We start from the raw sequence: 53,867 nt of genomic DNA, 5'->3' as shown, positions 1-53,867 counted from the left end.
ACATGAATGACAAAACGTACCCAGAAAGATTTCATCTGGGTACGTTTTGTCTACAGTCTGAGACTGCCGGAATGGCAGTCTCTTTGTTCAGTCAGGCTTGCTTTTTCCGGTCGTTTCTCAGACCGATGAGCACACCGACAACAGCTATCAGCAGCAATACAGACCAGAAGGTCACTTTCCAGACTGTTGAGTGCGGGAAGTGAGGATCGATGATCTGCAATTCCTGGTGACCGAGCGTCAGGATGAGGAGTTTGACTCCAACCCAGCCTACAATTGCAAAAGCCGCTCCCTCAAGTGCCGGATAGCGGTCCAGCAGGCGGACAAACCACGTCGCGGCAAACCGCATGATGATCAGGCCGATCAGGCCGCCAAAGAACATGACTGCGAACTGGCCGCCATTGATTCCGCCGATGTCGAAGTCACCAAGCTCAGGCAGCGTAATGGCGATGGCTACGGCAGCGAGCATCGAGTCGATGGCAAATGCAATGTCTGCCAGCTCTACTTTCAGTACGGTCATCCAGAAACCGGACTGTTTTTTCGGCTCTTTCAGTTCATCGTCCTCTTCACCATGCTTTTTCCTCATGTCATACAGATTCTTGCCCGAGATAAAGAGAAGGTATGCAGCACCGAGCGCCTGGATCTGCCAAACATCAACGAGGATGGTGATCATGAAGAGCGCAGCAAAGCGGAAGACAAAAGCTCCAAGAAGCCCATAGAAAAGTGCTTTCTTCCGTTGTTTAAGCGGCAGGTGTTTGACCATGACCGCCATGACGACCGCGTTGTCGGCAGCCAGCAGGCCTTCAAGTACGACGAGGACGACGAGCACCCAAGCGTATTCAAGTAAAATAGCTTCCAAATTAAGTTACCTCCCTTTTTATGGAAAACAAAAAAGACCTTTACCCCCAAAAAGGGCAAAGGTCTTGCTAAGCCCAAATCCAGTTATTACCGGATCCGAGCTATCATAACCGATGGCAGTGCCATGTAATGACGATTATGAAATAGGTTTCCCTATAGCTACTCCCCTTTGACACTAAGTCAAAGATCATTCAGTTTTCCTATGGATGATTGTATCATATCGCTCGCCCGGATGTCTCCGATTTTCTCATCTTTCTCGTCTCCCGATCAAAAAGGCTGTATACAATCGGAACGATATAAAGGGTGAGAGCCGTGGAAGTGATCAGCCCTCCGATCACCGCAACGCCCATCGGCTGATTGATCTCGGTCCCTTCCCCGATGCCCAGCGCAAGCGGCACAAGACCCAATATAGTCGTAAGAGCCGTCATAAGAATGGGCCTTACGCGGTCTCTGACAGATACGATGATGGCCTCATGGGACGGCATGCCTTCCGCTTTCCTCTGGTTGATGTAATCAACGAGCACAATCCCATTGTTCACGACAATCCCTACAAGGATCAGAATTCCGATAACCGAAGAAACGCTGATCGGCATGTTTGCCAGGAACAGTCCGAACGACACTCCGATGATCATGAGCGGCACGGTGAACATAATGACAAGCGGGTACTTGAACGATTCAAATTGCGCGGCCATGACAATGTAAACCAGGATTACCGCGAGAATGACGGCCATGAGCATGTCGTCAATCGCATCTTCGAACAGTTCGCGGTCTCCGCTGTAGGAGATTTCGGTTTCCTCAGGCAGGTCCGCATTTTCCAATGTGTCTTCAACATCCGAAGTCACTTCACCGAGTGTTTGGGAAGATGCATAGTGGACGGTGAAGCGCACCGCATTTGCCTGGTCAACCCGCCGGATCGCAGCCGGGCCTTCTGCAATCTCAATATCCGCAAGGTCCTCAAGCGTGACAAATGCGCCGGACGGAGCACGGAGCTTCAGCTGACCCAGTGCATCCACACTGTCGAGTTTCCCGCCTGTCCTGATCTGAACGGCATGTACCTCTCCTTCCTCACCGACGATCTGTGTCGCCGTAACGCCACGGGTCATGTCATTCACAGTGGAGGCGATCTGGGCCGGGGCAAGGCCGTTCGCAGATGCCGCCTCACGGTCGACCCCGATCAGAATCTCTTCCACACCTTCGGTCAGGTCATTGGTAACGTCCGTCACACCTTCGATCTCCGAGAGGCGGTCCACTGCCAGTGCCGCGGCTGACTCAAGGCGGGATTTATCCGTGTCCGTCATCGTGAAGGTCAGGGTGTTCGGTGAGGATCCGGCAGCCGTCTGAAGGTTGAAGGTGATCTCCGTGTCTTCATCTCCGAACTCCTGGATATCCGGCTGTATGTCATCGACAAACTCGAATACCGAACGGCTGCGGTCTTCCAAAGGCTTCAGTTTAACGTAAAGTTCCCCTTTGTCCGCCTCACCAGTCCCTTGAGCGAGTCCCTGCTGGGTCCCGCCGGTGAGACTGACGTAGACTTCCACATCCTCTTCCTGCTTCAGGCGTTCCTCAATCTTCCGGATCACTTCTCCGGTTGCTTCTGCGGACGCCCCATCCGGCAGATTCACTGCTATACTCACGAATCCTTCGTCAGTCGCCGGCAGAAATTCGGTCCCTACCTTGTACAGCCCCAGAGCACTGACCGCCAAGAGAACCGTCGTCAGCAAGAGAACTGTTTTCCGGTGCCGCAGTGACCAGATCACCGAGCGCTCAAAATTCCTATAGGATTTCGAACGTCTGCGCCTCGTCTCCAGATCCCGTATTGGCTTTTTCAGCATGCGGGAAGCCATCATCGGAATGACGGTCAGCGCAACAAACAGCGATGCAACGAGGCTAAATGAGATCGTCATTGCAAATTCTGTAAAGATCCGGCCGATCAGACCGGAGATGAAAATGACTGGCAGGAAAACAGCGATTGTCGTAAGTGTAGATGCTGTGATGGCCCCGCCCACTTCTTTTGTGCCGTCGAGCGCTGCCTGTCCACGTTTTTTGCCCATCGCCAGATGCCGCTCGATGTTCTCGATCACAACGATCGAGTTATCCACAAGCATCCCGATCCCGAGCGCCAAAGCACCGAGCGTCAGGATATTTAGTGCAAAATCCGAAAAATACATCAACACAAACGTAACAATGACGGAATATGGAATGGCCACGCCAATGATAATCGGGCTCCGCACCGTTTTCAGAAACAGGAACAGGACAAGCATGGCGAAAATCCCGCCGAGAATCAGGGATTGCCCGATATTGCCTATGGCCAGCTGGATATAATCCCCCTGGTCAAAGAGAATATCCGCGGTGACTCCTTCGAATTCCGGCTGTCCGAGGAGATGGTCCAGGGACTCTTTGAAGGAAGTGGATACATCAGCGGTATTTGCACCGGATTCCTGAAGGACCGACATGATGACAGACGGCTCATCATTGGTTCTCGTCTCCATTCCGCCGTCATCGGCGGACAGGCTGACTTCGCCGATATCGGAAATCTTGACCTCCTTGCCGTCCATCGGATTGACCGTCAGGACGAGGTCTCCGATTTCCCCGGCAGAGGTAAGCGTACTGATGATGCGAGTCGTCAACCGTTTGCCGTCATCCGTCTCCACCGCCTCACCGGGCATGGAAACATTGTTGGCCCGGATGGCCTGTACGACATCCTGCTGGGCAAGTCCGTGTTCTTCCAAATTCACTGGATCCAAGTCAATCTGAACGTCCTCGACGAGCGAAGAAGAGACAGTGACACTGGCAACCCCTTCCGTCCTTCTCAGTTCCGTCTCAAGCCTTTCCGCGATCTCCCGGATATCTCCAGATTCATCCCCCGAGCGAAGCGACATCTGAATCACAGGGAACTGTGACGGATCAAACTTCATGAACTGCGGTTTTCCCGAATCATCCGGAACAGGGGTCTGGTCGATCCGCTGCAAAACATCCATCTGGACATCATCGATCTCTGTTGACCAGTCAAACTGGAGGAAGATGAGGTTCGCACCTTCCTGTGACGTAGACTGGATCGACTTCAGCCCCGGCAGCGTGGACAGGCTGTTTTCGAGCGGTCTGGTGACCTTCTCGCTCACTTCTTCCGGGCCCGCTCCCGGGTAGCTCGTCACGACAACTGCAACGGGCGGATTCAGCTCGGGTATGAGCGTCAGCGGAATCTTTACAAACGAAACAATTCCCAAAATGAGCACGAGGAACATCGTCACGATTGTAAAGACCGGGCGCCTGATCGAAAAACCGCTAATCTTCATCCTTTTTTCCCCTTTTCAAAAAGCTATGTCCATCATACCGGAACAGGGTGCTTGCCTCAATGTTCGGCAATACCGTCCTGTGCTCAAACATCCAAAACAGACGGCAGCTGCACCGGCCCCTTTTCGGGGATGCCGGTCAGCTGCCGTCCAAATGGGCTCCAGAATGGTCAGAGCAGGCTGTATAGTCTGATATCCGGATGTTTATCCTGGAACCAGCGCAGGGCGAAATCATTTTCGAATAGGAAAACAAGGTTGCCATAGCGGTCCTTGACCAGCATGGCGCGGGGCCCTGTCATGGATTCTTTCACATCTCCCTCGTTTTCGATCCAGCGGGCGACCTTCTGGCCGATGTGCTGCATGATCACTTCGGAATTGTATTCATTCTTCATGCGGTGTTCGAACACTTCGAACTGAAGCTGCCCCACCGCTCCGAGGATGACTTCCTCGGTATGGAGCGTCTTGTAATACTGGATGGCGCCTTCCTGGACCAGCTGAAGGATCCCTTTATGGAAGTGCTTAGACTTCATGACGTTCTTCGGGGACACCTTGACGAACAGTTCTGGGGTGAACTGCGGGAGCGGTTCGAAAGCGAAGTTTCCTTTTCCGCCCGTGATCGTGTCGCCGATCTGATAGTTACCGGTGTCATAGAGGCCGATGATGTCGCCCGCTACCGCCATATTGACCGTCTCCCGGTCATCCGCCAGAAACTGCGTAGACTGGCTGACCTTGAAAGTCTTCGGTATTCTCGGGACAGTCACCTGCATTCCCCGGTCGAACTCCCCGGAAACGATCCGGACAAATGCGATCCGGTCGCGGTGCGCCGGGTTCATGTTTGCCTGGATCTTGAAGATAAAGCCGGTGAACTCATCATCATATGGGCTGACACTGCCGCCGTCAGCCATATTCCGCGGCTGCGGTGACGGAGCGAACTGAAGGTAGGTCTCCAGGAATGTCTGCACGCCGAAGTTCGTCAGCGCAGAACCGAAGAATACTGGAGTCAGCTCGCCTCGCAGCACGCGCTCTTCGTCAAAGTCGTTTCCTGCCTCGTCCAGGAGCATGACATCTTCAAGCGCTTGTTGGAAATAAGAAGAATCTTGCATCGGATGGCTCGTTGAGAGGTCGCCGTCTTCCCCGACTTCGAGGAACCTTCCTGCCCCTTCTGTCCTCGCCAGTTCCACACGGCGATTGTGCCTGTCATAGATGCCCATGAATTCCTTGCCCATGCCGATCGGCCAGTTCATTGCATAAGACTCGATGCCAAGCACTTCTTCAAGCTCTTCCATGAGTTCGAGCGGTTCCCTGCCTTGTCGGTCGAGCTTATTGATGAAGGTGAAGATCGGAATTCCCCGCATCCGGCAAACTTTGAACAGTTTGATGGTCTGCGGCTCGATGCCCTTTGCCGAATCAATCATCATGACTGCCGAGTCGACAGCCATGAGTGTCCGGTAGGTATCTTCACTGAAGTCTTCGTGGCCCGGCGTATCGAGAATATTGACCCGCTTACCGTCGAAATCAAACTGGAGTACCGAAGAAGTGACGGAAATGCCCCGCTGCTTTTCGATTTCCATCCAGTCAGATGTAGCGAACTTGCCGGACTTCTTGCCTTTCACGGTACCTGCGTCCCGTATTGCGCCACCGAAGTACAGCAGTTTCTCGGTCATCGTCGTCTTCCCGGCATCCGGGTGGGAGATGATCGCAAATGTCCTGCGTGAAGCAATCTCTTGTTTTAATTGGTCTTCCATTTTCATTTCTCCTCATCTGTTTCAGCTTTTCCCATCATAGGGACCGGAAAAGCGAATTTCAAGCGATATTTACGGAAAAGGCCGGAAAGGTGCACCTTTCCGGCCGGATCATCAAGGACAATCAACTGCTTTCCGTGTCAGTCCCGGGCGCCTGCCTTGCGCCCGAATTTCTTCTCCGCTTCATCCAGTGCGATTTGTGCATCGCTGTGCGGGTATTTGGTATTTCCGATAATCTGGAAATCTTCATGTCCCTTGCCTGCGAAAAGGATGATGTCCCCTTCATCCGCAACCTCCACCGCGTGCCGGACTGCCTGCTCCCGGTCACCGATGCAGGCATAGTTTTCATGTGTCATGCCTGCCGCCAGCTCTGATGTGATGGACTCATAATCTTCATGACGCGGATCATCAGTCGTAAGAATGACGTAGTCCGCAACGGATGCCTTTTCCGCCATGATCGGCCGCTTTGAGCGGTCCCGATTACCGCCGGTGCCAACAAGGAAAATGAGTTTGTTCTTCTTATATGGAAGGACCGAAGCGATCGCTTTCTCGATGGCATCGGGTGTATGCGCATAGTCGATATAAATGGTGAGCGGCAGATCGGTCTCCACCCGTTCCATGCGTCCCTTTACCGCCGGCAATCCGCCGATGCCGGCAATGATCTCATCGAGTCCCAGACCGTATGCATACAGGGCGGCAATGGAGGCCAGCGCATTGTAGACATTAAACCCGCCGATCAGGTTCATTGCAACGTGCCGCTCCCCTTCCGGCGTATCCATCAGAAAGACGGTACGTCCGGCCTCCAGCCGGATATCGCGCGCCCGGAACATCGCCTCCGAGTCCACAGCATACGTAAGCACAGGATGCGGTGTCATCTGCCGGTACCGTTCGGACCAGGGATCGTCCGTATTCAGGACAGCGAACTTCGGTTTTGATGTATCCTGGCCGAGCTGCGCGAACAACAGCCCTTTTGCGTATCCGTAATGTTCCATCGTCCTGTGGTAGTCCAGATGGTCGTGGGTCAGATTGGTGAAAACGGCGATATCGAATTCCGTACCGGACAGTCGTCCCTCGACAAGACCGTGGGAGGAGACTTCCATCGTCATCGCCTCGCAGCCTTCCGCCGATGCCTGCCGGATCATGCGCTGCGTTGTGAGGGCATCGGTCGTCGTATTGGCCGACTCGTAGAGCACACCGTTCAGGTTAAAACCGATGGTGCCTGAAGAAGCTGACTTCCGGCCGCTGTTTCGGAGAATGCCGTCTATGATATTGGCGACGCTGGTTTTGCCGTTCGTGCCGGTGACGCCGATCATGCGGACAGACTTGGATGGATGTCCGAAAAAGGCCGAGGCAAGCAGCCCTTCCGCCCTTGCCGTGTCATCGGTGATGACCACGGCCGCCTTGTCGGGATCGGCCTCGATCGGCTCTTCTGAGATGATGAGCCTTGCACCGGCAGCCAGAGCCTGGGGCACATAGTCATGGCCGTCCACAGTGTATCCATCGATGCAGATAAAAGCGCCGCCCGGCTGGACTGCCCTGGAGTCGGTTGTAATGTCTGTGATTTCGGCGGGAAGTGTGCCGATCACTGTCTTGAACGGCAGATGCGCAAGCAGTTCTGTTGTTTCCATATTGTTTCCTCCTCAATCTTCCGCGAGCGGCGAAAGAATGTAAGCCCTCAGCAGGCGGGCCGCCGCCTCAAGAGAGTCCGTATGCGTCCTTTCAAGTGCATGGGATGATTCAATTCCCGGGCCGAAAAGCGCATGCCGGACATCAAATCCCGCACGTATTGCCGCAGAGGCATCAGAGCCATAATAAGGATAGATATCGAGCTTGTGCGGAATGCCTTCGTCTTTGCAGAGACCGGCCAGATGCCGGGTAAGGCCGTAGTGATACGGTCCGCTTGAATCTTTCACGCAAATGGAGACGGTGTACTCGTCGGAAGACTGCCCGTCACCGATTGCGCCCATGTCGAATGCGATATACTCAGCGGTTCCCTCGGGCACCGAGGCATTGCCGCCAAACCCGATCTCCTCATTGTTGGAGATATAAAGATGCAGGGTATGCGGCAGCTTCACGTTGCTTTCCTTCAGCCTGGCCGCCAATTCGAGAAGGAGAGCGGTGCTCGCCTTGTCGTCGAGGTGACGGGATTTCACGTATCCGCCGCTCCGCTCAAAACGAGGGTCGAAGGAGACAAAGTCCCCCACTTCGATTCCGAGCGCACGGGTCTCCGGAGCACTGCCGGTCCGCTCATCCAGCCGAACCTCGATGTTGTCGCTGCTCCGCTCTGCTTTTCCGGAATCCCGGTAAACATGGACGGTCGTCTGATGCATCAGGATCGTTCCGCGGACTTTCTTGCCGTCCGCCGTATGGACGGTACAATATTCACCTTCCGCAGCATTCCAGTTGAATCCGCCGATCTTATCGAGTTTAAGCCTGCCGGAAGGTTTCACTTCCTTGACGATTGCGCCCAGTGTATCGACATGTGCAGTGATCAGCCGGCTTTTGCTGTCATCTTCACCACGGAATGTGGCGATAACAGCCCCCTTGTTGGTACGGGTCATTTCCGCCCCGCTTTCGGCCAGGTAGGCTTCTGCCAGCTTTATGGCATCCCTCGTATAGCCGGATGGGCTCGGTGTGTTAACGAGTTCTTCAAGTATTGTCAGTGAGTGTTCAAGCTCAAACGGTATGTTCATGTTTATATGATCCCCCCGCTGAAAAAGTCCAGCTTTCATTATACGCCTACAAAAGTTGTCCGTCACGATTCGCCGGCATCATTTCAGAAATCGTTTGATCAGTTTTAGCCGGTTGCCATACGGCGGGAAGGCAATTCTCACCGGAAAGGCCGTTCCCCGTTTCAGAATGCCTTTTTCATGAGTGAACGCATCGAACCCGTATTTGCCGTGATAGCTGCCGATACCCGAAGGGCCCGCACCGCCGAATGGCAATGCCGTATTGCCGACATGGGACAAGGCGTCATTGATGCATCCGCCGCCGAATGGCAACTCAGACAGAAAGTAATCCATCGCATCCCGGTTTTCTGAAAACAGATAAGCGGCAAGCGGCTTGGGACGCTCGCGTATCGACCGGATCACCGCGGCCAAACTGAAGTAGCCATAGACCGGAAGTATCGGGCCGAAGATCTCTTCTTCCATCACCCGGTTTCCTGCTGGCGGACTGTCAACCACTGTCGGTTGGATATAAAGTGTATCACGGTTCATTTGTCCCCCGGTTACGACCCGGCCGCGTTCCTCATCGATCATCTCCCTGAGTCTGTCAAACTGACGCTCATCTACAATCCTTGCATAATCAGGAGATTGCGCCGGATCAACCCCATAGAAGCCTCTGATTGCCTCTTTCAATTCTTCAAGGAACTCGTCTTTCACAGATTGATGGACGAGACAATAGTCCGGGGCGACACAGGTTTGTCCTGCATTTGTGAATTTCGCCCAGGCAATACGTTCCGCTGCTGTCCGCAGATCTGCCGTCTGATCGACGATGGCGGGACTTTTGCCGCCCAGCTCAAGGACAACAGGTACAAGCCGCTCGGCAGCAGCCTTCATGACGATCGAACCGACCTTGGCGCTGCCTGTAAAGAACATAAAGTCAAACGGAGCGTGAATCAGAGCGGAAGTCTCTTCCTTGCCCCCTTCCACGACTGCCACATATTCAGGAGGAAATGTCTCTGCAATCATGTCTCGGATGACGGCAGACACGTTCGGTGTCGTCTCGGAAGGCTTCAGGACAGCGGTATTGCCGCCTGCAATCGCTGCAGCAAGCGGTTCGATGACGAGCTGGAACGGATAGTTGAACGGACCGATGATCAGCACCGTCCCCCATGGCTCCCGGATGACGAAGCTTTTTCCCGGCTGGAAATGCATCGGCGTCTTTTTCGGTTCCGGCTTCATCCAATCTCCGATGCTGGAAGCCATTTCCCGGATACTGGATAAAACAAAGCCGATCTCTGTCATGTAAGATTCGAATTCGCTTTTGCCAAGATCGTACGCCAGAGCATCCGAAATGTCTTTTTCCCGATTTTGGATTGCACTGTGCAGATCCATCAGCCGGTCTTTTCTGAACCGGGCCGTCTTCGTCGTGCCTGTCCAGTAAAAATTCCTCTGACGGGCAACGATGCCGCCAGCCTGCGCCTCCGTATATGCCATGTTCAACCACTCCTTTCATTCTTTCTACATCTTATCTCCGGCAGGCATGGATATCAAAACATTAACCGGGTCATCCTAATCCCCTTCGGATGACCGGACCTGCTGTATTGTAAATTTTTTATCGAAGCTCATAAACAGCCGGCGTCTCGGGCAACCTTTGGATACGGGCAGGAAAATGCTTGCCGGCCCGCCATGCATCCCGGCCTCCAGGCGGCGAATATCGCACCTTTCAGTTTCATAAGCTCCTCTTTTCCGGCTAGATAGAAAAATAGGTCTTCCGGCTTGTTTTGTTCCTCACTCTGTTTCGGATTCCGATCATGCGGGGTATAGAAGATCAAACAACGAAAAGATCAAGGAGGAAATGACATGATGAAACAAGAACAATGGTGGGATCATATGTTTACGGGAAATCTTGAGATGGGACTTAACCGCGAGCGGCTTACAGAGCTGGAAGAGGAAAACTTCCTTTATTTCTCGGAAGCGGAAGAAACCGTCCCGCAGGAGCAATAACTTAGTGACAATGCGATATTTGCCGTCAGCCGGTAATGATGCAGTGCATACATAAGGACCGTCCAGCGTGCCGACTAGTCACGGGGACGGTCCTTATCCATTTGTGAATACCAGCGCCCGGTGAAGTCTGAAAAGTTTTACTTTAATGATGCCGTTGACTTTCCCTTTCCTGCCTTGTATTATTGTAAATGTGCTTGAGAGAACAACAAGCAAACATCCCAGAAATGATTCCGTAGCTCAGCTGGGAGAGCGCTACCTTGACAGGGTAGAGGTCGCTGGTTCGAGCCCAGTCGGAATCATCACAAAAAAAGTCCGATTCCCCCAGGGAACTGGACTTTTTTTATTGTCTGTTTGATCTTCTCCAGACGTTCCCCTTGATGTGCAATACACAATTTCAGTTATGCCCTCTCAAGTATTTCTCATAGGCGATCGCTTCTTCTTCCATTGCAGCTGATAATACCTTATACATCGCAGACAGATAAAGGGCGGCAGCCTCTGCATCCCCTGATTGCGCTTTTTCAATTCCGACCGGTATCTCCTCGAGAAGCAGCCCAACTTTCCTGCGTATCCTTTCCCGGCTATTCCCCAAATAGGTGACAGCCTCCGGGTTTCCTATTTCCACGCTCCATATCTCCTTACACTTTTATACTGTCGAACTTATTAGACACGAAAACCAAATTCCCTTCAAGAGAGATCATATCAGGCTACGCTTTTCTTTAAGCCCCCAGCCGGTGACTCCTTCTTGCTAAAGATGGCTAATCTGCAGAATTTCCGTATAATAGTCATAGATTGATACCACCAAAAATACAGACCAGTGAGGGACCCACGATGAATGATCAACTGACACGGGAAGAAATGCAGCAAATCATCGACCAGCTCAGAGGACAAGTAGCGGAACTGGAGAATCTGATCAGCCAGATGATGGTTCCGATCATCCCTTCCATCCTGCCGAATACGATCCTGGTCCCATTTTCCGGAGAACTGACCCCTGAATTTTCACAGGATGTCGTCTCAAAAGTGCTGAACCACGTCGCCACGTCCGGCACGCAAATCGCGATTCTCGACTTTACCGCTCTTTCCATCGAAAGCCAGAACAGCCTTTCTGTTTTCGGAAGATCGATCGAAGAACTTTCGGCTTCACTAAGCCTGATGGGTATAGAAGTGATCACTGTCGGATTCACTCCACATTTCGCACGCGAAGTGGCACTGTCGGGACTGCCATTCGTAAATAAGCTGAAATCATTTTCGACCTTCCGCTCCGCGCTTCAGCATCTGATGAAAGAACGAGGCATGGAACTGACCGGTGCCAACTGAAGAATATTAAAAGAACCCCTGCAGATTTTTCTGCAGGGGTTCTGCTGTCATGATGTGGCGGAAACAGGTTCCTTTCCGTCTTTGTTCCTCGTCATGTACTGGATGGCCAGCATGACAACAAACAGGATAAATCCGAATACATCGGTCATGCCCTCAGGTATGATCAGCAGGGCACCGGCAGCAAGCGTGATGATCCGCTCGATCCAGTTCAGCTTCTTATACCAGTAGCCGACAAGGCCAGCACTGAGTGCATACATCCCTGTCAATGCCGTAAGCGTGACCCAGGCGATTTCAAGCACCGAAGCATCAACCATGAGCATCGCCGGGTTGTAGACGAACATATACGGGATGATGAACGCCGCAATCGCCAGCTTGGATGCATTGATCCCGGTTCGGATCGGGTCTCCGCCCGATATGCCGGATGCCGCGAAGGCTGCCAGGGCAACAGGCGGAGTGATGTCCGCAATGATGCCGAAGTAGAATACGAACAGGTGCGCGGACAATGCTACGACGACAGGAACCGCGGCTCCTGTCGGCTCATCGATCATCAGCAGGGCGATGACCGCAGGTGCCGCGATGGTCGAGGTGATGACATAGTTTGCGGTGGTCGGTGATCCCATGCCCAGAACGATGGCCGCAAGCATTGTGAAGAAGAGCGTAAGGAACAGATGGCCGCCCGATGCGGAGATCAGGCCGTTTGCCAGGCTCAGCCCGAGCCCGGTCTTGACGACGACACCGACAATGATTCCCGCGCAGGCCGTGGCGGCAGCGACCGCGAGTGCGGAACGCGCACCGTCCACAAGTGCCAAAATGATGTCCTTGAAGTTGAGCCGTGTCTCTTTATCAAACGCGCTGACGACCAGCGTGAGAACGATTCCCCAGAGCGCTGCCTGCATCGTCGGAATTCCGATCAGCAGGAAGACGATAATTCCGAGAATAGGAAGAAGCAGATAGATTTTTTTAAAGACTTCTTTACGGTTTGGCATCTGGTCATCCGATAGACCTTCAAGCCCAAGGCGTTTGGCCTCAAAGTGGGTCATGATCCAGATCCCCGCAAAATATAGCACGGCGGGGATCGCTGCAGCCTTGGCAATTTCCCAATAAGTGATCCCGCCGATGAATTCGACCATCAGGAATGCTGCCGCACCCATGATCGGAGGCATCAGCTGACCGCCCGTCGAAGCTGCCGCCTCGACACCGCCTGCGAACTCCTTGCGGTAGCCCAGTTTCTTCATCATCGGAATGGTGTAGGAACCGGAGGTGACGACGTTTGCGACAGAGCTCCCGGAAATGGTCCCCTGCAGGGCACTTGAGAATACGGCGACCTTTGCGGGCCCACCCGTCAGCTTCCCGGCAATCGCCACGGCGAGGTCATTAAAGTACTGGCCGACTCCCGTTTTGACAAGAAAAGCTCCGAACAGGAGGAAGACGAAGATGAATGTGGCCGAGACACCGATCGGCGTACCGAGCACTCCGTCTGTTGTATAGAACATCAGCTGGGACAGTGCAGTCAGGTCTTGCCCGCGGTGAGCAAGGAAGCCTGGCCAATAGGGCCCCGTGAATGCATAGATCAGGAATGCCGAAGCGATGATCGTGATCGGCAGGCCGACCGCACGGCGCGCAGCCTCGAGCGTCAGCAGGACGGCAATGATGGCGACGGCCATATCAAGATCGGTCATTCTGCCGATCCGGAGGACAAGATCCTTGTACATCAGGGGCCAATACAGCCCCACGCCAATTGAAAGCAGGGCAAGGATAATATCATAAAAAGGCACTTTGTCTTTCCTGACCATCTTCCGCCGGAACGGGAACAGCAGGAAAATCAGCGACAGCGCGAATCCAAGGTGGACAGAGCGCTGGATATAGGCCGTGTATTGTCCGAATATGGCTGTGTACAGCTGGAACAGCGAGAATGCCAACAGCCCGATGAACACGATTTTCTTCATGATGCCCTTTACATCACGTGTGTTTGATTCGGGATCATATTTCTTCAGCAGTTCAAGCTGCTCTTCTTCTGATAACTGGTCATGAAGATTATCCTTCTTGATTTGATTATCCGCCATTCATTTTCACTCCCCTCATCAATTCCAATAGCGACAGTTTTCTTAACTCGAAACGGTAGGAAGATCCCCGTTCAAGAAGTTTCTTCAGGTTATAGTCGCGGCCGTCATACCGGAATTCCAGATCCGTATCGATATCAGCCACAAAGAGGACAAACGAGTCGATCACACGGTTTTCGTATTCAAGTGTGTAACGGCCGTCCTCAGCGGTGAAGGTCTCCCCTTCCTCCCCGTGGCCGGGCAAGCCGATCGCCAAATCTTCGTACTCCATCTGCACAAGTCGGATCCGGCGGTCTCCGGTGACTTCGTAAGTTTCAATCACGTCAGACAGATGGATCGAATGGGTATACCGGATCACGAACCGATCATCTTCCGTCTGCCGTATGTAGTGGATGGCCGGATTTTCTGATCGGGTTTCTGTGAACACGAAGGCATCCGATAACGGAACAGTCATAATTCCGGCAATAGCTGCAATGAGTACGGCAGCGATGACTACTTTCCGCATCACGCCCCCCTTCCTGCCGGCCACAGGCAAATAGAACAAAGTGAAGCGATGAAGCACGGCTTCATCGCTTCACTGCATGTTGACGGCGAAATCAGTTGCCGTTCACTTCATCAAAGTATTTTTGTGCACCAGGGTGTACAGGAATACCGATGCCTTCAAGGCCCTTTTCGGCTTTAATCAGCTGGCCTTTTGCATGAGTGATCTTGTCTGTGTTTTCATAGATGGCTTTTGTGATGTCATAGACGACATCTTCAGGAATATCGTTCTGGATGACGAGCATCGCACCTACGGATACAGTCGGAATATCTTCCGTAAGGCCGTAAGTTCCGGATGGGATCGTCTCTTTCGCATAGTACGGATACTTCTCGATCAGCTCATCCGCCTTTGCATCTTCAACAGGCACAATGTAGACTTGCGTCGTTGCGTTAAGGCCCTCGACCGCGCCCGTAGGTGTGCCCGAAGTGATGAATGCCGCATCGATCTGGCCGGACTGGAGACTTTCTGTTGATTCGCCGAAGTCCAGGTTCTGCGCATCGATGTCGTCCATTGTAAGGCCGTGGATTTCAAGCAGCTGCTCCGCGTTCGCATACGTACCGGAACCCGGTGCGCCAACGGAGATCTTCTTGCCTTTCAGATCATCATAAGACTTGATCCCCGACTTCTCTGTTGTGACAAGCTGGACTGTCTCCGGATAAAGGGCACCAAGCGCCGAGACGTTATCGATCGCCTGACCGTCGAACATCAGCTCGCCTTTGTTCGCGTAATAAGCGATATCAGTCTGGACGAAGGCAATTTCAGCCGTGTCATCCGCAAGCGCAGTCATATTGGCAGCGGATGCCTGCGAGCTTTCGGCTGTTGTTTTGATACCGGTCTCTTCTGAAATGAATTCTGCAAACGATCCGCCAAGCGGGTAGTATGTCCCTTGTGTTCCGCCGGTCAGGATACTGAGGAATTTGACATCGCTTGATCCTTCATCTCCTCCGCCATCACTGCTGTCGCTGTCAGCATTTTCGCCGCCCCCACAAGCCGCCAGCATGAATAGCGAGATGATTCCGATGAAAGCCAAGAATCGGAATTTCTTTTTCATGGTTAGTCCTCCCCTTCTCTATTTAGTTAATCGTGCTAGTTTTCATTCTACTGAGACTATTTTCGCATGTCAACGCTTTCTTGGAAACGTTCTCAGCTTACTTCGCCCCGTCAATATCGCTTTCCGGCGCTGTCTGTTCCGGCGGCAGTTCCTTGAATGTTTCCCCTTTCTCCTCGAGATCCCGCGTGCGATGCGCAATCCGGGACGAAGCGCAGGCTGCCACGCTCGCGACGAGATCGTCCAGGAACGTATGGACACCGATCCCTTTTTTCGTATCCAGGTGGTTGATGACACCAATTTTGTTTTTGTCCAGATGGCCGAATGTCGTCACCGCGATGCTGCCGTACGTATAGACCGCACCAAGTGCGATCGTCTCATCCACTCCGAAAAGACCTTCATCCGAATCGACGATCGACTGGAGGGGCTCGGACAACTGTTTTTTCTCCGCCAGTACATCAAGCTCGATGCCGACCAGAAGCGCATGCTGAACTTCCCGCTTCTCTAGGACGCTTTCGACAGACTCGATGCAGTGGGCAAGCTTCAGGCCCTCGTTGTATGGCGCCTGCATCTCATAGACGATTTTTGCAATGGCCTCGATGCTGACCCCGCGGCGTGTGAGGGCATCTTTCGCAGCTTTTGTAACGGTAGCGGACGGGACTTTCCTGTTGTGGTCAAACATGTCAATTTCCCCTTTCTTTGTTGGACGCATGCACACATTATACCTGCAATATTCAGTATGCTACAATTTTATCTAAACGTTCCATGAGGAGGGCATAGCTTGAAAAAAGGACGCATCAACGAACTGACATTAGTAAGCGAAGCGCTCGGCGAAGAGATGGAGGTGCTTGTCTATCTTCCCGAGAACTACTCGGATCTTTACAAACACTCGGTGCTGATCGCATCGGACGGGAAAGACTATTTCCAATACGGCCGGATGACTAGGCTTCTTGAAAAGCTTTACGAAGAGGATGCGATCGAGAGGCTGATCGTCGTCGGCGTTCCCTATAAGAGCGTCAGCGAGCGGAGAAGGATGTATCATCCGGACGGCGACAGGAACAGCGACTACATCCGGTTTATCGCCCATGAACTCGTGCCGTTCATTGACGCCGAGTTCCCGACCTACCAGATGGGTGCAGGGCGGGGTCTGATCGGCGATTCTCTCGCGGCCACCGTTTCACTGATGACAGCCTGCAAGTACCCGAACAGCTTCGGAAAGGTCGTCTGCCACTCTCCATACGTGGATGAGCAGGTCATGGCGGCTGTCGAAAATGTATCAGACCCCGCAACCTTCGACATCTATCAGGTCATTGGTACCGGCGAGACGGAAGTTCCCACAACAACCGGTGAGATTGATGATTTCCTGAATCCTAACCGCAAATTAAGGAACTTAATCGAGAAAAAAGGGTTTTCGTCATTCTATGAAGAATTTGATGGCAAGCACACCTGGAAGTTCTGGCAGCGCGATCTTGAACGCGCCATCCGGTTTGCTTTCGGAAAGTGAAGATTAACCAATCGGCGAACTTTCTGATATCCTTAAGGGAGAACATATAAAGGAGGTCTTCGCATGAAATACGGAATCGTTGCATTCCCTTCGAAAGAATTGCAGGACAGAGCCAACACATATCGCAAGCGCTATGATGCACACTACGCCCTGATCCCGCCCCATATGACAGTCCTGGGACCTTTCACGCTTGAAGGGAAAGAGATGAAGGAGGCGGCCGCCGAATTGCTGGAGGTCGCAGCCAAACAAAAACCATTCGAGCTGAAAGTGATGAGAGCCAGCACGTTCGCTCCGATTACGAATGCAATCTATCTCAAGATCGAGCCGAATGATGAAATTCTCGGACTCCGCGAGGCCCTCAGTCTTGATTTCATCAAGAACATTGAAGACCATCAGTACGTGCCCCACATCACAATTGCCCAGAAAATGTCCGACGGCGAGCACGACGACATTATCGGGCAGGTCAAGATGGATAACTTCGAGCATACGGAAACGATCGACCGGGTCCATCTCCTCTATCAGCTCGAGGACGGTCCATGGACTGTGTATGAAACCTTTACACTGTCGGGAGATGAGTGATCGATGGTCAGCCTGAAGCTCGCTTCGACTGAAACGGAACGTGAGGATGCTTTCACCGTCCGCAAAGCGGTCTTTGTTGAGGAGCAGGGCGTGCCGATCCATATCGAGCTTGATGACTTGGATCAGGAAGCTGTTCACTTTATCGCCTACGACGGAGAGCAGCCGATAGCCGCCGGTAGGATCCGGGACATCGGCGACGGTGTCGGCAAAGTCGAGCGGGTCTGCGTCCTCCCCGAATATCGCGGCCGGCGTCTCGGCCAGCAGATGATGGTCATGCTGGAGGAGCATGCACGTAAAGTCGGCCTCAGCAAAATCCGGCTCAACGCACAAAACCATGCCGTCCCGTTCTATGAGAAAATCGGCTACTCCGTGACTTCTCCGGAATTTATGGACGCCGGCATCCCTCACCGCGTGATGGAAAAACCGATTTAAAAAGAAAGATCCGCGCAGACGTTTTCGTCTGACGCGGATTTTTTCATTTTCGGCTCAGCCGTTTTTATCGATCATCCGTTGGATATCCCCGACGTTCAGGGAATTGCCATTTTTCAGGATGGATTCTGCAATCTGATCTTCAAGTTGCTTCGATACGTCTTTTTTCGCGAGCTTTCCAACTTTCCGGATGATCTTTCTGACTTGTCGCTCATCCTGGAAATTGGCATGCTGGATGGCATTTGCCAGTGCAAATAATTCATCCATCGAGACGCCGGTCTTGTTCTCGATTTTCTTGAAAAGCGACTCGTTCATCCCGTCTCCTCCTTAGCAGTTATAGCTCTTGCCGACGATAATCAGCAGGATGAACAGGATGACGATCAGCACGAACATCGAACCGCCATTGGACTTACCGCCGTAGCCACCGCCACCGTAACCGCAGCCCCAGCCACCGCCGAAGCCGCCGCCGCCGTAATTGTTGTAACCGAACATTGCACTCCCCCCTTTCCTGTTCCTTGTAAGGTATGGCGGTGGTGGGGTGTGTGAAAGGGCGATTGCCCGGTCATCCATTTATACCGAAAATGCCCCGCTGCCTTTGTCGGCAGCAGGGTTTGGGTTATGGCCGTCCTTTGGAACGGAACAAAAGTGAAGCGATAAAGCCGAACAGGATGGCGGCACTGATGCCCGAGCTCGTCACTTCGAACATACCGGTGATGACACCGACAATACCATGCTTTTCTGCTTCCTGGAGCGCGCCGTGCGTCAGCGAGTTTCCGAAAGAAGTGATTGGAATGGTCGCACCGGCTCCCGCGAAATCAATGAGAGGCTCATAAAGCCCGAATCCGTCGAGGACTGCGCCAGAGACAACAAGCAGGCAAAGCGTATGGCCGGGGGACAGCTTGGCAACATCAAACAGCAGCTGCCCGATGACACAGATGAGTCCGCCGACGACAAATGCAATCAAAAAAGAAGCCGTCATCCGTTCTCCCCCTCTCCCATCACCAGCTCGACAGCATGACAGGTGCAAGGGATGCTTTCCCCCTGCTGGAAGGAAAGCGGGGACAGAAGAGCACCCGTCGCCATCAGCAGCGCGCGCTTATATTCCCCGTCCATTATCCGGTTGTACACATCTGAAAAATAGATCGCAGCGGAACAACCCGCTCCGCTTGCACCGGAGAAGAAAGCAGGATCCCCTCCGTAGTACTCTTTTCCGGCATCCCTCCAGCGTTCACCTTCCACTGTATATCCCGCTTCTGTTGCCATTTTCCTGAAAAGCTCGGTACCGATGGCCCCAAGGTCGCCGGTGATGATGACATCATAATCCTCAGGCTCCCTGCCGGCCGCTTCCAGATGTCTCCTGAATGTGTCGAACGCGGCAGGAGCCATGGCCGCACCCATATTCAGCGGGTCGGTCAGGCCATAGTCGACGACCCGTCCGACAGTGGCCTGAACGATCGACGGATAGCCAGGCTCGTGAGGGGTGATGGCTGCGATTCCTGCAGCTGTCACCGTCCACTGGGCGTTCTGAGGCTTCTGGAAACCGTACTCGACCGGATACCTGAACTGACGCTCAATCGCACTGTGATGGCTTGCCGCTCCCGCCAGCACGAGTGAAGCAGCTCCCGCTTCCGTGAGCAGAGCAGCATAGGAAAGAGCTGATGTTGAGGTAGCACATGCCGAAAACAGCCCCACATAGGGCAGGCCTGTCGAGGCGGCCGCGAAATTGGAAGGAGTCATCTCATTTACCAGATCCCCGCACACCAGATAATCTGCATCACTGATCGTCTTCCCTGCTTTGTTCAGTGCAAGGTCGCATACATCTTCGATAAGCTGCCGGTGTGCCTGCTCATTGGTTTTCTGGCCGCACAGGTCTGAGTCATACAGGCGATCGAACTGATGACTGAACGGGCTTTTCTTCTTTTCAGTTGGACCTGCTGCCACTGCAGCCGCACGGATGGTCGGTCTGCTTCCAAAATGGATAACACCTCTCGCTACCATCCGACCACCCCGAACTTCACCAGAATCGTCTTGATCAGAGCCACGACAAATGCGGAAAAGACACCGAACACGATGACCGAACCGGCCAGCTTGAACATGTTACCGCCGACTCCCAGTACGTACCCCTCCGTGCGGTGTTCGATTGCTGCCGAAATCATGGCATTCCCGAATCCGGTCACCGGCACGGCGGAACCCGCGCCGCCGAACTGGGCGATCCGCTTATATTTTCCGAATCCAGTCAGCAGCATGGCGATGAAAATCATCGTGGCCACCGTAGGATTGCCTGCGGTGCGTTCCGTGAAGTCAAAGAAATACATATAGAAATACATGATTGCCTGTCCGATGACACAGATGAATCCGCCTGTAACGAATGCCTTCAGCAGATTCAGGCCAAGCGGCGCCTTAGGCGTGATCTGCTGCTCCAGCTGTGAATATGCCTGTCGGTCCATCAGGTTTCTTCCTTCGAGAGAGATTTAATCGTTTCCACTTTTTTATGCAACTTGTCTTCCTCCTCGAGCTCGTCCAGCTTATCTGTTTCCCAAAAAATCTTCAGATCAGCCGACAAGGTGACAGTCTCTTCCGGGAACGCCTTTTCCATTTCTTTGGTGAGCTCTTCTTCAATCTTGGTCTTGGAAAACCGGCTAAGCGGTTTAACCTGTATGCCGACCAAAAGATCTTCCTCCACGAAAACGGCGACGGCTGAGACGATCCTGCCGTCCTCTTCTTTGAGCACTTCCTCCACCTTTTGATTTTCTTCGGGTTCTCCGCCCGAAACGCGGATCTCTCCGGCACCGGCACCGCAGCCCGCAAGCAGCAGGCTGGCCCCAGCTATTGCAATCATCCGCTTCAAGGCGCCACCTCCCATTTTCCATTCAGTATGTCCGCCACTGCTAATGCCTATGCAATCTGTGCGTTCGCCCGGTCGTCAGTCTGGGTGGCGCATATGGTAGACAGAGACCAACAGGGAGGAGGTGTTCAGAAATGAGCTGTTGCGGAAAGAAAGATTTTGATTCCTCTTCCTTCGATCATTGCCTCTGCGACGTGGTTAAAGCCGTGAAGCACATCCAGGACGCCGGTACGGATGATATGTGCGACGACTGCCCGACCAGCTGTTTCACTAAGCCGCTCGGTGGTCTCGGCAGCCCGACTGCTTTCAATACCCGGGTCATCAATCTGCTGACAAAGACCGGAGATGCATTCAAGGTCCACAAGCCAATGTGTGACAAGGATGCTCCTTCATCGTACCCACCATCTTTCACATGCTTCCGGATTGAGAAGATCATCGGAGACTGCTGCGTGATGCTTCGCGCGGTCTTTAAAGACGGCTATACCTGGAAAGCGACTGATCTTTGCGTCACTGTCGATATCCGCTGCTTCTGCGGAATCATCTGCGTCGCCGATGTCTTCGTTGACTTGTGCCCGTACGACTGACCGCCCGCCGCATGGAGTGTCCCGCCGTCCGGAATTGTCCGGACGGTTTTTTATTTGCCTTTAGATGTGAAGTCTAAAAAAAGCTGGCGGATGTCGATCCGTCAGCTTTCAGGGTGTTCTATTATTTAGGATCCATACGGAAACGGCTTGCCTTTCCACCAGATGGCCTCCAACTCGTCGACGGAGAGTTCCCGCTGCTGTTCATCCTCAATCTGTTCCTTTATGAAGAGTCTGCCGTCTTCAAGCTGCTCGATCTCGCCGATCACCTCGCTGCCGTCCTTGAGCCTGAACTGAATGGGACGGTAAACTTCACGCTGGAAGGGCCGCGACAAAAATCGAAGCTGTGTGAGCAGCCTGGCCGTCTCTTCGGGACGTTTAGGAAGTTCATAGACCGATGTGCTCTCTTCTTCCCCGTCAACCTCAACCTCTGCCTCAGCCACTGCCTCCCGGCTGTAGACCGGTTCTGAAACAAAATAAGCAGGCGGCGCATCAACGAAAAGCAATGGTCCTCCGTCTCGCTCTGCCATGGGCTCACATCCTTTTTCCCCATCGTATGCCCAGTGGCGCACAATGGTCACAGTTGTGAAAGGAAGACCGTTGCAAGCCCCAGATAAATCAGGATACTGATGATATCGTTCAGCGTCGTAATAAACGGACCCGATGCGACGGCAGGATCAATTTTCAGCCTGTGCATCAATAAAGGGATAAACGAACCGGCAAGCGTCGCCACAAAAATCGAACCGACAATCGCCACCCCGACCAGGAGCCCGAGAACAAGTTCGTGCTTCCAGAAATAAATAAGACCCACGACGAAGATGCCACAGACCGTTCCGGTGATCAGACCGGTCCCGGCTTCCCGCATCAGCAATTTCATTTTGCTTTCTTCCTCGATATCGCCGGTCGCAATCCCCCTTACGGCTACAGCCAGGGCCTGTGTCCCGCTGTTTCCGGCCATTCCCGCAATAAGCGGGATAAAGACCGCAAGCAGCGCGACCTGGTCGAGGGTCTGTTCAAACCGGCCCATCAGATTCGCTGTCACCATTCCGAGAAAAGTCAGCAAAATCAGCCAGGGCAAGCGTTTTTTGGCCGCCGTAATCGGATTCCTGTCAAGAGTATCCATATCCGAGACACCCGCGAGTTTGGAGTAGTCATCTGAGGCCTCTTCCTCAAGAACATCCATGATATCATCGACCGTGATGATTCCGAGAAGATGCTGCTGGAAATCCACTACCGGCATCGCCAGAAAATCATAATCCTTCATCGTCCGTGCGACTTCCTCCTGGTCGTCGCTGACCGAAACGCTGACGACGCGTTCGTTCATAATATCCGATATAATCGCATTTTCATCCGCAATGATCATATCCCGCAGTGAAACGACTCCCGCCAGGCGGTTTTCATCATCCGTTACAAAAATATAATAGATCGTCTCCGCATCAGGTGCCGCATTCCGGAGAATGGTCATTGCAGATCGCACCGTCGAATTTTCAGGAATCGTGACGTATTCCGTCGTCATGATTGCGCCGGCCGTGTACTCTTCATAGTGCAATAGATCCTTGATCTCGCCTGCATCCTCGTCGTCCATGAGGGTCAGGTACGTCAGGACCTTCGACTTATCGAGTTCATTAAGCACGTCTACCGCATTGTCCGCATACATGCCTGCGAACATGTCTGCGGCGTATCGGGTGTCCATTTCACTCAGGTATTCATCAAACTCGTCATCCGCAATCTCGGATACTTCGAAAATCTCCGCCAGTTCTTTCGGTGACAGAAATTCATACATTTTCCGGCGAAGCTCGGGCCCGGCTTTTTCATAGTATTTCGCCTGGTCGTACGGGTGGCCTGCGAGAAATTCTTTCCTGAATGCCTCGGGGTCCCCTTCCTCCAATAAACGGGTGACCAGATTTCCATCAATATAGGTCTCTTCTTGCTCATTCAGTGCTTCCGGCATGCCGGGCCCTCCTTTCGATCAATCCATCCGCAAATCTCCCGTGACTGTGTTGGAGAACGGCCGTCCGGGGTAGACTCAAGTTAAGGATAATGATTTTGAGTGCGGAATGGGGTGTCTTCTTGGTTAAGTTGGATATTTTCGGCGACCTTCACGGCTGTTATGATGAATTTCTGGAACTGTTCGGAAAACTGGGCTACCGCATCGAAAGCGGGCGTTGTGTCCATCCGGAAGGCCGGCTTCCCGCCTTTGTCGGCGACGCGACGGACCGTGGACCGAAATCAGTCGAAATGCTGAAATTCCTTTTTGGGCTGCAGGATGCCGGACAGCTAATTTATTCCCCGGGAAATCATTGCAACAAACTCTATCGTTACATGCTCGGCAACAATGTCCAAGAAAAGCACGGGCTTGAGACGACTGTAGCGGAGCTTGGCGCCCTCTCAGGCAAGGAGCGGGAGCATATCCGCAAGCGCTATATCCGCTTTTACGAATCGCTCCCGCTCTATCAGATGCTGGATGATGGAAAACTGATCATCGCCCATGCAGGAATCCGCGAGGACCTGATCGGCAGGAAAGATGGCAGCCGCCTCCGCACATTTGTCCTTTACGGAGATATTACCGGCGAAACCCTGCCGGACGGCCGCCCTGTGAGGCGGGATTGGGCAAAGCAATACAAGGGGAAGCCCTTCATTGTGTACGGTCACACGCCCGTCGCCGAATGCCGGTTCGTCAACAACACTGTCAATATCGACACGGGGTGTGTGTTTGGCGGAAAACTGAGCGCACTCCGCTATCCCGAAAAAACGGTCGTGAGCGTACCGTCCCGGCAGCCGTTCCAGCCGGAGAAGTTCAGTGAATTCAGCTGACTTTCCATTCTATCTGCGGAATCCGCCAGCTGCCCTCATATCTTCAGGTACCGGGCTGGTCACCTCAATAGCCACACCGCTGAGAGGATGACTGAATGAAAGCCCTGCACAATGAAGCGCCTGGCGGCTGATCCGCTCTGCGCAGCCGCCGTACAGGGTATCACCTTCAAGCGGATGACCGATGTGGGCCAGGTGAACACGGATCTGATGGGTCCTTCCCGTATGTAGGATTACCGAAAGCCTGGAAATCTCTTTCCCGGGAATCCCGTCTGTTTCCAGCACACTGACTTCCGTGAGGGCCCGCTGGCCGTCAGGGCGCACCGTCCGCTCAATGATGCTGCCTTCCTTCCGTCCGATCGGCTTATCGATGAAAAAATGCTGTTCGCTGAAACTGCCGCGCACAATCGCTTCATACCGTTTGCATACACCGCCAGCCTTCATCTTCTCCGACATCAGATGATGGATGTGGCGGTTTTTTGCGATGCAGACAATTCCGGACGTTTCACGGTCAAGCCGTGTGACAATATGTACGGTCGCCGGCGTCCCTTCCGCCCGGAACTTTCCCGCGACAAGGTTGGCCAGCGTGCCTGACGGCGCATCCCTGGAAGGGATGGTCGCCTGTCCGGCCGGTTTGTCCAGAATGAGCAGCGCATCGTCCTCAAAGAGAATAGTAAGCTCTCCTTCTTCCGGGAATAAGCCTTCCGCAGGTTTTTCCGGGGGGAAAATGACCATCACCCTGTCTCCGGTCCGGACTACATGCCGGACCGTCTTTTCCTCGCCGTTCACAAGGATTTCACCGCCCTTGTATTTGACGGCAGTAAGGGTCCTGCGGGAAATGCCGCAGTCCGCCAGAAAGTCCCGTAATCCGACACCATCCGTCTCCACCGTAAACGAAAGCCGGAATCGATTATCAGTGGACATCGCTGTCGATGAAGGAGTCATGGACCCGCTTCCAGAACGGGAACGGGCGGAATCGCGCGAAGCGCACCCGTTCGTCCGCAACCCGGTAACTGATCGTCTTGACATCCTTGTGGAGTAGATGAAGATGGTCGACTGTCACCATAAAGTCGGGTCCCTTTACCGGTTTCAACACACAAGTGTGGTGAGCCGGCAGGACTAGTGGCGAGCCGACTGTCCGGAACACCCGGTTGTTGATCGATGCCATTTCCGTGAGCTGCATCGCAGGCAGCGCAGGATGTATGATCGCCCCGCCCAGCGATTTGTTGTACGCTGTGCTTCCGGAAGGCGTCGAGACACATAGCCCGTCTCCCCGGAACCTCTCGAAAGGCATTCCATTGAGTTCCACGTCCATGACGAGCGTCACGTCCGGTGATTTGACAGTCGATTCATTCATCGCCAGATAAACGGCATCATTCATGTCATTCCTGTACTGAATGGATACTTCCAAGAGCGGATACTCGATCACATCATAGTCATGCTTGGCGATCGAGATGACCAGTTTTTCGATTTCGGGCGGTTGCCAATCGGCATAAAACCCCAGGTGACCGGTATGCACGCCGACAAATGCCGTTTCCGCGAGCCGGTCACGGTATCGGTGGAAGGCATGGAGAAGCGTCCCGTCCCCACCAATCGTCAGAACAATATCCGGTCCCTTTTCGTCATATACGAGGCCGAAGTCGTTCAGATATTGTTTTGCACGTTCCGCAAGATCATTGGACAGGTCATCGCCCCGTGATTGGATCGAATACCTCATCTCCCGCTGCCTCCTTTTTCCGACTTTCCGAGATTGTCCCTTGAATCGCCCTTATATGTGCTGAAATATCGCTGGGCTTCCTGGATTTCATCCCGGATCTTCGACATTTCTTCATCCAGTGAAAATGCCGCTTCTGCTGCACTTTGCAGGCGCACTTTGATCTCCTCGGGGAAATCTCCTTTGTACTTATAATTTAGCGAATGCTCGATTGTGGCCCAGAAGTTCATCGCGAGCGTCCGGATCTGGATTTCTACGGGAATCACAATCTCACCGTGGATTGTCTGGACCGGATACTCGACAATCATATGATAGGATCTGTAGCCGCTCGGTTTATTCTTCGAGATGTAGTCGCGCTCTTCCGTCACGGTCATGTCATTGCGCCTTCGTATGCATTCAACGACCGCTCCGATATCATCCACAAACTGGCACATGATGCGCATTCCCGCAATATCCGGAATCTCTGTCGCCAGCTGTTCCGAGGGCTCAAATGCAATTCCCTTCTCGAGCGCTTTGTCGTAGATGCTTGCGAGCGGCTTGACCCGTCCCGTCACAAATTCGATCGGCGCGTGTTCGATCTCGGTAGCGAATTGTGTACGCATGCCTTTGAACTTAATCTTCAGCTCGTCGACCGCTTGCTTGTACGGCCCGAGAAACCGTTCCCATTGTCCCATTGGTCACTCCCCCGTTTCGGTCAGGCGCAGCTCAGGCGCCAAGGATCTGACTGAATGCCTTCTCGACTGCTGTCGAAAATGCCTCGCCGTAGTTGTCATTGCCTTCGATATTGAAGACCAGCATCTCAAGCTCGTCCGCGAAGTTCACGAGCTCGATCCTGAGTTCCCCGGCGGATAGAACAGGATTCTGTCCGGCTTGCAGTGCTGTCGCCATCTGCGGCCAGATTTCTTCGGGAAAATGAATATGGACAAACCGTTCTCCGTCATCCAACAAGTAGACGAACGTTCCGGAGTCGGTGTCCGTAATCATTCTTCCCGCGGGCTTCATGGCGGAGATTTCCGCACCTTCCCGCACGTAGAATTCGGTTACATTGCCGGAGGTCCCGGCACTCTGAACGATTGGCTGATTCATCACGATGTTTTCGTCCTTTCCCTATATACAATTCATCTCACTTCAGTCTATCACAGCCTGCATCTGCACGCAGTTCCAATCGGGTACAAAAGTCCCCGCCGCCGGGCCGGAAATCGATTTATTTGTAGAACCCGAATCCGGTTGATAGAATGGGTCTACAATCACAGGCAATGGAGTTAGCAAAGGAGCATGCACCATGACCCGGAAACCCATCATTCCTTTTGAAGAGATCGGCCCGGAGCTGCTGTCCGATCTCGTCGACACATTCTACGGGAAAGTCGCCCGGCATCCGATGCTCTATCCAATTTTCCCAGATGACCTGACTGAAACCGCCAGAAAGCAGAAACAGTTTCTCACCCAGTTCCTGGGTGGGCCAAACCTATATACCGAGGAACACGGACACCCGATGCTCCGGGCCCGGCACATGCCGTTCCCGATTACCTACGACCGCGCCCAGGCCTGGCTCGAATGCATGGCCGAAGCGATGGACGAGGTCGGCTTGGAAGGGAATATCCGTGAAAACTTCTATAACCGGCTGATCCTGACCGCAAACCATATGGTCAACAGGACCGGGCCGGATGAGGAGGGATCCGCTTGAGCTTCCTGCCGAATGCTTCGGAAATGCTGGAAACGGAGAACTCGGCCAAACCGCTTGAATTGTACGTCTTCATCGATCCGATCGATGCGGACTGCTATGGACTGGTTCCGATCCTCCGCCGCCTACAGGTGGAGTATGAACAATACTTCACTTACCGCATCATCATGAAAACTTGTCTTTCGCCACAGAAGACCCTATGCCAGAGTCCGCAAGATACACATGTACCGCACCCTGCCCTGCCGGCAGTGGCCGTCAAGGCGGCCGAGTTCCAGGGCAAGCGTGCAGGCTTTAAATATCTTTCCAGGCTTCTCGACTATCGGTTCCTGAAAGGGCGCGATGTCACGACACCGGAAGTCCTTCTCGAGATTGCCGAACTGATCGGAATCGACATTGCCGAATTCACCCAAGATTTCCGCTCGGTCAATGCCGCCAAATCATTCCAGTGTGATTTATACATCTCCCGTGAGATGGAAGTCCACCAGGCTCCAAGCTTCGTTTTCTTTAATAACAACTTTGAAGACGAGGGTCTCATGGTGGAAGGCATCCATGATTACGATATCTATGTGAAAGTCTTGGAGGAACTGCTCGGGGAGCAGATGGAGAAGTCGGTTCCGCCCTCTCTCGATGAGCTGTTCAGCAAGTATGACTCTCTGACAACCGGCGAAATCGCAGCAATCTATAAGGTGAATATACGGACGGCGGAGCGTGAACTGAAAAAAAGATTGCTCCAGCGGCGGGTTGAATGCATGCCAGTCCGTGGCGCAACCCTTTGGCGAAGAAAAATGGACTTATAATGAATTCGGCCGGGATCCTCAGGATCCCGGCTTTCTCGTGTATTCAATATACAAGTGAGATTGGATTTCTATGTGCTAAAGTCCTTGCCGGTCATTTAGACAAAAAAGAGCACCCGCTCCGGGGGAGGAGCGGGTGCCATTTTCGTATTACACGAAGGGGATGGGGGAAATGTTCACGTTCAAACAAAAGGGGTGTTTGTTTTCGTGAAATATTTCACGCTCTTAATTTATCACGAAATAATTGTTTGCGCAAGATTTCACAAGATAATTCACAGGGTTGTCATATTGTGAACGTTTTCACTTTAAATATTGCTATTACGGCAAAAGGTTCTGAAAGATGTGAAATGGATCTGTCTGTAATCTATATTATTTGGAACAAAAAAAACACCGGAATTTCTTCCGGTGTCCGTCATACCCGTTCAGCCGAGCAGTTTCTCAAGTTCTTCGAGTTTTTCGCCGAATGCCCTGCAGGCTTCTTCGATCGGCTGGCTGGAGGTCATGTCCACGCCGGCCTGTTTCAGGACTTCAATCGGGTAATCAGAGGAGCCGGCCTTCAGGAAGCGGTTGATATAGCGTTCGACCGCCGGTTCCCCTTCCTCCAAGATCTTGTTGCTGAGAGCAACCGCTGCACTGTAGCCGGTTGCGTACTGATAAACATAGTAGTTGTAGTAGAAATGCGGAATACGTGCCCACTCGAGGCCGATTTCTTCGTCAACGATGACGTCATCGCCGAAGTATTTCTTGTTGAGCTCATAGTATACTTCTGTCAGTTTATCTGCGGTCAGTGCCACTCCCTGCTGATCCAGCTGGTGGATCGCATGTTCGAATTCCGCAAACATTGTCTGGCGGAACACCGTGCCGCGGAAGCCTTCCAGCCAGTGGTTCAGCAAATAGATTTTCTTCTGCTCATCATCCAGCGTTTTCAGGAGATGGTCATTCAGAAGGGCCTCGTTGCAGGTCGAAGCAACCTCAGCGACAAAGATCGTGTAATCGCCGTAAACAAACGGCTGGTTCTTGCGCGTATAGTAGCTGTGGACACTGTGGCCGAACTCATGGGCAAGGGTGAACAGGTTGTTCACATTGTCCTGCCAGTTCATCAGGATGTAAGGGTTTGTTCCGTAGGCTCCCGACGAATAGGCTCCCGAACGCTTACCCTTGTTTTCCCGGACATCCACCCAACGGTTCTCCAAGCCTTCATTCAAGATCTCCGCATACTCATCTCCGAGCGGCGCAAGCCCTTCAAGCATCATTTTTTTCGCTTTATCGTACGGCACTTTCATGTCCGCATCCTTGACGAGCGGCGTGTAGAGGTCCCACATATGCAACTCGTCCAGGCCCAGCACTTTCTTCCTCAGCGATACGTACTTGTGCAGGAGGTGAAGATTGTCGTTGATCGTCGAAACGAGATTGTCGTAGACAGCTTCCGGAATATGATTGTTCGAAAGCGCCGCTTCCCGTGCGGAAGTGTAATTACGGATGCGTGCGTTGACATTGTTGGACTTGATCTCGCCGGACAGTGTCGAGGCAAAGGTGTTGCGGAACTTCCCGTACGTTCCGTACATCGCCCGGAACGCAGCCTCCCTGACGGAAGGGTCGCTGCTCTCAAGGAAAGTCGTGTAACGTCCATGAGTGAGTTTTACCTCTTTGCCTTCGCCGTCCTTGATTGTCGGGAACTCAAGGTCGGCATTATTGAGCATGCCGAACGTCTCTGAAGATGCATTTGCCACTTCCGAGAATTGCGCGAGGAGTGCTTCCTGCTCTGCCGGCAGTACATGGGGGCGCTGGTTGTTCACTTCTTCAAGGGCATGCCGGTAAACCTTCAGCCCATCCTCTTCCTCGATAAAACGGTCCACTTCCTTTTCATCAATGGAGAGGAGTTCAGGAACAAGATAAGAAAGGCTCGTGGAGACCCTGACGTAGAGGGATTTTGCACGGCTGTCCATCGCCTGGTATGTGCTGTTTGCGGTGTCCTGGTCGTATCGCATATGTGAATACGTATAGAGACGCTGAAGCCGCTCAGAAATCTCGTCACGATACTGCAGTGCCGCAAGCAGCTCCTTTGGACCTTTGCCGAGTGATCCACGGAATGAATCCGCTTTCTCTGATAGCACTTCAATCGCTTTATATTCTTCATCCCAAAGTTCATCGGATGCAAAGATGTCTTCAAGCCGCCAAGTTTCTTCAACCGTGATCTGGTCTCTTGTCAGCACATCGGTTTTCGGTTCGGTCGTCATTTGGAAAGCTCCTTCCTTCGATAGCCAAAATAAACTCAAGAACATTTTCTCAATATTCACTACGGCTTGCAAGGAATTCCTTCCAAAGATACCTGACCGAGCTTTTCGTCAATTCACGGCTATCCAGGATGTCCCGAAGTCCCGTGATGCCGGATGCCTCAAGGAATTGCAAGTAGGCTGACACGGCAGCGAATCCGTCCCCTCTCTCCGCCGGTACACGTCTCAGAAATTCGCTGATCAAGTCGGAATCTATCGTTTTCACACTCTCCATACCAAATGCAAAAAAGACGAAAAGGGCCTGCCACTCCGCATCATTCTCCTTGAAGGCATCCGCCCCGGAAGTCGGAACGCCTATCAGGGGAGGCAGCCGATCGACATGGATCCGGTTCTCATAACAGGCCCTCAGCAATGGATCGTGAATACCTTTCCTGTTGGACAGCACCCTCCTCTTCAGATAGGACCTGCGCCTTGATGAATAAACCCGCATAAATGCCGTGAAAGTATCCTCATCGATGGGAGACGGAACGGCAAACGGAAACCGCTGTAATGTATAAGGTATGGCGACCATCTTCCCCAGAAATGTATGACCGCTGATATGAATTGGATGAACAAAGTAATAGAAATGTCTGGTCACCGGATCATAGGTCATCAAGAAGTTCCCGTTTTTCGCATCCCGGCGGATGAACAGCTGCAGAAACTCAGGAATGGACAGGGTTCTGACCGGCTGCCCTGTCGGACTCCAGCCTGTCGGAGTTGACGGTATCCAGTGAGGAATGATTCCCGCCCCCTCATAACCCTTCGTACGTTTGCGGACATGCGCCGGCGGGATCCTACTGCATTGAAATTCAATGGCATGAGCCCTGCCATCATATTCGACAAGCAGGTCGGGCCTCTGTCCGATCGATGTCAGGGCCGTCTCCATACCTGTCCTGAGTCCCAGTCCTGTGAACATCTCATAGAGCTGCTGCTTGCCGGCCAGATGGGCCGGCGTCTCCCCTTCCGAGAACATGCTTCGGCAATCGCTCCTTGCCGCATGGGCGAAATGGGGAATCCTGACATCGCCGATTTTCAGCCACATCTTACTGCGACATTGCGGACAGCGAAAGTGGTGAGTATTTTTCAGCTGATGCAGTGATTCCCTCGTCATATCCTGAGTAATGATGATCTGTACCTCATTTTCCAAGATGGCCGCCAACATATTCTGACCGCTCCCCCCTTCCTACGGGGATTGTAAGCGTATTCAAGATTTCAATCAACACTGCCTGCGCTCTTTTGATATGCCACTTTCAGTTTTTGATATTGAAAATTGATCCACAATCAAATTTTGGTGCCGGAAATGCCTCCAAAATAAAAAGTTGCGAATTTTTCAAACTGCAGCTGTTTTTCAAGACTAAGCTGTTTCCGGGCAAAATAAAAAACTGCACGGCAGATCCGTGCAGCCTTGAAATCAGAAGTGTTCTGCGATTGTGCCGAATACGTCTTCGGCGATGATCGTTTTCCCGTACTCTTCAATCCGATGGATCGTTACATTTGTCCGCTGCAGATACTCAGTGAGCACGCTGATCACATCGTCGAGGTCTTCTTCATCGCCAGCGAGACTGTCAAAGCCCACATGGAGATAATAGCTGTCCTCAAATAAGTGAAGTGACGTCCGCAGTGACTCTTCCTTCAGGATTTGCGAAAGCGGGATCAGGTCATCAAATTCACCGACGAGGAAAGTTGCATCTTCCCAGTCGTCCTCTTCCTGACGGAAACCGGGAACATACTGGTCAAGGTTCTGGAGGTCGGCGTAAGAGGATTCATCCTCCTGGAACATCCGTTTTCCCTCCTGGCCGAATGGCGGCTCCAATTGTTTCCCGTCACGGGTCACCTGGGCACGGGTCACGGTCACTTCGAGTCCCTTATCCATCGCATGGACCTGGATCCAAAGCGGCCCCTCGATGGTGAAGTCTGCTTCCTCATCGACTTCCTCCATCATCTCCCAGAACAGCTCTTCACTGCGGTCGCGATTGTACCAGATTTCGTCGCGGGAAAATCCGCGCTCTTCGATATCAATATACGAAATGAAAAACTTTACAGTATTTTCATTGATACGTTCGATTTCCATTTTTACACCTCTCCCTTCCGACGGTATTCTCCGTAAACAAGGTGTGACAATACATTCCGCCGATGGCAAGTGTCCTGATGTCAGTATATGCCGTCCCCTTCAAATCTGGAAAGGCGTGTCCATGCGGAGCGGCTGTTTGTAGTATTAGCATTGTATGGGACAGGATGCAGGAAAGCAAGAGAAAAAACGAAAAAGACTGACAGGTCATTCGGATCATCCCCGTCAGTCAATTTTTTTCCTCAGTTGACCATCCGCTGCGCTTCGAGCAACTGATACGCCCTCACCTTACGCGGAAGGAACCGTCTGATTTCATCTTCGTTATATCCGACCTGAAGTCGTTTGTCATCCAGGATAATCGGTCTCCTCAGAAGGCCCGGATGCTCCTGAATCAGTTCGTAAAGCTCATGGAGCGGAAGGCTTTCCAGGTCGACATCGAGCTTCTGGAAGATTTTCGAACGGGTCGAGATGATTTCGTCTGTCCCGTCCTCTGTCATTCGGAGAATCTGTTTGATTTCATCGATTGTCAGGGATTCGGAAAATATATTCCGTTCAGTATATGGAATCTCATGTTCTTCCAGCCAGGCTTTCGCTTTCCGGCAGGAAGTACAGCTAGGGGATGTAAAGAGGGTAACGCTCATCCATAACACGTCCTTTCAATGGTAGGAAGTTGGAATCTGTTAAATTTATCTGATTAAAATCATTCTAATTATCAATGTGATGTCTTTATTATACACCATATTTGACCATAGCGATACACCGTTTTGAAAAAAGTTTTCATTTAGCCTGCAACCTTCACATCTTCGCTATATTTCCAGCATTAATCAGGCAGGCATTTGCTTCATAACTGTTATACCCATTCCGGAATAGGTACAAACACAGTTCAACAATACATTCTCATTTATTGCAATTTGATTGAAAATAAGTATCATAGCGGAACCTGCCTGCTCTACCCACCTATTAGTACGTCCCGGCAAGAAATAAGTTCCGCTTTATTTGTACTATTTCCCATATCATTTGCGGATAAACGAAAAAAGGCACACACCGGAAAATAAATTGGTGTGTGCTCTGGGTGTCACGGCGTGTAGTCCACGCCTTCCGTATAGTTGTTCGCCGCGTTCCAAAGGAGGAACTCATCAATCCCTGCATCATTGAGGGCTTTGATCTGTGCCTCCACTTCCGCCTTTCCGTATCGCTTATAATTCCCGCTGCCCAGATAGCTGGCAGTGAAGTCCTGCAGCCAAGGGCGTGATACCGGCGGATTTTCGAGGGCTGCCAGCTTTTCGTTTTCAACCTTTGCATATTCGGCCACTAACCGGTATGGCTCAAGGTCCGGCTTTGCAATTCCGAAATATGAGGTCCAGTGGCTCGGATAGATCATCGAAGAGATCACATCCACGTTCTCCGAGATTTTCGAGAAGTTCTGCCCGATTCCAGGGGCTTCAGGCAAAGTGGCCGAGTAACCGAAGATATCTACGGAGACGTCCACATCATACGGCTGAAGCTGCTCCCTCGCGTAGGCGACAAAATCCGTGACCGCCTGGACACGCCGCTGGACCGGGTCCAGCTCCGAGTCTTCGTACTCCCCGAAACTGTATTGCAGAGTGTCTGCCTTGGTCTCAAAACCTTCCGGGAATCGGACATAGTCAAACTGGATTTCCTTGAATCCCATCTTGGCGGCTTCGATGGCAATGTCAACATTGTAATCCCAGACTTCCTTCATGAACGGGCTCACAAACGCCTCTTTCCGGCCGTTTTTCCACACTTGCCCCCCGTTTGTATAGGAGAGGTCCGGCCGCTTCTCGGCAAGCACGGTGTCCTTGAAGACCACCACCCTGGCAATCGGATAAATCTGTTTTTCCTCGAGCTGCTCCAGCATGGCCCTCGGGTCTTTTATGTATGGCTGGCCGATTCCCAATTCACGGAGCGGCGAGTCATCTGCCGGTTCATAAGTCAGGTTTCCGAAATCATCTTTGATATCGATGACCATGGCATTCAGGTCCGAGTTCTCAATCAGGTTCACAAGCCTGCCGAACTTTTCCCCACCGGCGGAATGACCGGTTACAAAAATGCCCCTCACTGCATCCGGGTATTCAAAGTTCAGACCCGAATCAAACCTGAACAGCTTGGACGATGCCACCACCTCGGAATTGATTTCCCCAAATTCATAAGAGAGACCTTTGAAATCTTCGGCAGGACCCTCCGCAGACGCTGCCGGGGCTGCGGCCATCGAGACTGCAAGAGCCAGCGCCCCTACCCATTTTAGCTTCATGCAAAAACTCCCTTTTCCCTTATATATCTCTTATTCTATCAGCTCCTCGGCGCAGAAGGAAGGAATTTCAAGAACATTCATGACAGGCAGTTGCATCTTGCCGGGAGCGGCTATATAATAGTGAGAAATCGATGATCAGCTTTGATGGAGAAGAGTAAACGGGGAGCCGCCGCACAGAGAGCCTGTGGATGGTGCGAACAGGACGGCAGCCCCCGCTGAATGGACTCCTGAGCCGGGCCGGCGAACTGATGTAGCCGGTCCCGTGTGCCCGCGTTAAGGGTTAGAGCGGCCTTCGGGCAATGCGGGTGGTACCGCGGCTGATTGAACATCATCCGTCCCTTTTTATCGGGATGGCATGGTGATTTTTTTATTTCCAGGAGGTTTTACGGATGAAACGGATTTTCTCAGGGGTGCAGCCCACAGGTATTGTCACACTCGGCAACTACATCGGCGCATTCCGCCAGTTCACTGAACTTCAGCATGAGTACGACTGCGTCTTCAGCATCGTCGACCAGCATGCGATCACAATGCCCCAGGATCCCGATGACCTCAGCGAGGCGATCCGCCGGCTTGCGGCAACCTATATTGCCGTTGGCATTGATCCGGAAAAGTCGACGCTGTTTATCCAATCGGAAGTGCCCGCGCACGCACAGGCCGGATGGATCATGCAGTGCATTTCCTATATCGGTGAACTGGAGCGCATGACCCAGTTCAAAGATAAATCAGAGGGTCGGGAGGCGGTCTCCTCGGGCCTGCTCACTTACCCTCCGCTGATGGCAGCCGACATCCTCCTCTACGACTCGGACATCGTCCCGGTCGGTGATGACCAGAAACAGCACGTGGAACTGACACGCGACCTTGCAGAACGATTCAACAAGCGTTTCGGTGAGACACTCACTGTCCCGGATATCCGGCTGCCTGAACACGGGGCACGCATCAAGTCCCTTCAGGACCCACTCAAGAAAATGAGCAAATCCGACACCAATAAAAAAGCGATCATTTCCCTTCTGGATGAACCGAAGCAGATCGAGAAAAAGATCAAGAGTGCCGTGACCGATTCCGACGGCAAGGTCGCCTATGATGTCGTGAACAAGCCTGGCGTGAGCAACCTGCTGAATATCGAAGCTTCGCTGACCGGGCATTCCGTAGAAGAGCTTGTCCGGAAATATGAGGGCAACGGCTATGGCGCATTCAAATCCGGTGTGGCGGAGGCCGTCATTGGCCACCTCGCACCGATCCAGGAGCGCTACAATGAGCTGATCGGTTCAAATGAACTCGACCGGATTCTTGATGAAGGCGCCGAAAAAGCCAATGCGATTGCCTCGGCTACTCTTTCGCGGATGGAAGCCGCGATGGGGCTCGGCCGGACACGCAGAAAATAAGCACAATCAGTGACAGCACCATCAGCTTGAAATCTGGTGTCGATAAGATATAGCGGAACACGGTTTCCCATGAATGGCCCAATGCCCGGTAATTCAGGAACAGCACAAGATGCGACATCGTGATGACGCAGAGTCCGTACGATACGAGAAACAGGAATATACGGTTCATCGGATGCGTCCTTTCCTATAGGGTTTGTACACCATATGAAAAAGCGGCTCCCTTCTTTCGGAGGGAGCCGCTTTTTGCATTCGATCAGTTCGGGAATCAGCGCTGTGATTTTGGATTGAGGGCGTCTTTCAGTCCTTCTCCGATAAAGTTGATGGACAGGATGGTCGCGGTGATGACAAGCGCCGGCGGCATCCAGATCCATGGCTTGCCCTGCAGGACATCCGGTTCGTTCGCGAAGGCGAGCATGTTGCCCCAGCTTGGCGTTTCCTGAGGAACACCGAAGCCAAGGTAACTCAGGCCGGTTTCCGCCACAATCAGGCTGGCGAACAGAAGTGTCGACTGAACGATGATCGTAGAAAGCACGTTCGGCAGCAGGTGCTTGATAATGACCTTTGCCGGCGGAGTGCCGATCGAGATGGCTGCGAGGACATATTCGTTCTCCTTTTCCGCCAGCACTTTCGAACGGACAATCCGGGCGACCCCGCCCCAACTGAGCAGCCCGATGACAAGGATCAGAACCCAGAGACCGTCCACGATGCCGAAGAGGATCGTGTTCAGGACGATGACAAAGACGAGGAACGGGAAGTTCAGGACAAAGTCGGTGAAGCGCATGAGCAGACTGTCGACCGCGCCACCGAAGAAACCGGCAACGGACCCGACGATGGTCCCGAGGACGACGACGATCGCCGTCGCACTGGCACCCACCAGAAGCGAGATCCGGCCGCCGTACAGCAGCCTCGTCATGACGTCACGCCCGCTCTTGTCGGTACCGAGCAAATGATCACCATTCGGTGCAATGCTCATTTTGCTGATGTTGACTTTGGTGATATCCGGTATAGGCGACAGATGAGGAGCCAGGAACGGCGCCAGCAAAGTGAGGATGATCACGAGGATCAGGAACACGGTGCTGGCCATCGCCAGTTTGTTTCTAAGGAATTTTCTCCTGGCAATCGCCCAAGGAGATGAGCTCTTTTCAGGGCGTTTGACGGCCCCCGTTGCTGCATTGGTTGTCATGATGTTGCTTCCTCCTTAACCTAAGCGAATCCGCGGATCGACGATTCCGTAAAGGATATCGGCGATCAGGTTGCCGATCAGGACCATCGCGGACAGCATCATCGTGATGGCCATGACTGTCGGATAGTCACGGTTGTTGACGGAATCCAGGAACAGGAGTCCGATTCCCGGATAAGTGAAGATCTTCTCCGTGATGATTGCACCGCCGACAAGCGCGGCGATATCGAAACCAAGGAATGTGACGAGCGGGATGATCGAGTTCCGCAGGATGTGGACATTATAGATCTTGCCCAACGGGGTCCCCTTTGCAAGTGCCGTCCGGACAAAATCCTTCCTTGAGTTCTCGATCAGGTCATTCCGGAGGAACTGGGTATAGGATGCTGTACTGAACATCCCCAGAACAAATGCAGGAAGCATGACGTGATGGATCCGGCTCATCCAATAATCGATCGTCCCCTTGTCGATTTCGATATCTACCGATCCGGCAAACGGGAACCAGTTCAACTTGAATGCGAAGAAGTATACGGCGAATACACCGGCGACAAACGAAGGGATTGCGATGCCTGCATAGTTGAACCCGGCAATGAGGTTATCCCCGACCGTATACGGCTTCCTTCCTGAATACATCCCCATTGCAAATGCCAACACGTACGTGATCAGCAGCGACGTCAGTGCCAGGAAGATGGTGTTCGGCAACTTTTCTCCGATCAGTTCGGCGACCGGCATTTTATAGCGTGTGGATTTGCCGAAATCCCCTGACATGAAATCCGTCACCCAGCGGTAATACTGGACATAAACCGGATCATTGTAGCCCAGTTTTTCACGCATTTCCGCTATGTACTCCGGATTGGTGTTGGTTGGGTCGATTTCGCCGCTCAATGAATCCCCGGGCATGGCCTTCGCCAGGAAGAACACCACGATGGATACGAGGAATAGCATCGGAATCATGCCGAGAATGCGGCGCAACGTGTATTTAAGCATACGGTACTCTCCTTCTTGTCTGTCTCTCTTCGTTGTGACTCTCAAACACGGTAAGAAATATTTCAAATAAATACGTCTTACCGTGTTTAAGAGCAAAAAAAGAACAGTGGCGGACGGGCCTGCCGCCCGCCACTGACAGGTCAAATCAGTGTCATTATTGGTTCAGATACCATTCAGCAGGGTTGTTGTAGCCCGAAACGTCCATCGAGAAGCCGCCGACTTTCTCGCCGACTCCCATGATTTCATCAAGTTCAGCGATGAAGATCATCGGAACGTCTTCAGTTACCGTCTTCTGCCATTCAGCATAAACTTGCGCACGCTTATCCTGGTCGTCGCCGACTTCCTCAACGTTCAGAGCCTTCTCGAGGAGGGCATCTGCATCAGGATTATTGTAGCGCGGGTAGTTCCACAGCTGATCGGCTTTCCAAAGTGCGGACGGGTCAGGGTCAGTACCTGTGCCCCAGCCTCCGAAGAATGTTTCGATCGACGGATCGTCTTTTTCAACCATGTCGTAGTAGAGGTTGACTTCAACCATTTCGACTTCCGACTTCAGGCCGACTTCTTCCCAATATTGGGCAATTGCCTGGGAGCGGGATTCGAATGTAGGGTTGCCTGTTGAATAGTGGGAGAACTTCACGACGAATTCTTCGCCGTTCGGATCTTCACGGAAGCCGTCATCGTTAGTATCAACGAAGCCTGCTTCGTCAAGGAGCTTTTTCGCTTTTTCAGGGTCGTATTCATACACGTTAACTTCGCTGTCGTCAGCCGCGATCCAGTGTGCTGTCGGAACCGGCTTGTTGACCGGCTTGCCGTAGCCGAAGAAGAATGCATCGATCCACTCTTCACGGTTGATGGCATGGGCCATTGCCTTACGGAGGTTCAGATCCTGGTACTTAGGCAGTTCTTCAACGATTTCTTTCTTGTCATTGTCGAACTTGCCGAGTTTGAAGCCGACATAGTAGTACGACAGGCCAGGAGCCGTCACAACTTCAACGTTGTCAAGCTTCTCGACGTCAGGTGCGGATACCGGCTGGAGCGAGATCATATCGATGTCGCCGTTTTGGAGAGCACCGACAGTCGCCGTGTTGTCGATAACGCGGATGATGACTTTGTCGAGGTTAACCTCGCCATTCCAGTAATCTTCGTTTTTCACGAGTTCAATCGACTCGCCAGGAACAATGTTTTCAACTTTGAACGGACCGAGGCCGACCGGCTTGGTGCGGACCTGTTCAGAACCGGACATGTCAGCAACTTCGATTCCTTCGAATTCCTTCTGGGACATCGGGTACGACCAGATGTTCGTCAGGTTGTTGAGGCGCGGCTCATCGAATGTGACTTCGATGGTGTAGTCATCAACGACCTTCAGGCCGGAGATGCTGTCAGCTTCGCCTGCGCGGAATGCAGGAGCACCTTCGATAGTTTCTACGTTTGCGTAACGAGGGCCGTCGTAGTCTGGGTCCGCGATGGTTTCAAGCGCGAATACCCAGTCATTTACAGTGAGTTCTTCACCGTTATGCCATTTGACGCCTTCCTTGAATTTGAATGTGAAGTGCTGGTTGTCTTCAGTTTCCCATTCAGCAAGGTTCGGGATCGGCTGGAGGTTTTCATCGTACTCGATGAGACCTTCGTCGAAGAACCCAATAATTTCAGCGTCAGTAGCGATGCCGTAGAAAGCCCAGTTGTAAAGGCCTTCCGGTGTCGCGTCAAGACCGTATGTGAGCGTTCCGCCCTTTTGAGGCTCGCCGGATTCTTCGGTCGCCTTCTCGCCGTCTTTGTTGCTGTCGCCCGAGTCAGATTCGGACGCATCGTCGCTGCCGCCGCCGCCACAAGCCGCAAGGAATGCGGAAAGGACGAGGATCATGGCGAACAGCCAGAGCATGGATTTGCGTTTCATGCTTCATTCCCCCCCATTTTCATGGATATTTTGTGATCAGTACAGTACGCACGCAACGTGATGCCCCGGTCTCACCTCCTTCAATGGAGGCTTTTCCTGCGAACAGATTTCCTGTGCCATCGGGCAGCGCGTATGGAACGGGCAGCCGGTAGGCGGGTTCGCGGGACTCGGCACATCCCCCTGCAGCACAATCCGCTCTTTCCGCAGCTTCGGATCAGGTTCCGGAATTGCGGAGATGAGCGCCTGTGTGTAAGGGTGCAGCGGCTCGCTGTAAAGATCTTTATTTGAAGCAACCTCGACGAGATTGCCCAAATACATAACACCGATCGTATCGCTCATGTGCTTGACGACACTCAGGTCGTGTGCGATGAACAGATACGTGAGATCGAACTCCTTCTGAAGGTCTTTCAGAAGGTTCAGGACCTGGGACTGGACAGAAACGTCCAGAGCGGAAACCGGCTCATCAGCAATGATGAGCTTCGGGTTGAGGGCCAATGCCCTGGCGATGCCGATCCTCTGTCGCTGGCCGCCGGAAAATTCGTGCGCATACTTGTAATAGGCGGTTTCCGGAAGGCCGACCCGCAGCAACAGGGACTTGACGTACTGCTCAAGCTCCTTTTTATCACGCCGCTCAAAGTTTTTGATCGGCTCCGAGATGATGTCCCCGACCATCTGCATCGGATTGAGCGATGCGTACGGATCCTGGAACACCATCTGGAAATCCTGGCGGGCCTTTCGGAGCTTGGATCCGCTGATCTTGGTGATGTCTTCGCCATCGAAGAGGATCTGGCCTCCTGTCGGCTTGATCAGGCGTAGGATTGTCCGGCCCGTAGTGGACTTACCGCAGCCGGATTCTCCTACAAGGCCCATCGTTTCCCCTTTTTTTATGGAGAAAGAAATATCATCCACGGCTTTGACGTTTCCGACAACGCGTTTGAAAAAGCCGCCATGGATCGGATAGTAAGTTTTCAGGTTTTTAACTTCAAGGAGATTTTCCCGCTCTTTCTTCGGTTTCCCCTTTTCTGTAAGTTCTTTTGTTGTCATCGTGCACCTACTCTTTCTTCTTTCGGCCAGCTTTCCTCATACAGCAGGCAGGCCACTTCGTGTCCGCCTTTGGTGTCTTCGAGGAGCGGGGTGATCTGCATGCATTCCGGCATCGCTTTCGGGCAGCGGTTCGCAAACCGGCATCCGACTGCTGGCATATCCTTGACCGATGGAACGAGCCCTTCAATCGTCGCCAGGCGCTCCTTTTCTTCCTCCATCTTCGGGATGGCTTCCATGAGAAGCTGCGTGTATGGATGCTGAGGATTTTCGAACAGATCCTCTACAGTCGCCCGCTCCACGATCTTTCCGGCATACATGACGAGGACGACATCACAGATTTCCGCTACGACGCCGAGGTCGTGGGTGATGAGCATGATCGACATGTCATTCACTTCCTGGATGTTCTTCAGCAGGTCCAGAATCTGGGCCTGAACCGTGACATCCAGTGCTGTCGTCGGTTCATCGGCGATCAGCAGCTTTGGCTGGCAGGCAATCGCCATGGCAATCATGACACGTTGCCTCATCCCGCCGGAAAGCTGGTGCGGATATTCATCGACAATCTGATCAGCGCGCGGAATCCCTACATTTTTCAGTAATGTAACCGCTTTCGCTCGCGCTTCGTTCTTAGAGATGTCCTGGTGATTGAGCAGCACCTCGGCAATTTGGTAGCCGATCGTGAATACGGGATTCAGTGAAGTCATCGGCTCTTGGAAAATCATCGAAATGTCTTTTCCCCGGATGTTGTTCATCTTCTTTTCGTTATATCCGACGATATCCGTTCCCTCGAACAGGATCTCGCCGTCCCGAACCTTGCCAATGCCCTTTGGAAGCAGATGCATGATTGAAAGTGACATAACGCTCTTGCCGCAGCCGGACTCACCGACGATGCCGACAATCTGTTTCCGGTCAACAGTGAAGGAGACTCCTTCAACAGCGTTATAATATTGTTTGTCAATCTTAAAGCCTGTCTGGAGGTTGCGTACCTCTAGGAGAGGTGTCTGCGCAGGTGTGTTTGATTTGGATGTCATGTGTACACCTCAAGTTTTCAATTTTTCTGTTATTTTAGCTCTTGCTAAATTTTATTACAAATAGATTACGACCGCAAGTTGTTTTTTGAATTTCCTGTAACCATTATACAATTCTCACTGCTCTATCTATCAGAAAACTCAATAATGGCAATGGTTTGCACTAATATTTCAGAATAATTATTCTTAGATAATTTATGTATTCATTACTATTCACCTATTATATTTACTTTCTATTTATCACCAAAAAGCCCCAATCTCCAATAATAGAGACTGGGGCTTTTCATCCAAAGAGTCATTATGCTTTTTTGAAAAGGAGCGAAACGTTGTGACCTCCGAAACCGAGTGAGTTGCTCATGGCATATCGGATGTCCTGCTTTCTTGCTCCGTCCGTGACGTAATCCAGGTCGCATTCCGGGTCTGCCGTTTTGTAGTTCGTGGTCGGCGGGAGGATGCCTTCATGAAGGGCAAGTGCCGTGAACACCGCTTCCACTCCTCCGGCTGCACCCAGCAGGTGGCCCGTCATGGATTTGGTGGAACTCATCGCCAGATTGTAGGCATGCTCTCCGAATACCGTCTTGACGGCCTGGGTCTCAAACTGATCGTTGTAAGGGGTGCTCGTGCCGTGGGCGTTGATATAGCCGATATCCTCGGGACTGACGCCCGCCTTGGAGATGGCCTGGCTCATGGCACGGGCCGCGCCTTCGCCTTCCGGGGCAGGGGCCGTGATATGGTGGGCGTCACCAGTCGAGCCATACCCGACGATCTCGGCATAGATTTTCGCTCCCCGCGCCTTCGCACGTTCGTATTCCTCAAGAATGAGGATGCCGGCTCCCTCACCGATGACAAAACCATCGCGGTCCGCGTCAAACGGGCGGGATGCCGTCTCCGGGTCCGGATTGGTCGAGAGTGCCGTATTGGCGCAGAAGCCCGCCACGGCCATGGTTGTAATCGGAGCCTCTGCTCCTCCGGTGATCATCATGTCCGCATCGCCGCGCAGAACCGCTTCAAATGCGTCGCCAATCGAGTTGGCGCCGGATGCGCACGCAGTCACCGTGCAGGAGTTGATTCCTTTTGCATTTGTATAGATCGACACCTGTCCCGCAGCCATGTCCGGAATCATCATAGGCACGAAGAACGGACTAACCCGCCGGTATCCACGTTCCTGGAACGTTTTAAACTGCTGCTCATGAGTTTCCATTCCTCCGATACCGGAGCCGATCCACACACCCGTCCGGAGGGCGTCTTCTTCCTCAAGACGGCGCGGCAGTCCCGCGTCCTCCAGTGCCTCAAATGCCGCTGCAAGCGCGTAATGGGTGAAGCGGTCCATTTTCCGTGCTTCTTTTTTCGGCACGTACTGTTCGATGTCAAAATCTTTGACTTCAGCTGCTACCTTGGCAGGGAATTGCTCCCTGTCCAGGCGGGTCATCGGTCCGATGCCGGACTTCCCTTCCTTGATCCCCTGCCAGGTCGTCTTGGCATCATTGCCGAGCGGGCTGACCGCCCCAACACCGGTTATTACGACTCGTCGTTCGTTCATCTCATTTCCCTTCTTTCTGCATAAATGATTTGGTGTAAGTGATATCCTGTCTGTCAGGACTGGGTGGTTTTAACTCAGCGTCCCCAGCGTATGGCCAGCGCGCCCCATGTGAGGCCGCCGCCAAATCCGACCAGGACGATGACGTCATCGTCTTTGACGTTCCCTGCATCAATCTCATCGCAAAGGGCGATCGGGATGGATGCAGAGGAAGTGTTCCCGTAATTGTGGATCCGTTTCGACATCTTCTCAGGAGGAAGGCCCAGACGCTCCCGCGCCGCTTCCATGATCCGGATGTTGGCCTGGTGAGGAATCAGGTAATCAGCATCTTCCTTCGACAGTCCCGCCTTCTCCAAAACAGAGACTGCAGAATCTCCCATCTGGCGGACGGCAAACTTAAAGACTTCTCTTCCGTTCATCTTGATATACTCGTCCTGGTAAAGGTGCTTGCCGCCTGATCCGTCCGCGCCCAATTCGAACGACAGAATTCCGCGGCCCTCGCCGACTTTCCCGATGACAGCGGCTCCTGCGCCGTCTCCGAACAGGACAGCCGTATTGCGGTCTTCCCAATCGGTGATTTTTGAGAGCTTTTCCACACCCACGACCAGAATATAATCATAAACGCCGTTCTGGATGAACTGCTGTGCCGTTACAACACTGTACATAAAACCTGCACATGCAGCAGACTGGTCCATCGCACCGGCATTGTTTGCACCCAGGCGTTCCTGAATCTGCGTGGCCACACTCGGGAACGGCCGGTCCGGCGTGACAGTCGCCACAATGATGAGCCCCAGCTGATCAGCCGTAATGCCGGCATCCTTTAGTGCCGCTTCAGCCGCACGGAAGGCCAGCTCCGATGTATCCTGACTGTCAGGAGCGATTCTGCGTTCTTGGATGCCTGTCCTAGTGCGGATCCATTCATCGGACGTATCCAGGCGTTTCTCCAGATCTCCATTTGTGACCACCTGTTCCGGGACATACTTCCCGATTCCGATCATCCCAACGCCCATATTGCAACCCCTTTTCTTATCATCTTCTATTAGTACCTGGTGTTAATTTAACATACATGAACGTTCTTTGACAACTTGCCGATAGCATCTTATTTTGGTGAAAAATGTGGCAATGGCCGCTTTTGCAATGTAGGGACGCTGTGGTATGATGGATTCGGATATTTCCGCTCAGAGGTGAATTTTATGCAATTTATCGTGACATTTTTCTGGTCGTTCCTGCTTATTTCGCTCCTGAATTACGTTGTCAGTTCCGTCAATGCGGTTCCTTTCGACTTTGCGCTTGGAGCGATCGTTTCTGTCGTATTCGCGGTTATGCTTTTCATCATGTCCATGATCTTGCCGGAAGAACCGGTGCCGGACTACGAGTGAAACATAAAGAACCGTTCCCTTTGATGGGAACGGTTTTTTGTATTTTGACTTTGATTGTTACGCCTTTTCAATGCGTACCCTGCCGTCATCCAGTACGGCCCGGATTGTGTCGCCTTCCCTGAAACCGCCCCGGATGAGCCCGAGCGCGACTGCAGTTTCGACATGGCGCTGGATAAAACGCTTGAGCGGACGCGCGCCAAATTCGGCGTCCGTTCCTTCTTCCACGATCCATTCCGCAATCCCGTCACCAAATTCAAGACGGATTCCCTGTGTGGCGACACGGTCTGCCAGGTCACTCATCATCTTTCTTGCGATTTTCAGGAAAGCACCACTCTTCAGCGAATTGAAGATGACGATATCGTCCATACGGTTGATGAGTTCAGGCTTGAAGTGTTTTTTCAGCTCAGCCATTACGACGTCCTCGATTGCATGGTCCTCGACTCCTTCCATTTGGAGAAGAAGCGAAGAGCCGATGTTCGAAGTCATGATGATAATCGTGTTTGAAAAGTCAACATTTCTTCCCTGGCTGTCCGTGATGCGGCCGTCATCCAGCGCCTGTAGCAGGATGTTTGAAACATCGGGGTGGGCCTTCTCGATCTCGTCGAGAAGCACGACGGAATACGGATTTCGTCTGACGGCTTCCGTCAGCTGCCCGCCTTCTTCAAAACCGACATATCCTGGAGGCGCGCCGACGAGCCTGGAGACGGAGTGCTTCTCCATGTACTCGGACATATCAATCCGTATAAAGTGGTCCTCCGAGTCAAACAGCGTTGCCGCAATGGTCTTGGCAAGCTCTGTTTTCCCGACACCGGTCGGTCCGAGGAACAGGAATGAGCCAATCGGGCGGTGAGGATCCTTGATGCCGGCCCTGGCCCGCCAGATGGCTTCCGTGACAAGGCGGACCGCGTCATCCTGTCCGATGACCCGCTTCTCAAGCGTTTCATGCAGCCTGAGAAGCTTCTCCCGTTCCCCCTCCACCAGTTTCGATACAGGGATGCCCGTCCAGCGCGCCACGATGTCTGCAATCTCTTCTTCTGTGACTTCCTCGCGCAGAAGCCGGTTCTCGGAAGCGGTCAGCGGTGCTTCCAGCTCGTGCAGTTCCTTCTCAGCCTGAGGGATGCGGCCGTGACGCAATTCTGCCGCACGGTTCAGGTCATAGCGGTTTTCCGCGTCTTCCAGCTCGCGCCGGTAACGGTCCAGTTCCTCCCGTTTCGCCTGGACGGTGCGGATGGCCTCTTTCTCTTTTTCCCACTGCTCCCGCATGTCTTCAGTTGAGCTCCTGAGTTCGTGAAGTTCCGTCCGGATATCTTCCAGGCGCGCCTTGCTCCGGTCGTCCTTTTCCATCATCAGCGCCTGTTCTTCGATCTCCAGCTGCATGATCCGACGGGTCACTTCGTCTAGTTCCTGAGGCATGGAGTCAATTTCAGTCCGGATCAGCGCACTTGCCTCATCGACAAGGTCGATCGCCTTGTCCGGCAGGAACCGCTCCGTGATATACCGATCCGACAGCGTGGCGGCTGCAACAAGTGCACGGTCATGGATCCGCACGCCATGATGGAGCTCAAAGCGCTCCTTCAGACCTCTGAGGATCGAGATGGTATCTTCCACATCCGGTTCCTGGACGAGCACCTGCTGGAACCGGCGCTCCAATGCCGCATCCTTCTCGATGTAGAGCCGGTATTCGTCCAGCGTTGTCGCCCCGATCAGGTGGAGCTCTCCACGGGCCAGCATCGGTTTCAGCATATTGCCTGCATCCATAGAGCCTTCCGTCCTGCCCGCGCCGACGATTGTATGGAGCTCATCAATAAAGAGGATAATCTCTCCGTCGCTGTCTTTGACCTGCTTGAGGACAGCCTTCATCCGTTCCTCGAATTCACCGCGATACTTGGCACCAGCTATCAGAGAACTCATATCCAGCTCATAAAGCTGGCGGTCCTTGAGCCCTTCCGGCACATCTTTTTTCACGATGCGCTGGGCAAGTCCTTCGACGATCGCCGTCTTCCCGACACCGGGCTCCCCGATCAGGACAGGGTTATTTTTCGTCTTCCTCGATAGAATCCTGACCACGTCCCGGATTTCCTGGTCCCGGCCGATGATCGGATCCATCTTTCCTGCCTTTACATCATCAATCAGATTTCGCCCATACTTTTCAAGAGGCCTGCGCTGATCTTCCTCCTGCATGTTCATCTGCATCTTCGATTCCCCCCACACCTCTAGTTGACCTTACTTGACTTTGACCTTATTTGACTATACTCATTATATTGTATTCCCTTCACGCGGTAAAGTGAAACGGGCCGGCAAAAAACAGAAAAAGCCGCATGGCCCATACAGGCCATGCGGCGGGTTGCTGCTATTTATTAGCGTACGCCAAGCGCGATTTTCGCGTAGCGCGACATCATATCCTTCGACCATGGCGGGCTCCAGATGATGTTGACTTCCGTTTCCTTGACCTCAGGCAGTTCGGCCAATTCTCGCTTGACGTTATCAACGATCATCGGACCCATCGGGCAGCCCAACGACGTCAGCGTCATCGTCACATCCACCTTGCCGGCATCATCCATGTCCACGTCATAGACGAGGCCCAAGTTCACGATATCAATGCCGAGCTCGGGGTCGATGACGTTCTCGAGCGCGCCCATGATGCTGTCTTTCATCTCCTGATCCATCATGATTCCCCTTCCGTTCTTTGCTGTCTCCATCATATCAGACCGCTGCATCATCATTCAAATAGGTTGCAAGCCAGTCCGCGCATTCCAGCATTCCTGTCCTGGAAACGGCATGTCCGGCCTGGCGTTCAAAGCGGTATTTCAGCTTTTCAGGCGCTTCCTGATAGTCTTCCCGGATCGCCTCGACAAAATTCCTTGTCGGCTTGAACGGAACCGTTTCATCCTGCTCGCCGTGCCAGAAATACACCGGCCTTCCGCCAAGCGCTTTCCGATCCTTTGTCAGGTCGAAAACTGCGAGCGTATCGAAAAGCTTCCGCCGTTCCTCCGCCGTCAGCGGGATTTCAAATCCTTTTGACTCATATTGGGCCATCTGGGCTTTTGCCAGATTCACGTAACCCGGTGTGCCCATCATGACTGACGCGCAATCGATCCAGCTATAGGCCTTCAGGCAGCCTAGCGTCTCGATTCCGCCCATCGATGTCCCTGCAAGTCCGATTTTCCCGGCATCCGGGAAGCGGCGGCCGATTTCTTCCTTAAGAGTACCGACTTCTTCGATGCTTGTCAGCACGATTTCCCAGAACCGGAGGCTCAGCTGGACCTCGTCAAGCCCTTCCTCCCTCTCTCCGTGGAGATGGGCTTCAGGAAGGATGACGCGAAGTCCGCGCTTGGCCATATTGTATGCATAATGCAAATTGTGCTCCTTGGCACTTGTGAAACCGTGAAGGAATATGGCAATCGGGGAGGATTCCCCGCCCGTTTCGGGGTATATATGCAGGAGCGGGATGCCCGCCCACCGTTCTTCTCTGATCTCCATTACAGCACTTCCTATTTTTTCTTTTCATCGTATCAGACAGATCGGGAAAACAAAAACAGAACGGCTGCAAGCCTGATTCATGGGCTATTTTTGACTTAGCCTCCATATGGGGGCTAAACTCAGTCTTAAGGGGGAGATCGAACATGAAACAGCACCTGATCGTACTAGACTTGGACGGCACCCTGCTGACCGATGAAAAAGTCATTTCCAAAAAGACGGAACAGACACTGAAGGCTGCCCGAGAAGCCGGCCACCAGGTCATGATTGCAACGGGACGACCGTATCGTGCCAGCGAGCCCTACTACCGGCAGCTGAACCTGGACGTTCCGATCGTCAACTTCAACGGGGCCTTTGTCCATCATCCGGATGACCGGAGCTGGAAAACGTTCCATGAGCCGATCAGTCTGCCGGTCGTCAGCGAGGTTGTCGAAGCGCTGCAGGATTTTAATGTCCATAATGTTGTGGCGGAAGTGATGGATGACGTCTATGTCCACCGGCATGACGAGAAACTGCTGAACATTTTCACGATGGGCGATCCATCGGTGACTGTCGGTGACCTACGCTCCTATCTGACCGACAACCCGACAAGTCTTCTGATCCATCCAGAACTCGAAGACCAGGAAAAGATCCGCCGCCACCTTGCGGAAGTCCATGCGGAAGTCATCGACCACCGCCGCTGGGGCGCACCTTGGCATGTCATCGAAGTGATCCGTCATGGCCTCAACAAAGCGGTCGGCATCTCGAAAGTCTCTGAATGGCTGAACATCCCGCAGGAGCGGATCATCGCTTTCGGAGATGAGGACAACGACTATGAAATGATCGAATTCGCCGGCACGGGGGTTGCCATGGGCAATGCCATCAACGGTCTGAAGTCTATCGCGGATGAAGTGACCGGCACGAACAATGAGGATGGCATCGCCACGGTCCTCGAAGAGCGTCTGAATCTGCGGCTGGAAAGCAAGATTTAAGGAGGAAGAATGATGAAACTGTTCACAGACAGCGGATCCGATTTGCCGCTTTCATTCTTTGAGGAACATGATGTAACCCTCCTCCCCCTCCGCGTGGAGATCGGCGGAGACAGTTATGATGACATATCGGAAATCGATTCTTCCACGATCTTCAGAAGGATCCGGAACGGGGAACGCCCAAAAACTTCCCAGGTTTCACCGGAACTGTTCACGAGAAGATGGAAGGAACTGGCGGAGTCCGGTGAAGAAGGACTTTATATCGCCTTCTCCTCCGAACTGTCCGGTACATACAGCACAGGGGTCGTCATCCGTGACCAAGTGATGGAAGACTATCCTGGACTCGATTTGGTCATCATCGACACGAAAGGTGCCTCGCTCGGACAGGGTCTGCTCGTCCAGGAAGCCATGCGGATGCGGGATGCCGGCAAAACCCGGGATGAAATCTCGGAAGCGATCCGCGCCATGGCGGACCGGGTCGTCCACCTGTTCACCGTGGAAGACCTTGACTACCTTGCCAAGGGCGGCAGGCTGTCCAAGGCAAGCGCGTTTATCGGCGGTTTGCTGAACATCAAGCCGCTCCTCCATGTCGAGGACGGCAGGCTTGTGCCAATCGAGAAATACCGGGGACGAAAGAAAGTGTTTCAGAGAATGATCGGTCTCATGGAAGAAAGGGGCGGCAGCTTTACCGGTCAGCATGTGGCCATCAGCCACGGAGATGACGAGGAAGCTGCACTCACCCTGAAAAGGATGATCGAGGAGGCTCACCGCCCGGAATCGGTCGGGATTTACCAGATCGGCTCCGCAATCGGCTCGCATGCCGGACCGGGCACCATCGCCCTGTTCTTCCTCGGGCCCGACTCGGATTAAAAAGCCAGAAAGGATGATTGCATGAAAATCGTCGTCATCGGGGCGGTCGCCGGAGGGGCGACCGTTTCTTCTCAAATCCGGCGATTTCTGCCCGATGCGGATATCACGCTGATCGGGAAAGATTCGGAGCTTGGGTTTGGCACATGCGGAATGCCATACGTCCTGGGTGGAGTGATCGACAGCGCGGATAAGCTTGTACACGCAACCCCGGAAGGATTCGGGGAGAAGAAATCCATTGACGTGCGCCTCCTCCATGAAGCCACAAAAATCGACCGGGCTGCAAAGGAAGTACACGTCTGCAATATCGAGACAGGCACAACGGACATCCTGCCGTATGACAAACTCGTGCTTTCTCCCGGCGGCCGCGCCCGCAAGCCGGCCGTGCCGGGGAAGCCGGGCATTCCTCTGTTCACGCTCCGCCATTTCGGCGATTTGGAGCAATTCGGATCCTTCCTTGATGAACAAAAGCCTGCCTCTTGCGTGGTCGTAGGCGGCGGCTTCATCGGAGTGGAACTCGCGGAGAACTTCCGTCACCGCGGCATTGAGACAGCTCTTGTCGAGCACAATGAGCATGTCATGCCAATCGGGGATGAGGACATGTCGGAGCTGCTCAAGGAAGAGATGGAGCGGAACGGCGTCACCCTCCATCTCGGGCGCGAGCTCAAGATGATTGAAGACAGAACCGTCACACTGGATGACGGGACCCACATGGAGGCGGACTTTATCGCCACCGCCGTCGGACTGGAGCCGAATACCCTGCTGGCCAAAGAAGCAGGACTCGAGATCGGGCCGACCGGAGGGATTGCGACCGACCCGTTCATGAGGACGAACGATCCGGACATCTATGCAATCGGTGACGCGGCTGAAGGCCGGGACTGGTTTACCGGCAAGCCGAAAAGAGTACCGCTTTCCTGGCCTGCACACCGTGCTGCTTTCATCGTCGCGAATCATCTGGCAGGCGGGAACACGGAAATGGACGGGCTTCTCGGCACATCGATTACAAAACTGTTTTCCCTCACTGCAGGGATGACCGGCATGACCGAAAAAATGCTTAAAAAAGAAGGCATGAACTACGAGACCGTCATACACAAAAGCCGTTCGAATGCAGGCTACTATCCGGACAGCGGCAAACTCGTCCTGAAAGTCCACTATGACCCGGACACCCGGGCCATCTACGGCGCTCAGGCAGTCGGTGAAAAAGGCGCAGACAAACGCATCGATGTGATTGCGACCGCAATCCGGGGCCGTCTCACCGTCGACGACCTGTCCGCAATCGAGACGGCCTATGCCCCGCCATATGGCTCACCGAAAGATCCCGTCAATATGATCGGGTACCGGGCGATGAAATCCGCCACCGAAGAATAAAAACAAGACCGCCGTCCAATCTGAACTGCACCCGGTCAAGCAGACAGAGGAAATAAGTAAAATTGATTAAGCGGCTTCAGTCCTGTATTCAATGGGACTGAGGCCGTTTAGTCGTTCCTGAAGACGGTCGTGGTTATAAAAACGGATATATGCATCAACGGCGTTCTTAAGCTCATCAAACGATTGATATGTACTCAAATAATACTCTTCGCATTTTAAGGCAGCCCAAAAAGACTCCATCGGCGAATTGTCGATGCATCGGCCAACCCTGGACATGCTTTGCGTGATGCCAGCCTGATCTAGTTTGATCTTGAATTGCCTGCTGGTGTATTGGAATCCACGGTCACTGTGGAGAATCGGCTGGGCACCTGGTTCAGCCCGCAGGGCTTGATCCAATGTCTCGAATACCAATGCATTGTTGTTGGAACGGCCCAGGACATAAGAAACGATGGAACCGTCATGGAGGTCACGGATTGCACTCAGGTATGCCTTGGATTCAACACCGTACTTGAACTCCGTGACGTCCGTGACCCATTTCTGATTGGGCTTGTCCGCAAGAAATTCCCGGTTCAGAATGTTCTCCGCCACGTGTTGCGGAGTGGATAGAAAATAGCGTTTCTTTTTACGGCGGATGACCGATTGGATTCCACCAAGTCTCATCAGGCGGTATACCCGCTTGTGATTGAATTTGCGGCCATGCCTGCGTTCAAGTACCATCTTCATTCGGCGGTATCCGTAGATGCCTTTGCGCTCCTTGTGAATCTCCCGGATGTCTGTAAGGAGTTCCTGGTTCAATTGCTCTTCTTCCGTGGGAACTCGGTTCAGCCATTGATAGTAGGAAGATCGGCCAATGCCAGCGAGTTCACACAATAATTCAATGGGATGTCCTTCCGACTCATGGACCTCGCGGATAGCCAGATAACAGTTTTCCTGCCGGACCCCGCTTAGAAACGCCTCCTTTCGATTTCGTCCAACTTTTTTAGGAGTGCATTCTGAGCCCGAAGGCGCTCATTCTCCTTCTCAATCCGCTTGATCTCCAACTTCAGACGCTCCTCGCTGGTCAGCTCTTCGTCTGCCTTTTTGCGTCCGCGTCCGTCCTTCAGTGCCTCTTCCTGGCCTTCTTCGTATTTCTTCACCCACTGGTAGACCTGATTATAGGAAACCTTGTAGGTTTCGGCTGTTCCCTGATAGTCCTTGCCGGATGCGATACATTGCTGGGCAATCTCAACCCGCTCTTTTAAGGTCGTCTTCCTTCCCTTGGTCATGGGATCCCTCCGTTCCTTAAGTCCCTTGGGGACTTCTCCATGACCATTATACTTTTTCAGCCAATCCCTCAAAACAGAACGGTCGCTGATACTGTATTTGATAACAATTTCACTGGGTGTCAGTCGACCGCTTAAGTAATCCTTAATTGCCGAGAGCTTCAGTTCCTTTGAATAAGAATTCCATCTCGAACGGGGCTTAAGACCGGTTTCTCCAAACGATTTATATAGGATTAGCCACTGTTTTAATGTGCTTTCTGACAATCCAAATTGCCGGCAGAGTCGGGCTTTCGAGATTCCACTCTCATAAGCTCGGATGACCTTCATCTTTTCTTCAAGAGAATATCCTTTGTAAGCCATAGGAAAAGCTCCCTCCAAAGTAAACAGAGTTTTGTTTTTTCCTCTGTCTGCTTTGAAGGGAGCATATCA

The 53,867-nt window shown here is 52.8% G+C and carries 54 protein-coding genes, 1 tRNA gene and 1 other annotated feature; of the genes, 15 read left to right on the top strand and 40 right to left on the bottom strand.

From position 1 onward, the window contains the following. Positions 1-91 precede the first annotated feature (91 nt). The 6 genes from DZC51_RS08945 to DZC51_RS08920 all read right to left on the bottom strand — a co-directional run bounded on the left by DZC51_RS08945 (position 92) and on the right by DZC51_RS08920 (position 10,047). On the bottom strand, positions 92-856 hold the full coding sequence (locus DZC51_RS08945; RefSeq protein WP_157295035.1) for a TerC family protein: 765 nt from the start codon (positions 854-856) through the stop codon (positions 92-94). A 214-nt stretch (positions 857-1,070) separates the two neighbouring features. Further along, the gene (locus DZC51_RS08940; protein ID WP_157295034.1) at positions 1,071-4,148 is read right to left on the bottom strand and encodes an efflux RND transporter permease subunit; all 3,078 of its coding nucleotides are present in this window, start codon (positions 4,146-4,148) and stop codon (positions 1,071-1,073) included. A gap of 167 nt (positions 4,149-4,315) precedes the next feature. Further along, positions 4,316-5,890: a peptide chain release factor 3 gene (locus DZC51_RS08935; protein ID WP_157295033.1), complete on the bottom strand. Its 1,575-nt coding sequence runs from the start codon at positions 5,888-5,890 to the stop codon at positions 4,316-4,318. Positions 5,891-6,027: 137 nt separating this feature from the next. Beyond that, positions 6,028-7,515, bottom strand: a complete 1,488-nt coding sequence (locus DZC51_RS08930) for a UDP-N-acetylmuramoyl-L-alanyl-D-glutamate--2,6-diaminopimelate ligase (RefSeq protein ID WP_157295032.1) — start codon at positions 7,513-7,515, stop codon at positions 6,028-6,030. A 12-nt stretch (positions 7,516-7,527) separates the two neighbouring features. Beyond that, positions 7,528-8,574, bottom strand: a complete 1,047-nt coding sequence (locus DZC51_RS08925; RefSeq protein WP_370513684.1) for a M42 family metallopeptidase — start codon at positions 8,572-8,574, stop codon at positions 7,528-7,530. An 84-nt stretch (positions 8,575-8,658) separates the two neighbouring features. After that, positions 8,659-10,047 (bottom strand): aldehyde dehydrogenase, encoded by a 1,389-nt coding sequence (locus tag DZC51_RS08920; RefSeq protein ID WP_157295030.1) that lies wholly within the window; start codon positions 10,045-10,047, stop codon positions 8,659-8,661. Between the two features lie 366 nt (positions 10,048-10,413). Here DZC51_RS08920 and DZC51_RS16220 point away from each other — a divergent pair, with 366 nt between their 5' ends. Then, on the top strand, positions 10,414-10,557 hold the full coding sequence (locus tag DZC51_RS16220; RefSeq protein ID WP_198304090.1) for a hypothetical protein: 144 nt from the start codon (positions 10,414-10,416) through the stop codon (positions 10,555-10,557). Between the two features lie 226 nt (positions 10,558-10,783). Further along, positions 10,784-10,856, top strand: a tRNA-Val gene (locus tag DZC51_RS08915). A gap of 95 nt (positions 10,857-10,951) precedes the next feature. Here the strand turns inward: DZC51_RS08915 and DZC51_RS08910 are convergent. Beyond that, entirely contained in the window at positions 10,952-11,179 is a 228-nt protein-coding gene (locus tag DZC51_RS08910; RefSeq protein ID WP_232524098.1) for a hypothetical protein, read from the bottom strand. Positions 11,180-11,385: 206 nt separating this feature from the next. On the opposite strand from DZC51_RS08910, the gene DZC51_RS08905 reads away from it, so the two are divergent. Beyond that, positions 11,386-11,871, top strand: a complete 486-nt coding sequence (locus tag DZC51_RS08905) for an STAS domain-containing protein (protein WP_157295029.1) — start codon at positions 11,386-11,388, stop codon at positions 11,869-11,871. A gap of 47 nt (positions 11,872-11,918) precedes the next feature. Here DZC51_RS08905 and DZC51_RS08900 read toward each other — a convergent pair whose 3' ends face one another. The 4 genes from DZC51_RS08900 to DZC51_RS08885 form a co-directional block, all read right to left on the bottom strand. Further along, positions 11,919-13,934: a TRAP transporter permease gene (locus DZC51_RS08900; RefSeq protein ID WP_157295028.1), complete on the bottom strand. Its 2,016-nt coding sequence runs from the start codon at positions 13,932-13,934 to the stop codon at positions 11,919-11,921. Further along, positions 13,924-14,436 carry a DUF1850 domain-containing protein gene (locus DZC51_RS08895; protein ID WP_157295040.1) on the bottom strand — a complete coding sequence of 171 codons (513 nt, stop codon included), beginning with the start codon at positions 14,434-14,436 and terminating at the stop codon, positions 13,924-13,926. The genes DZC51_RS08900 and DZC51_RS08895 overlap by 11 nt, the downstream gene beginning before the upstream one ends. A gap of 91 nt (positions 14,437-14,527) precedes the next feature. Then, on the bottom strand, positions 14,528-15,523 hold the full coding sequence (locus tag DZC51_RS08890; protein WP_157295027.1) for a TAXI family TRAP transporter solute-binding subunit: 996 nt from the start codon (positions 15,521-15,523) through the stop codon (positions 14,528-14,530). Between the two features lie 97 nt (positions 15,524-15,620). Beyond that, positions 15,621-16,202 carry a phosphatidylglycerophosphatase A family protein gene (locus DZC51_RS08885; protein ID WP_157295026.1) on the bottom strand — a complete coding sequence of 194 codons (582 nt, stop codon included), beginning with the start codon at positions 16,200-16,202 and terminating at the stop codon, positions 15,621-15,623. Positions 16,203-16,301: 99 nt separating this feature from the next. Between DZC51_RS08885 and DZC51_RS08880 the strand changes: the two genes are divergently transcribed. From DZC51_RS08880 to DZC51_RS08870, 3 genes are all read left to right on the top strand, one after another. Further along, positions 16,302-17,024 carry an alpha/beta hydrolase gene (locus tag DZC51_RS08880; protein ID WP_157295025.1) on the top strand — a complete coding sequence of 241 codons (723 nt, stop codon included), beginning with the start codon at positions 16,302-16,304 and terminating at the stop codon, positions 17,022-17,024. A 63-nt stretch (positions 17,025-17,087) separates the two neighbouring features. Then, complete coding sequence (locus tag DZC51_RS08875; RefSeq protein ID WP_157295024.1) at positions 17,088-17,603, top strand: 2'-5' RNA ligase family protein; 516 nt, start codon at positions 17,088-17,090, stop codon at positions 17,601-17,603. A gap of 3 nt (positions 17,604-17,606) precedes the next feature. Continuing rightward, on the top strand, positions 17,607-18,035 hold the full coding sequence (locus DZC51_RS08870) for a GNAT family N-acetyltransferase (RefSeq protein ID WP_157295023.1): 429 nt from the start codon (positions 17,607-17,609) through the stop codon (positions 18,033-18,035). Between the two features lie 54 nt (positions 18,036-18,089). Here the strand turns inward: DZC51_RS08870 and DZC51_RS08865 are convergent, their stop codons facing one another. The 6 genes from DZC51_RS08865 to DZC51_RS08840 form a co-directional block, all read right to left on the bottom strand. Next, positions 18,090-18,347, bottom strand: coding sequence for a stage VI sporulation protein F (locus DZC51_RS08865; protein ID WP_092095985.1), 258 nt, complete (start codon positions 18,345-18,347; stop codon positions 18,090-18,092). A 12-nt stretch (positions 18,348-18,359) separates the two neighbouring features. Beyond that, positions 18,360-18,524, bottom strand: coding sequence for a YjcZ family sporulation protein (locus DZC51_RS08860; protein WP_157295022.1), 165 nt, complete (start codon positions 18,522-18,524; stop codon positions 18,360-18,362). A 124-nt stretch (positions 18,525-18,648) separates the two neighbouring features. Then, positions 18,649-19,011, bottom strand: coding sequence for a stage V sporulation protein AE (gene spoVAE / locus DZC51_RS08855; RefSeq protein ID WP_157295021.1), 363 nt, complete (start codon positions 19,009-19,011; stop codon positions 18,649-18,651). Beyond that, positions 19,008-20,030, bottom strand: coding sequence for a beta-ketoacyl-[acyl-carrier-protein] synthase family protein (locus tag DZC51_RS08850; RefSeq protein ID WP_157295020.1), 1,023 nt, complete (start codon positions 20,028-20,030; stop codon positions 19,008-19,010). The genes spoVAE and DZC51_RS08850 overlap by 4 nt, the downstream gene beginning before the upstream one ends. Then, positions 20,024-20,479 (bottom strand): stage V sporulation protein AC, encoded by a 456-nt coding sequence (spoVAC, locus tag DZC51_RS08845; RefSeq protein WP_198304089.1) that lies wholly within the window; start codon positions 20,477-20,479, stop codon positions 20,024-20,026. The genes DZC51_RS08850 and spoVAC overlap by 7 nt, the downstream gene beginning before the upstream one ends. Further along, the gene (locus DZC51_RS08840) at positions 20,479-20,880 is read right to left on the bottom strand and encodes a hypothetical protein (RefSeq protein WP_157295019.1); all 402 of its coding nucleotides are present in this window, start codon (positions 20,878-20,880) and stop codon (positions 20,479-20,481) included. Before DZC51_RS08840 ends, spoVAC begins: the two co-directional genes overlap by 1 nt. A gap of 131 nt (positions 20,881-21,011) precedes the next feature. On the opposite strand from DZC51_RS08840, the gene DZC51_RS08835 reads away from it, so the two are divergent. Continuing rightward, the gene (locus DZC51_RS08835) at positions 21,012-21,461 is read left to right on the top strand and encodes a CotY/CotZ family spore coat protein (protein ID WP_157295038.1); all 450 of its coding nucleotides are present in this window, start codon (positions 21,012-21,014) and stop codon (positions 21,459-21,461) included. A gap of 125 nt (positions 21,462-21,586) precedes the next feature. Here DZC51_RS08835 and DZC51_RS08830 read toward each other — a convergent pair whose 3' ends face one another. Further along, positions 21,587-21,988 carry a hypothetical protein gene (locus DZC51_RS08830; RefSeq protein WP_157295018.1) on the bottom strand — a complete coding sequence of 134 codons (402 nt, stop codon included), beginning with the start codon at positions 21,986-21,988 and terminating at the stop codon, positions 21,587-21,589. Positions 21,989-22,035: 47 nt separating this feature from the next. Next, positions 22,036-23,409: a magnesium transporter gene (mgtE, locus tag DZC51_RS08825; RefSeq protein WP_157295017.1), complete on the bottom strand. Its 1,374-nt coding sequence runs from the start codon at positions 23,407-23,409 to the stop codon at positions 22,036-22,038. An 89-nt stretch (positions 23,410-23,498) separates the two neighbouring features. On the opposite strand from mgtE, the gene prpE reads away from it, so the two are divergent. After that, entirely contained in the window at positions 23,499-24,272 is a 774-nt protein-coding gene (prpE, locus tag DZC51_RS08820; RefSeq protein ID WP_157295016.1) for a bis(5'-nucleosyl)-tetraphosphatase PrpE, read from the top strand. A gap of 9 nt (positions 24,273-24,281) precedes the next feature. Here the strand turns inward: prpE and DZC51_RS08815 are convergent, their stop codons facing one another. From DZC51_RS08815 to DZC51_RS08800, 4 genes are read right to left on the bottom strand one after another with little or no spacing between them, the layout of a single operon-like run. Next, on the bottom strand, positions 24,282-25,214 hold the full coding sequence (locus DZC51_RS08815; RefSeq protein ID WP_157295015.1) for an RluA family pseudouridine synthase: 933 nt from the start codon (positions 25,212-25,214) through the stop codon (positions 24,282-24,284). Beyond that, positions 25,183-25,986 (bottom strand): NAD kinase, encoded by an 804-nt coding sequence (locus tag DZC51_RS08810; RefSeq protein ID WP_157295014.1) that lies wholly within the window; start codon positions 25,984-25,986, stop codon positions 25,183-25,185. Before DZC51_RS08810 ends, DZC51_RS08815 begins: the two co-directional genes overlap by 32 nt. Next, positions 25,983-26,657: a GTP diphosphokinase gene (gene yjbM, locus DZC51_RS08805; protein ID WP_157295013.1), complete on the bottom strand. Its 675-nt coding sequence runs from the start codon at positions 26,655-26,657 to the stop codon at positions 25,983-25,985. Before yjbM ends, DZC51_RS08810 begins: the two co-directional genes overlap by 4 nt. A gap of 31 nt (positions 26,658-26,688) precedes the next feature. Then, on the bottom strand, positions 26,689-27,069 hold the full coding sequence (locus tag DZC51_RS08800; protein WP_232524099.1) for a UPF0738 family protein: 381 nt from the start codon (positions 27,067-27,069) through the stop codon (positions 26,689-26,691). A gap of 196 nt (positions 27,070-27,265) precedes the next feature. Here DZC51_RS08800 and DZC51_RS08795 point away from each other — a divergent pair, with 196 nt between their 5' ends. After that, positions 27,266-27,667, top strand: coding sequence for a globin domain-containing protein (locus DZC51_RS08795; protein WP_157295011.1), 402 nt, complete (start codon positions 27,266-27,268; stop codon positions 27,665-27,667). Further along, positions 27,664-28,461 (top strand): DsbA family protein, encoded by a 798-nt coding sequence (locus DZC51_RS08790; RefSeq protein ID WP_232524097.1) that lies wholly within the window; start codon positions 27,664-27,666, stop codon positions 28,459-28,461. The genes DZC51_RS08795 and DZC51_RS08790 overlap by 4 nt, the downstream gene beginning before the upstream one ends. 419 nt (positions 28,462-28,880) lie before the next feature. Here the strand turns inward: DZC51_RS08790 and pepF are convergent, their stop codons facing one another. The 5 genes from pepF to DZC51_RS08765 all read right to left on the bottom strand — a co-directional run bounded on the left by pepF (position 28,881) and on the right by DZC51_RS08765 (position 35,071). After that, positions 28,881-30,695: an oligoendopeptidase F gene (gene pepF / locus DZC51_RS08785; protein ID WP_157295010.1), complete on the bottom strand. Its 1,815-nt coding sequence runs from the start codon at positions 30,693-30,695 to the stop codon at positions 28,881-28,883. Positions 30,696-30,744: 49 nt separating this feature from the next. Then, on the bottom strand, positions 30,745-31,893 hold the full coding sequence (locus tag DZC51_RS08780) for a competence protein CoiA (RefSeq protein WP_157295009.1): 1,149 nt from the start codon (positions 31,891-31,893) through the stop codon (positions 30,745-30,747). 249 nt (positions 31,894-32,142) lie between these two features. Next, the gene (mecA, locus tag DZC51_RS08775; RefSeq protein ID WP_157295008.1) at positions 32,143-32,802 is read right to left on the bottom strand and encodes an adaptor protein MecA; all 660 of its coding nucleotides are present in this window, start codon (positions 32,800-32,802) and stop codon (positions 32,143-32,145) included. A gap of 239 nt (positions 32,803-33,041) precedes the next feature. Continuing rightward, entirely contained in the window at positions 33,042-33,440 is a 399-nt protein-coding gene (gene spxA / locus DZC51_RS08770; RefSeq protein WP_008296836.1) for a transcriptional regulator SpxA, read from the bottom strand. A 434-nt stretch (positions 33,441-33,874) separates the two neighbouring features. Further along, on the bottom strand, positions 33,875-35,071 hold the full coding sequence (locus tag DZC51_RS08765) for a putative glycoside hydrolase (RefSeq protein ID WP_157295007.1): 1,197 nt from the start codon (positions 35,069-35,071) through the stop codon (positions 33,875-33,877). 132 nt (positions 35,072-35,203) lie between these two features. Continuing rightward, positions 35,204-35,414 (top strand) — a binding site (T-box leader). Between the two features lie 46 nt (positions 35,415-35,460). On the opposite strand from DZC51_RS08765, the gene trpS reads away from it, so the two are divergent. Next, positions 35,461-36,453, top strand: coding sequence for a tryptophan--tRNA ligase (gene trpS / locus DZC51_RS08760; RefSeq protein ID WP_157295006.1), 993 nt, complete (start codon positions 35,461-35,463; stop codon positions 36,451-36,453). Here trpS and DZC51_RS08755 read toward each other — a convergent pair. The 8 genes from DZC51_RS08755 to DZC51_RS08720 form a co-directional block, all read right to left on the bottom strand. After that, positions 36,398-36,622, bottom strand: coding sequence for a hypothetical protein (locus tag DZC51_RS08755; protein WP_157295005.1), 225 nt, complete (start codon positions 36,620-36,622; stop codon positions 36,398-36,400). The two genes, trpS and DZC51_RS08755, sit on opposite strands and share 56 nt — an antisense overlap. Before the next feature lie 96 nt (positions 36,623-36,718). Continuing rightward, the gene (gene opp4C, locus DZC51_RS08750; RefSeq protein WP_157295004.1) at positions 36,719-37,636 is read right to left on the bottom strand and encodes an oligopeptide ABC transporter permease; all 918 of its coding nucleotides are present in this window, start codon (positions 37,634-37,636) and stop codon (positions 36,719-36,721) included. 15 nt (positions 37,637-37,651) lie between these two features. After that, positions 37,652-38,617, bottom strand: a complete 966-nt coding sequence (opp4B, locus tag DZC51_RS08745; protein ID WP_157295003.1) for an oligopeptide ABC transporter permease — start codon at positions 38,615-38,617, stop codon at positions 37,652-37,654. A gap of 154 nt (positions 38,618-38,771) precedes the next feature. After that, positions 38,772-40,511 carry an oligopeptide ABC transporter substrate-binding protein gene (gene opp4A, locus DZC51_RS08740; protein ID WP_157295002.1) on the bottom strand — a complete coding sequence of 580 codons (1,740 nt, stop codon included), beginning with the start codon at positions 40,509-40,511 and terminating at the stop codon, positions 38,772-38,774. Between the two features lie 36 nt (positions 40,512-40,547). After that, positions 40,548-41,555, bottom strand: coding sequence for an ABC transporter ATP-binding protein (locus DZC51_RS08735; RefSeq protein ID WP_157295001.1), 1,008 nt, complete (start codon positions 41,553-41,555; stop codon positions 40,548-40,550). Then, entirely contained in the window at positions 41,552-42,583 is a 1,032-nt protein-coding gene (locus DZC51_RS08730; RefSeq protein ID WP_157295000.1) for an ABC transporter ATP-binding protein, read from the bottom strand. The genes DZC51_RS08735 and DZC51_RS08730 overlap by 4 nt, the downstream gene beginning before the upstream one ends. Before the next feature lie 295 nt (positions 42,584-42,878). Beyond that, a complete protein-coding gene (gene fabF, locus DZC51_RS08725) occupies positions 42,879-44,120 on the bottom strand; it encodes a beta-ketoacyl-ACP synthase II (RefSeq protein ID WP_157294999.1) in 1,242 nt (413 codons plus the stop codon). 74 nt (positions 44,121-44,194) lie between these two features. Beyond that, a complete protein-coding gene (locus tag DZC51_RS08720; RefSeq protein ID WP_157294998.1) occupies positions 44,195-45,127 on the bottom strand; it encodes a beta-ketoacyl-ACP synthase III in 933 nt (310 codons plus the stop codon). 183 nt (positions 45,128-45,310) lie between these two features. Here DZC51_RS08720 and DZC51_RS08715 point away from each other — a divergent pair, with 183 nt between their 5' ends. Then, positions 45,311-45,496, top strand: a complete 186-nt coding sequence (locus DZC51_RS08715) for a YjzD family protein (protein ID WP_157294997.1) — start codon at positions 45,311-45,313, stop codon at positions 45,494-45,496. A 57-nt stretch (positions 45,497-45,553) separates the two neighbouring features. Here the strand turns inward: DZC51_RS08715 and DZC51_RS08710 are convergent, their stop codons facing one another. From DZC51_RS08710 to DZC51_RS08700, 3 genes are all read right to left on the bottom strand, one after another. Beyond that, complete coding sequence (locus tag DZC51_RS08710) at positions 45,554-47,683, bottom strand: ATP-dependent Clp protease ATP-binding subunit (protein WP_157295036.1); 2,130 nt, start codon at positions 47,681-47,683, stop codon at positions 45,554-45,556. A gap of 170 nt (positions 47,684-47,853) precedes the next feature. After that, complete coding sequence (locus DZC51_RS08705) at positions 47,854-48,162, bottom strand: metal-sulfur cluster assembly factor (RefSeq protein ID WP_035001153.1); 309 nt, start codon at positions 48,160-48,162, stop codon at positions 47,854-47,856. A gap of 37 nt (positions 48,163-48,199) precedes the next feature. Beyond that, a complete protein-coding gene (locus tag DZC51_RS08700) occupies positions 48,200-48,976 on the bottom strand; it encodes a prolyl oligopeptidase family serine peptidase (protein WP_157294996.1) in 777 nt (258 codons plus the stop codon). Positions 48,977-49,119: 143 nt separating this feature from the next. Between DZC51_RS08700 and DZC51_RS08695 the strand changes: the two genes are divergently transcribed. From DZC51_RS08695 to DZC51_RS08685, 3 genes are read left to right on the top strand one after another with little or no spacing between them, the layout of a single operon-like run. Continuing rightward, a complete protein-coding gene (locus tag DZC51_RS08695) occupies positions 49,120-49,944 on the top strand; it encodes a Cof-type HAD-IIB family hydrolase (protein ID WP_157294995.1) in 825 nt (274 codons plus the stop codon). Between the two features lie 12 nt (positions 49,945-49,956). Continuing rightward, a complete protein-coding gene (locus DZC51_RS08690) occupies positions 49,957-50,811 on the top strand; it encodes a DegV family protein (protein WP_157294994.1) in 855 nt (284 codons plus the stop codon). Positions 50,812-50,832: 21 nt separating this feature from the next. Further along, positions 50,833-52,176: a CoA-disulfide reductase gene (locus tag DZC51_RS08685; RefSeq protein WP_157294993.1), complete on the top strand. Its 1,344-nt coding sequence runs from the start codon at positions 50,833-50,835 to the stop codon at positions 52,174-52,176. A 66-nt stretch (positions 52,177-52,242) separates the two neighbouring features. Here the strand turns inward: DZC51_RS08685 and DZC51_RS08680 are convergent. After that, positions 52,243-53,798 (bottom strand): IS3 family transposase gene (locus tag DZC51_RS08680; RefSeq protein ID WP_157294948.1). Its coding sequence is split into 2 segments (ribosomal slippage): positions 52,243-53,147 and positions 53,147-53,798, totalling 1,557 coding nucleotides; the frame shifts between segments, so codons are not numbered across the junction. Positions 53,799-53,867 lie beyond the last annotated feature (69 nt).

This window comes from Bhargavaea sp. CC-171006 (assembly GCF_009761675.1).
Taxonomy (GTDB): domain Bacteria; phylum Bacillota; class Bacilli; order Bacillales_A; family Planococcaceae; genus Bhargavaea; species Bhargavaea changchunensis.
This window is presented reverse-complemented; position numbering and strand designations above follow the sequence as displayed.

Bases quoted from the DNA above. Each gene is read 5' to 3' on its own strand.
- mgtE (WP_157295017.1), bottom strand. From the start codon at position 23,409: ATGCCGGAAGCACTGAATGAGCAAGAAGAGACCTATATTGATGGAAAT.
- DZC51_RS08850 (WP_157295020.1), bottom strand. From the start codon at position 20,030: ATGGTAGCGAGAGGTGTTATCCATTTTGGAAGCAGACCGACCATCCGT.
- DZC51_RS08870 (WP_157295023.1), top strand. From the start codon at position 17,607: ATGGTCAGCCTGAAGCTCGCTTCGACTGAAACGGAACGTGAGGATGCT.
- DZC51_RS08685 (WP_157294993.1), top strand. From the start codon at position 50,833: ATGAAAATCGTCGTCATCGGGGCGGTCGCCGGAGGGGCGACCGTTTCT.
- DZC51_RS08865 (WP_092095985.1), bottom strand. From the start codon at position 18,347: ATGAACGAGTCGCTTTTCAAGAAAATCGAGAACAAGACCGGCGTCTCG.
- pepF (WP_157295010.1), bottom strand. From the start codon at position 30,695: ATGACGACCGAACCGAAAACCGATGTGCTGACAAGAGACCAGATCACG.
- DZC51_RS08800 (WP_232524099.1), bottom strand. From the start codon at position 27,069: ATGAATCAGCCAATCGTTCAGAGTGCCGGGACCTCCGGCAATGTAACC.
- DZC51_RS08815 (WP_157295015.1), bottom strand. From the start codon at position 25,214: ATGACTCCTTCATCGACAGCGATGTCCACTGATAATCGATTCCGGCTT.
- DZC51_RS08875 (WP_157295024.1), top strand. From the start codon at position 17,088: ATGAAATACGGAATCGTTGCATTCCCTTCGAAAGAATTGCAGGACAGA.
- DZC51_RS08710 (WP_157295036.1), bottom strand. From the start codon at position 47,683: ATGAACATGCAGGAGGAAGATCAGCGCAGGCCTCTTGAAAAGTATGGG.
- DZC51_RS08780 (WP_157295009.1), bottom strand. From the start codon at position 31,893: ATGTTGGCGGCCATCTTGGAAAATGAGGTACAGATCATCATTACTCAG.
- opp4B (WP_157295003.1), bottom strand. From the start codon at position 38,617: ATGCTTAAATACACGTTGCGCCGCATTCTCGGCATGATTCCGATGCTA.
- trpS (WP_157295006.1), top strand. From the start codon at position 35,461: ATGAAACGGATTTTCTCAGGGGTGCAGCCCACAGGTATTGTCACACTC.
- DZC51_RS08690 (WP_157294994.1), top strand. From the start codon at position 49,957: ATGAAACTGTTCACAGACAGCGGATCCGATTTGCCGCTTTCATTCTTT.
- spxA (WP_008296836.1), bottom strand. From the start codon at position 33,440: ATGAGCGTTACCCTCTTTACATCCCCTAGCTGTACTTCCTGCCGGAAA.
- DZC51_RS08695 (WP_157294995.1), top strand. From the start codon at position 49,120: ATGAAACAGCACCTGATCGTACTAGACTTGGACGGCACCCTGCTGACC.
- opp4C (WP_157295004.1), bottom strand. From the start codon at position 37,636: ATGACAACCAATGCAGCAACGGGGGCCGTCAAACGCCCTGAAAAGAGC.
- opp4A (WP_157295002.1), bottom strand. From the start codon at position 40,511: ATGAAACGCAAATCCATGCTCTGGCTGTTCGCCATGATCCTCGTCCTT.
- spoVAC (WP_198304089.1), bottom strand. From the start codon at position 20,479: ATGGACCGACAGGCATATTCACAGCTGGAGCAGCAGATCACGCCTAAG.
- DZC51_RS08755 (WP_157295005.1), bottom strand. From the start codon at position 36,622: ATGAACCGTATATTCCTGTTTCTCGTATCGTACGGACTCTGCGTCATC.
- DZC51_RS08900 (WP_157295028.1), bottom strand. From the start codon at position 13,934: ATGGCGGATAATCAAATCAAGAAGGATAATCTTCATGACCAGTTATCA.
- DZC51_RS08765 (WP_157295007.1), bottom strand. From the start codon at position 35,071: ATGAAGCTAAAATGGGTAGGGGCGCTGGCTCTTGCAGTCTCGATGGCC.
- fabF (WP_157294999.1), bottom strand. From the start codon at position 44,120: ATGAACGAACGACGAGTCGTAATAACCGGTGTTGGGGCGGTCAGCCCG.
- DZC51_RS08895 (WP_157295040.1), bottom strand. From the start codon at position 14,436: ATGCGGAAAGTAGTCATCGCTGCCGTACTCATTGCAGCTATTGCCGGA.
- DZC51_RS08935 (WP_157295033.1), bottom strand. From the start codon at position 5,890: ATGGAAGACCAATTAAAACAAGAGATTGCTTCACGCAGGACATTTGCG.
- DZC51_RS08890 (WP_157295027.1), bottom strand. From the start codon at position 15,523: ATGAAAAAGAAATTCCGATTCTTGGCTTTCATCGGAATCATCTCGCTA.
- DZC51_RS08940 (WP_157295034.1), bottom strand. From the start codon at position 4,148: ATGAAGATTAGCGGTTTTTCGATCAGGCGCCCGGTCTTTACAATCGTG.
- DZC51_RS08920 (WP_157295030.1), bottom strand. From the start codon at position 10,047: ATGGCATATACGGAGGCGCAGGCTGGCGGCATCGTTGCCCGTCAGAGG.
- DZC51_RS08730 (WP_157295000.1), bottom strand. From the start codon at position 42,583: ATGACATCCAAATCAAACACACCTGCGCAGACACCTCTCCTAGAGGTA.
- DZC51_RS08735 (WP_157295001.1), bottom strand. From the start codon at position 41,555: ATGACAACAAAAGAACTTACAGAAAAGGGGAAACCGAAGAAAGAGCGG.
- yjbM (WP_157295013.1), bottom strand. From the start codon at position 26,657: ATGGGACAATGGGAACGGTTTCTCGGGCCGTACAAGCAAGCGGTCGAC.
- DZC51_RS08705 (WP_035001153.1), bottom strand. From the start codon at position 48,162: ATGGATCAGGAGATGAAAGACAGCATCATGGGCGCGCTCGAGAACGTC.
- mecA (WP_157295008.1), bottom strand. From the start codon at position 32,802: ATGGAAATCGAACGTATCAATGAAAATACTGTAAAGTTTTTCATTTCG.
- DZC51_RS08720 (WP_157294998.1), bottom strand. From the start codon at position 45,127: ATGGGCGTTGGGATGATCGGAATCGGGAAGTATGTCCCGGAACAGGTG.
- DZC51_RS08835 (WP_157295038.1), top strand. From the start codon at position 21,012: ATGAGCTGTTGCGGAAAGAAAGATTTTGATTCCTCTTCCTTCGATCAT.
- DZC51_RS08700 (WP_157294996.1), bottom strand. From the start codon at position 48,976: ATGGAGATCAGAGAAGAACGGTGGGCGGGCATCCCGCTCCTGCATATA.
- DZC51_RS16220 (WP_198304090.1), top strand. From the start codon at position 10,414: ATGATGAAACAAGAACAATGGTGGGATCATATGTTTACGGGAAATCTT.
- DZC51_RS08930 (WP_157295032.1), bottom strand. From the start codon at position 7,515: ATGGAAACAACAGAACTGCTTGCGCATCTGCCGTTCAAGACAGTGATC.
- spoVAE (WP_157295021.1), bottom strand. From the start codon at position 19,011: ATGACGGCTTCTTTTTTGATTGCATTTGTCGTCGGCGGACTCATCTGT.
- DZC51_RS08715 (WP_157294997.1), top strand. From the start codon at position 45,311: ATGCAATTTATCGTGACATTTTTCTGGTCGTTCCTGCTTATTTCGCTC.
- DZC51_RS08905 (WP_157295029.1), top strand. From the start codon at position 11,386: ATGAATGATCAACTGACACGGGAAGAAATGCAGCAAATCATCGACCAG.
- DZC51_RS08795 (WP_157295011.1), top strand. From the start codon at position 27,266: ATGACCCGGAAACCCATCATTCCTTTTGAAGAGATCGGCCCGGAGCTG.
- prpE (WP_157295016.1), top strand. From the start codon at position 23,499: ATGATTTTGAGTGCGGAATGGGGTGTCTTCTTGGTTAAGTTGGATATT.
- DZC51_RS08830 (WP_157295018.1), bottom strand. From the start codon at position 21,988: ATGGCAGAGCGAGACGGAGGACCATTGCTTTTCGTTGATGCGCCGCCT.
- DZC51_RS08860 (WP_157295022.1), bottom strand. From the start codon at position 18,524: ATGTTCGGTTACAACAATTACGGCGGCGGCGGCTTCGGCGGTGGCTGG.
- DZC51_RS08885 (WP_157295026.1), bottom strand. From the start codon at position 16,202: ATGTTTGACCACAACAGGAAAGTCCCGTCCGCTACCGTTACAAAAGCT.
- DZC51_RS08810 (WP_157295014.1), bottom strand. From the start codon at position 25,986: ATGAGGTATTCGATCCAATCACGGGGCGATGACCTGTCCAATGATCTT.